The sequence below is a fragment of the Nocardia asiatica NBRC 100129 genome (assembly GCF_000308415.1).
Lineage (GTDB): Bacteria > Actinomycetota > Actinomycetes > Mycobacteriales > Mycobacteriaceae > Nocardia > Nocardia asiatica.
On the sequence record NZ_BAFS01000466.1, the window covers coordinates 1 to 46,225 of the forward strand.

General features: G+C 67.9%; 42 protein-coding genes and 2 pseudogenes. 19 read left to right on the plus strand and 25 right to left on the minus strand.

Going from position 1 to position 46,225, the window contains the following annotated elements:
* Together ON27_RS36475 and ON27_RS36480 are read right to left on the minus strand one after the other, a co-directional pair.
* A partial coding sequence (locus ON27_RS36475; RefSeq protein ID WP_373282824.1) for a molybdopterin-dependent oxidoreductase occupies window positions 1-1,819 on the minus strand: 1,819 nt, incomplete at its 3' end.
* 98 nt (window positions 1,820-1,917) lie between these two features.
* Window positions 1,918-2,988, minus strand: coding sequence for an MFS transporter (locus ON27_RS36480; RefSeq protein WP_245560531.1), 1,071 nt, complete (start codon window positions 2,986-2,988; stop codon window positions 1,918-1,920).
* Between the two features lie 598 nt (window positions 2,989-3,586).
* Here ON27_RS36480 and ON27_RS36485 point away from each other — a divergent pair.
* On the plus strand, window positions 3,587-5,356 hold the full coding sequence (locus tag ON27_RS36485; RefSeq protein WP_083888081.1) for a GAF domain-containing sensor histidine kinase: 1,770 nt from the start codon (window positions 3,587-3,589) through the stop codon (window positions 5,354-5,356).
* 84 nt (window positions 5,357-5,440) lie between these two features.
* Here the strand turns inward: ON27_RS36485 and ON27_RS36490 are convergent, their stop codons facing one another.
* From ON27_RS36490 to ON27_RS36510, 5 genes are all read right to left on the minus strand, one after another.
* Complete coding sequence (locus ON27_RS36490; protein ID WP_373282822.1) at window positions 5,441-7,093, minus strand: SulP family inorganic anion transporter; 1,653 nt, start codon at window positions 7,091-7,093, stop codon at window positions 5,441-5,443.
* 223 nt (window positions 7,094-7,316) lie between these two features.
* Entirely contained in the window at window positions 7,317-7,682 is a 366-nt protein-coding gene (locus tag ON27_RS36495) for an ArsR/SmtB family transcription factor (protein WP_245560532.1), read from the minus strand.
* Window positions 7,683-7,766: 84 nt separating this feature from the next.
* Entirely contained in the window at window positions 7,767-7,994 is a 228-nt protein-coding gene (locus tag ON27_RS44545; RefSeq protein ID WP_218003104.1) for a hypothetical protein, read from the minus strand.
* A 514-nt stretch (window positions 7,995-8,508) separates the two neighbouring features.
* The gene (locus ON27_RS36505) at window positions 8,509-8,715 is read right to left on the minus strand and encodes a hypothetical protein (RefSeq protein WP_043738161.1); all 207 of its coding nucleotides are present in this window, start codon (window positions 8,713-8,715) and stop codon (window positions 8,509-8,511) included.
* Window positions 8,712-9,563, minus strand: a complete 852-nt coding sequence (locus ON27_RS36510; RefSeq protein WP_083888083.1) for a ribosome hibernation promotion factor — start codon at window positions 9,561-9,563, stop codon at window positions 8,712-8,714. Before ON27_RS36510 ends, ON27_RS36505 begins: the two co-directional genes overlap by 4 nt.
* 401 nt (window positions 9,564-9,964) lie before the next feature.
* On the opposite strand from ON27_RS36510, the gene ON27_RS40555 reads away from it, so the two are divergent.
* The 5 genes from ON27_RS40555 to ON27_RS43675 all read left to right on the plus strand — a co-directional run bounded on the left by ON27_RS40555 (window position 9,965) and on the right by ON27_RS43675 (window position 14,323).
* Complete coding sequence (locus ON27_RS40555; RefSeq protein ID WP_157227817.1) at window positions 9,965-10,567, plus strand: Rv1733c family protein; 603 nt, start codon at window positions 9,965-9,967, stop codon at window positions 10,565-10,567.
* A 158-nt stretch (window positions 10,568-10,725) separates the two neighbouring features.
* Entirely contained in the window at window positions 10,726-11,373 is a 648-nt protein-coding gene (locus tag ON27_RS36520) for a response regulator transcription factor (protein WP_043738163.1), read from the plus strand.
* 329 nt (window positions 11,374-11,702) lie between these two features.
* Complete coding sequence (locus tag ON27_RS36530; protein WP_043738166.1) at window positions 11,703-12,614, plus strand: universal stress protein; 912 nt, start codon at window positions 11,703-11,705, stop codon at window positions 12,612-12,614.
* 456 nt (window positions 12,615-13,070) lie between these two features.
* On the plus strand, window positions 13,071-13,742 hold the full coding sequence (locus tag ON27_RS36535) for a fasciclin domain-containing protein (protein ID WP_043738168.1): 672 nt from the start codon (window positions 13,071-13,073) through the stop codon (window positions 13,740-13,742).
* A gap of 170 nt (window positions 13,743-13,912) precedes the next feature.
* Window positions 13,913-14,323, plus strand: coding sequence for an alpha/beta fold hydrolase (locus ON27_RS43675; RefSeq protein ID WP_157227819.1), 411 nt, complete (start codon window positions 13,913-13,915; stop codon window positions 14,321-14,323).
* Between the two features lie 221 nt (window positions 14,324-14,544).
* Here the strand turns inward: ON27_RS43675 and ON27_RS36545 are convergent, their stop codons facing one another.
* A complete protein-coding gene (locus tag ON27_RS36545; RefSeq protein WP_083888084.1) occupies window positions 14,545-15,531 on the minus strand; it encodes a GlxA family transcriptional regulator in 987 nt (328 codons plus the stop codon).
* A 51-nt stretch (window positions 15,532-15,582) separates the two neighbouring features.
* Between ON27_RS36545 and ON27_RS36550 the strand changes: the two genes are divergently transcribed.
* Window positions 15,583-15,975 (plus strand): cupin domain-containing protein, encoded by a 393-nt coding sequence (locus ON27_RS36550; RefSeq protein ID WP_043738172.1) that lies wholly within the window; start codon window positions 15,583-15,585, stop codon window positions 15,973-15,975.
* A gap of 278 nt (window positions 15,976-16,253) precedes the next feature.
* On the opposite strand, the pseudogene ON27_RS36555 reads toward ON27_RS36550, so the two are convergent.
* Window positions 16,254-16,564: pseudogene (locus tag ON27_RS36555) on the minus strand (phosphoketolase family protein); the annotation flags it as partial.
* Window positions 16,565-17,012: 448 nt separating this feature from the next.
* Window positions 17,013-17,312: a hypothetical protein gene (locus ON27_RS36560; protein ID WP_043738176.1), complete on the minus strand. Its 300-nt coding sequence runs from the start codon at window positions 17,310-17,312 to the stop codon at window positions 17,013-17,015.
* A 165-nt stretch (window positions 17,313-17,477) separates the two neighbouring features.
* Here ON27_RS36560 and ON27_RS36565 point away from each other — a divergent pair, with 165 nt between their 5' ends.
* Together ON27_RS36565 and ON27_RS36570 are read left to right on the plus strand one after the other, a co-directional pair.
* Window positions 17,478-18,569 (plus strand): AMP-binding protein, encoded by a 1,092-nt coding sequence (locus ON27_RS36565; RefSeq protein WP_043738177.1) that lies wholly within the window; start codon window positions 17,478-17,480, stop codon window positions 18,567-18,569.
* Window positions 18,569-19,978: an aldehyde dehydrogenase family protein gene (locus ON27_RS36570; protein WP_043738179.1), complete on the plus strand. Its 1,410-nt coding sequence runs from the start codon at window positions 18,569-18,571 to the stop codon at window positions 19,976-19,978. The genes ON27_RS36565 and ON27_RS36570 overlap by 1 nt, the downstream gene beginning before the upstream one ends.
* Here the strand turns inward: ON27_RS36570 and ON27_RS36575 are convergent.
* A complete protein-coding gene (locus ON27_RS36575) occupies window positions 19,975-20,658 on the minus strand; it encodes a PAS and ANTAR domain-containing protein (RefSeq protein ID WP_245560533.1) in 684 nt (227 codons plus the stop codon). The two genes, ON27_RS36570 and ON27_RS36575, sit on opposite strands and share 4 nt — an antisense overlap.
* Window positions 20,659-21,043: 385 nt before the next feature.
* Here ON27_RS36575 and ON27_RS36580 point away from each other — a divergent pair, with 385 nt between their 5' ends.
* On the plus strand, window positions 21,044-21,739 hold the full coding sequence (locus ON27_RS36580; protein ID WP_043738219.1) for a type 1 glutamine amidotransferase domain-containing protein: 696 nt from the start codon (window positions 21,044-21,046) through the stop codon (window positions 21,737-21,739).
* 124 nt (window positions 21,740-21,863) lie between these two features.
* On the opposite strand, the gene ON27_RS36585 is transcribed toward ON27_RS36580, so the two are convergent.
* Genes ON27_RS36585 through ON27_RS36595 form a run of 3 tightly spaced genes read right to left on the minus strand, consistent with a single transcriptional unit; the run spans window position 21,864 to window position 25,291 of the window.
* Window positions 21,864-22,925 carry a glycerophosphodiester phosphodiesterase family protein gene (locus ON27_RS36585; protein WP_043738221.1) on the minus strand — a complete coding sequence of 354 codons (1,062 nt, stop codon included), beginning with the start codon at window positions 22,923-22,925 and terminating at the stop codon, window positions 21,864-21,866.
* A gap of 54 nt (window positions 22,926-22,979) precedes the next feature.
* Window positions 22,980-23,465 (minus strand): carboxymuconolactone decarboxylase family protein, encoded by a 486-nt coding sequence (locus tag ON27_RS36590; RefSeq protein WP_043738181.1) that lies wholly within the window; start codon window positions 23,463-23,465, stop codon window positions 22,980-22,982.
* 56 nt (window positions 23,466-23,521) lie between these two features.
* Window positions 23,522-25,291: a hypothetical protein gene (locus tag ON27_RS36595; RefSeq protein ID WP_245560534.1), complete on the minus strand. Its 1,770-nt coding sequence runs from the start codon at window positions 25,289-25,291 to the stop codon at window positions 23,522-23,524.
* Between the two features lie 555 nt (window positions 25,292-25,846).
* Between ON27_RS36595 and ON27_RS36600 the strand changes: the two genes are divergently transcribed.
* Window positions 25,847-26,362: a hypothetical protein gene (locus ON27_RS36600; protein WP_051047430.1), complete on the plus strand. Its 516-nt coding sequence runs from the start codon at window positions 25,847-25,849 to the stop codon at window positions 26,360-26,362.
* A gap of 5 nt (window positions 26,363-26,367) precedes the next feature.
* Here ON27_RS36600 and ON27_RS36605 read toward each other — a convergent pair whose 3' ends face one another.
* On the minus strand, window positions 26,368-27,285 hold the full coding sequence (locus ON27_RS36605) for an NADP-dependent oxidoreductase (RefSeq protein ID WP_043738183.1): 918 nt from the start codon (window positions 27,283-27,285) through the stop codon (window positions 26,368-26,370).
* Window positions 27,286-27,881: 596 nt separating this feature from the next.
* Here ON27_RS36605 and ON27_RS36610 point away from each other — a divergent pair.
* Window positions 27,882-28,526 (plus strand): dihydrofolate reductase family protein, encoded by a 645-nt coding sequence (locus tag ON27_RS36610; protein WP_043738185.1) that lies wholly within the window; start codon window positions 27,882-27,884, stop codon window positions 28,524-28,526.
* A gap of 149 nt (window positions 28,527-28,675) precedes the next feature.
* A complete protein-coding gene (locus ON27_RS36615) occupies window positions 28,676-29,467 on the plus strand; it encodes a thioesterase family protein (protein ID WP_043738187.1) in 792 nt (263 codons plus the stop codon).
* A 161-nt stretch (window positions 29,468-29,628) separates the two neighbouring features.
* Here the strand turns inward: ON27_RS36615 and srmL are convergent, their stop codons facing one another.
* A complete protein-coding gene (srmL, locus tag ON27_RS36620; RefSeq protein WP_043738189.1) occupies window positions 29,629-30,750 on the minus strand; it encodes a PheS-related mystery ligase SrmL in 1,122 nt (373 codons plus the stop codon).
* Window positions 30,751-31,064: 314 nt separating this feature from the next.
* Here srmL and ON27_RS42585 point away from each other — a divergent pair, with 314 nt between their 5' ends.
* Window positions 31,065-31,355 (plus strand): hypothetical protein, encoded by a 291-nt coding sequence (locus ON27_RS42585; protein ID WP_063711446.1) that lies wholly within the window; start codon window positions 31,065-31,067, stop codon window positions 31,353-31,355.
* A gap of 78 nt (window positions 31,356-31,433) precedes the next feature.
* Here the strand turns inward: ON27_RS42585 and ON27_RS36630 are convergent, their stop codons facing one another.
* Window positions 31,434-31,640 carry a DinB family protein gene (locus ON27_RS36630; protein ID WP_043738191.1) on the minus strand — a complete coding sequence of 69 codons (207 nt, stop codon included), beginning with the start codon at window positions 31,638-31,640 and terminating at the stop codon, window positions 31,434-31,436.
* Window positions 31,641-32,201: 561 nt separating this feature from the next.
* Between ON27_RS36630 and ON27_RS40560 the strand changes: the two genes are divergently transcribed.
* The gene (locus ON27_RS40560; protein ID WP_051047431.1) at window positions 32,202-32,585 is read left to right on the plus strand and encodes a DUF4328 domain-containing protein; all 384 of its coding nucleotides are present in this window, start codon (window positions 32,202-32,204) and stop codon (window positions 32,583-32,585) included.
* A 125-nt stretch (window positions 32,586-32,710) separates the two neighbouring features.
* Here ON27_RS40560 and ON27_RS36640 read toward each other — a convergent pair whose 3' ends face one another.
* The 5 genes from ON27_RS36640 to ON27_RS36660 form a co-directional block, all read right to left on the minus strand.
* The gene (locus ON27_RS36640; protein ID WP_043738193.1) at window positions 32,711-33,145 is read right to left on the minus strand and encodes a hypothetical protein; all 435 of its coding nucleotides are present in this window, start codon (window positions 33,143-33,145) and stop codon (window positions 32,711-32,713) included.
* A 71-nt stretch (window positions 33,146-33,216) separates the two neighbouring features.
* Window positions 33,217-34,812, minus strand: coding sequence for a phosphatase PAP2 family protein (locus ON27_RS36645; protein ID WP_051047432.1), 1,596 nt, complete (start codon window positions 34,810-34,812; stop codon window positions 33,217-33,219).
* A gap of 627 nt (window positions 34,813-35,439) precedes the next feature.
* Entirely contained in the window at window positions 35,440-36,918 is a 1,479-nt protein-coding gene (locus tag ON27_RS40565; protein WP_051047433.1) for an amidohydrolase family protein, read from the minus strand.
* Window positions 36,915-38,141, minus strand: coding sequence for a CoA transferase (locus tag ON27_RS36655; RefSeq protein ID WP_043738195.1), 1,227 nt, complete (start codon window positions 38,139-38,141; stop codon window positions 36,915-36,917). Before ON27_RS36655 ends, ON27_RS40565 begins: the two co-directional genes overlap by 4 nt.
* A 508-nt stretch (window positions 38,142-38,649) precedes the next feature.
* Window positions 38,650-39,117, minus strand: a complete 468-nt coding sequence (locus ON27_RS36660) for a GbsR/MarR family transcriptional regulator (RefSeq protein ID WP_051047437.1) — start codon at window positions 39,115-39,117, stop codon at window positions 38,650-38,652.
* 119 nt (window positions 39,118-39,236) lie between these two features.
* Between ON27_RS36660 and ON27_RS36665 the strand changes: the two genes are divergently transcribed.
* Together ON27_RS36665 and ON27_RS36670 are read left to right on the plus strand one after the other, a co-directional pair.
* Entirely contained in the window at window positions 39,237-40,136 is a 900-nt protein-coding gene (locus ON27_RS36665) for an ABC transporter ATP-binding protein (RefSeq protein WP_043738198.1), read from the plus strand.
* Window positions 40,126-40,917 (plus strand): efflux permease Rv1217c-related protein, encoded by a 792-nt coding sequence (locus tag ON27_RS36670; protein WP_043738200.1) that lies wholly within the window; start codon window positions 40,126-40,128, stop codon window positions 40,915-40,917. Before ON27_RS36665 ends, ON27_RS36670 begins: the two co-directional genes overlap by 11 nt.
* Before the next feature lie 110 nt (window positions 40,918-41,027).
* On the opposite strand, the gene ON27_RS36675 is transcribed toward ON27_RS36670, so the two are convergent.
* The 3 genes from ON27_RS36675 to ON27_RS36685 all read right to left on the minus strand — a co-directional run bounded on the left by ON27_RS36675 (window position 41,028) and on the right by ON27_RS36685 (window position 44,012).
* On the minus strand, window positions 41,028-41,702 hold the full coding sequence (locus ON27_RS36675; RefSeq protein ID WP_245560536.1) for a potassium channel family protein: 675 nt from the start codon (window positions 41,700-41,702) through the stop codon (window positions 41,028-41,030).
* The gene (locus ON27_RS36680) at window positions 41,692-43,044 is read right to left on the minus strand and encodes a TrkH family potassium uptake protein (protein ID WP_043738236.1); all 1,353 of its coding nucleotides are present in this window, start codon (window positions 43,042-43,044) and stop codon (window positions 41,692-41,694) included. Before ON27_RS36680 ends, ON27_RS36675 begins: the two co-directional genes overlap by 11 nt.
* A gap of 425 nt (window positions 43,045-43,469) precedes the next feature.
* Window positions 43,470-44,012, minus strand: a complete 543-nt coding sequence (locus ON27_RS36685) for a TerD family protein (protein WP_043738204.1) — start codon at window positions 44,010-44,012, stop codon at window positions 43,470-43,472.
* 664 nt (window positions 44,013-44,676) lie between these two features.
* Here ON27_RS36685 and ON27_RS45705 point away from each other — a divergent pair.
* Window positions 44,677-44,955, plus strand: a pseudogene (locus ON27_RS45705) (hypothetical protein); the annotation flags it as partial.
* A gap of 652 nt (window positions 44,956-45,607) precedes the next feature.
* Window positions 45,608-46,225 (plus strand): Na+/H+ antiporter NhaA (locus ON27_RS36690; protein ID WP_043738238.1); only part of this gene is annotated, 618 nt, incomplete at its 3' end.

Sequence of the window (46,225 nt, forward strand, 5' to 3'; positions counted from 1 at the left end):
CGCTGAAGTGGTCGTAGCGGAACTGGTCGGTGTGCAGGTACCAGTAGGCGGTTTGAATCATCTGCCGCGGTGGCCGTGACCAGTCCGATCCGAAGGCCAGCTGTGACCAGCCGGTGACCGGGCGGCATTTCTCCTGTCCGACGTAGTGGGCCCATCCGCCGCCGTTGACTCCCTGACAGCCGGTGAGGGTGGTCAGGGTGAGGAAGGCGCGGTAGATGGTGTCGGAGTGGAACCAGTGGTTGGTGCCCGCGCCCATGATGATCATCGACCGGCCGCGTGATTCCTCGGCATTGGCCGCGAACTCCCGCGCGATCCGCGCGACGGCGGGTGCGGGAACACCGGTGATCGTCTCCTGCCAGGCGGGGGTGTAGGGCTCACCCGCGTCGTCGTAGCCGGAGGGCCAGCGCCCGGGCAAGCCGTCGCGCCGCACACCGAACTGCGCCAGCAGCAGATCGAAGACGGTGATCACCAGATGCCCGCCGATCCGGCGCACCGGCACCCCACGCCGGAGACTGCCGGGTTCGGGTAGATCGAACCTGGGCAGGTCGACGTTCGCCACCTCGCCGCCGTAGACCGACAACATCGGGTCGACCGTGCCGAGATCCAGATTCCAGCGGCCCGCGCCCTGTTCGCCGTAGCGGAATCCCAGCGACCCGCCGGGCACCACCGGCTCGCCGGTCGCCGCGTCGAGCAGGACGGGTTTGAACGCGGCGGACTCGACCTCGCGGTGACCGTCGAGATCCGCGGCGGTCAGGAACTTGCCCGGCAGATAGGAGTCACCGTGCGGCCGTAGCCGGATCAGGAACGGCAGATCGGTGAATCGCTTGACGTAGTCGAGGAAGTACGGCACCTGCCGTCGCACGAAGAACTCCTGCAACACCACGTGCCCCATCGCCATCGCCAGCGCCCCGTCGGTTCCAGGAGCCGCCGCGAGCCATTCGTCGGCGAACTTGACGTTGTCGGCGTAATCCGGGGAGACCGCCACCACCTTCTGACCGCGGTAGCGGGCTTCGGCCATCCAGTGCGCGTCCGGGGTCCGGGTCACCGGCAGGTTCGAACCCCACATGATCAAATACCCGGCATCCCACCAGTCCCCGGACTCCGGCACATCGGTTTGATCCCCGAACACCTGCGGCGAGGCCACCGGCAGGTCGGCGTACCAGTCGTAGAACGACAGCATCGTCCCGCCCAGCAACGACACGAACCGAGCACCGGAGGCATGCGAAACCATCGACATCGCCGGGATCGGGGAGAACCCCGCCACCCGGTCGGGCCCGTAGCGTTCGATCGTGTGCACATGCGCGGCAGCGACCAACTCGGCGGCCTCGTCCCAGGACGTTCGCACCAGCCCACCTTTGCCGCGCGCCGCTTTGTAGGTGCGCGCACGTTCGGGGTCCTCGACGATGCGCGCCCACGCGGTCACCGGGTCGCCGGTGGCGGCTTTGGCTTCGCGGTACATCTGGAGCAGCACCGCCCGGACATACGGGTAGCGCACCCGGGTCGGTGAGTAGGTGTACCACGAGAACGCCGCGCCACGCGGGCAGCCGCGCGGCTCGTATTCCGGGCGATCGGGCCCCACCGACGGGTAGTCGGTTTGCTGCGTTTCCCAGGTGATGATCCCGTCTTTGACGTAGATCTTCCAGGAGCACGACCCGGTGCAGTTCACCCCATGGGTCGAACGCACCACCTTGTCGTGGCTCCAGCGGTCCCGGTAGAACTGGTCCGCGCCTCTGCCGCCGATTTGATATAGCGTCCGACTGTCGTCGGATATCTGGGCGCGGGTGAAGAATTTGCGCGTCGCCACCAGGGCGTCGGTCAATTCGGTATCCAGTCCCGCCGGGCGGGAGTGGTTTTCGGCCTCGGTGTTCACCGGGTCATTCCTCCTGAAGATGGTGCTGGATCACGGCAACGTGTAGCTCATGGCCGGGTGTGCGTGAGCACCGAACGGCGCACGGTGTTCAGGGTGAACCCGACGGTGGCCGCGGCCACGACAGCCAGTGCGGCCAGCCCGAGCGCGTAGGAGCCCAGTGCGCCGAAGAGCGCGCCCATCACCAGCGGCGGCACGAATCCGCCGAGTCCTCCGGCGGCGCCGACCACACCGGTCACCGAACCGACCTTGTCCCCGGGGGCCAACAACGCGACCAAGGCGAACACGGCGCCGCTGCCCGCGCCCAGCGCGGCGGCCATGGACAGGAACGCCACCGTGCTCACCGGCATCAGAGCCGGGGTGAACGCCTGCACCAGAGCGGCGACGGTCACCACCGAGAAGCCCGCCGCGAGCACCCGGACCGGGCCGACGCGGTCCGACAACCAGCCGCCGACCGGGCGCATCAACACGGCCAGCAGCACGAAGCCGGCCATCCGGTTGGCCGCGTCGGCCTGGGTCAGCCCGTAGACCGACTTCAGGTAGGCGGGCAGATACACCGAGAACGCCACGTACCCGCCGAAGGCCACCGCGTACAGCGCCGCTGCTTGCCAGGTCAGGGGCAGCCGTGCGGTATCGGCCAGCCGCCTGCCCACCGATTCCGTCGGCACCGATCGGCCCGGCGCGTCACGCAACCACACCGCCGCGACCACGGCGTAGACCGCCAGCACTCCGGCGGTGACCAGGAACGGTGTTGCCGTCGACCCCAGGTCGACCAGCCGCACCGTGGTGAGCGCACTGATCGCCGTGCCGCCCATCCCGGCGCCGAACACCCCGATCGCCAACCCACGCCGCTGCGGCGGAAACCACGCGTTGACGAACGGCACACCGACCGCGAACGCGGTGCCGCCGATACCCAGGAAGAAGCCGCCGATCAGCAGCGCCATCAGCGAGCCGTGCCCGATCAGCCCGATGAACAACACCGGCACGATCGTGATGATCGATATCGCCGGGAACATCACCCGGCCTCCGAACCGGTCGGTCAACGCCCCCACCGGGATCCGGCCGACCGAGCCGACGACCACCGGGACCGCGACCAGCAGCGCCTGCTCGAAGGCGCTCAATCGCAGGGCATCCTGGAATTGCGGACCCCAGGGGGCTCAGCAGCGCCCACGCCCAGAAATTGACCGCGAACCCGATCGTGGCCAGCGCTACCATCACCCCCCGTTGCCAAGTCACGGATGTCACGTCGACAGCGGCGCGGTGTGGCGCCGGGCCCGCCGCGAAGTTGGACTGTGCTGTGTAAGGGCTGGAAGTCATGGTGTCGCCGGACCCGTCGCTCGTATCGTCTCAGGCCCGTCCGCGTGGCGGCCGAGCGTCCGTCATATAGCGGTCGACCGGCTAGGGCCCACCGGCTCGCGACTGCAGGCCGGATTGCCCTAACGGAGGTCGACAGTGAATAACGTTCCTCCCAACGCCTCGGCGTAAACGCCCGCCCGGTTCGTGCGGGCGATCTCCCTGTCGGGACCGGGCCTCGTGCGGCGGGCCGGGTGCGGACGTTCGTCGGCGGACCGCCGCCGGGTGGCGATGGGGCCACGGCACGCCCGCCAGCTCGCCAAAGGCAGGACCCGCGGTCGTCGCTCGCGGATGGGCTGCCCGGCCCGGTGCGATCTTCCTCGGGGGTCGGCGTCGTGCTGCCAAGGGTGGTCTGTGGGTGCCAGAATGTCGGGTATGCAAGGTGCATCGACCGAGTACGGCCTAGAAGGCAGACCGCCGGTGATCGGCACGCTGGCCCAATCCCGACTGCGTGAGTTGCTCGCCGAAGTGCAGGATCGCATCACGGAGATCGTCGGCGTGCGCGATCAGATGGATCGGCTCATCGAGGCGATGCTCGTGGTCACGGCCGGCCTGGAGCTGGACAACACGCTGCGGGCGATCGTCCATACCGCGATCGAACTGGTCGATGCCCGCTACGGTGCGCTCGGCGTGCGGGAGACCGACAAGAACTCCAAGGAGCTGGCCGAGTTCGTGTATGAGGGCATCGATGACCGCACCCGGGTGCTGATCGGTGATTTGCCGCGCGGGCACGGTGTGCTCGGGCTACTGTTCGAGCAGCCGAAACCGATCCGGCTGGCCGATATGTCCGCGCATCCGTCGTCGGTCGGCTTCCCCGCCAATCATCCACCGATGAAGACCTTCCTCGGGGTGCCGGTCCAGGTCCGCGACGAGATCTTCGGCAATCTGTATCTGACCGAGAAGGCAGGCGGTCAGGAGTTCACCGAAGACGACCAGGTCGTCGTGCAGGCGTTGGCGGCCGCGGCGGGCATCGCCATCGCCAATGCCCGCCTCTACGAGGAATCCCGGATCCGGCAGCAGTGGCTGGAAGCCACGCAGGATGTCGCGGCGGTCGTGCTGGCCGGCGGGGAACCGGCCGAAGTGCTCGAATTGATCACCGAACGCGTGCTGACGCTGACCGAGTCGGTGTGCGCCTATCTCGCCTTGCAGGAAGATCCCGAGATGCCGTCGGAGGAGGTCAGCGAACTCGTCGTGGCCGCGGCGGCCGGAGCCGACGCCGAGGGGATCCTCGGCCAGCGCATCTCGCTCGACGGGTCACACACCGGCGCGGCCTACCGCGACCTGGAAGGTTGCTGGGCTGATGGACCGGGCGGCGGCCTGAGGCTGGATTCGTCCGTGAAGTACGGTCCCGCGCTGACCTCGCCGTTGCGGGCGGGGCAGTCGGTCATCGGCGTCCTGACCGTCATGCGCTCGGCCGAGATGCCGACCTTGGACGCCGCGGGCCGGACGATGATGACAGCCTTCGCCGATCAAGCCGCCCTGGCCTTGCAATTGGCGAACAGTCAGCGCAGAATGCGCGAACTCGACGTCGTCTCCGAACGCGACCGTATCGCCCGCGACCTTCACGACCACGTCATCCAACGGCTTTTCGCCGTCGGGCTGTCGTTGCAGGGCACCGCGCAGCGCGCCCGCACACCCGAGGTCAAGGTCAGGCTCAGCGAGACCATCAACGACGTGCAAACCATCGTGCAGGATATCCGGCACTCGATCTTCGATCTGCATTCCAGCACGTCCGCGGAAGCGCCGGTCCTGCGCAAACGCTTGCACGCCGTGGTGGCCGAGATGACCGCGGAAACCGAGTTGCGCACTTCGATCCGACTGGCCGGGCCGGTGTCGGTGCTGACCTCCACCATTTTCGACCACGTCGAAGCGGTGCTGCGGGAATCACTCAGCAACGTGGTTCGGCACGCGCATGCCAGTACGGTCTCGGTCAAGCTCAATATCGGCGACGACGTCGTCCTCGAAGTCGCCGACAACGGTATCGGCCTGCCCGAGGAGCTCTCCCGGCGCAGCGGGCTGGCCAACATGGCCGCTCGGACCGAAGAGTCGGGTGGCAGTTTCAGCGCCGGGAAAGGCCCCGCCGGCGGCACGGTTGTCCGCTGGTCGGTTCCGCTGCCGCATGGGTCGGCGCGCTGATTCCGCGGTCGAACCCGCCCGCGGCCGGTGACGTTTCGCCGCGACGCGCCCGATCTGCCGCGCGCGCCGGTCGCGGTTCCGAACTCATCGGCTGGGTGACTCGCTGACGACCGGCGCGAATCCGCGGGCGTGCGCGATCGCGTCCGGGGTGTGGGCGAAGATGTGCGCCTGCCCGCCCGAGGGCAGGGCGCCGACAGCGGCCAGTCGCCGGTGGTGGTCGGCGCGCAGTCCGGACATGAGCACGGTGATGCCTCGGTGTTCGAGTTTGCCGATGGCGTCCTTGAGCATGAGGGCGCCGGTGGTGTCGAGGGCGGTGATGTGGGACATGCGCAGGATGACCACACGCACGTCGGACACCTCGGTCAGTTCCAGGAGGAAGCGGTGCGCGGCGAAGAACAGCGGGCCGTCGATGCGGTAGGCGACGATGTGGTCGTGCAGCAGGTCGTGTTCCTCTGTCAGATGATCGGTGTCGTCGGTCTGGTCGCCGAGCGGAATCTGGTGCAGTCGCGCTTCTTTGGCGACCGATCGTAAGGCGAGAACGATCGCGATGCCGACGCCGACGGCGACCGCGGTCACCAGATCCAGGGCGACCGTCACGAAGAAGGTGGCGGCCATGATCGCCGCGTCCGCTCTGGAAGCGCGGGCGATGGCGGCCAAGGACGCGGTCTCCACCATGCGCACGGTGGTTGCCAGCAGTACTCCGGCGAGTGCCGCCAGGGGGATGTCGGCGACCAGTGGCGCGGCGAGATAGATGAGGGCGGCGAGCACCACGGCGTGGGTGACCGCAGAAAGCCGGGTGCGTGCGCCGGAGCGAACATTGACCGCTGTCCGAGCGATCGCTCCGGTGGCCGGGACGCCGCCGAACAGGGGGGCGGCGATGTTGGCCAGGCCCTGACCGAACAGTTCACGGTCGGGGTCGTGGCGGGTTCCGACGGCCATGGCGTCGGCGGCAGTGGCCGACAGTAGTGACTCCAAGGCCGCCAGGGCGGCGACCGCCAAAGCGGGAACGATCAATTCGGCCAACTGCTCCGGGTGCAGGAAACCTATGGTGGGGAGCTGCAATCCGGACGGGATCGTCCCGATGGGTGCGAGGGCCAGGTCGAACACCTGCCCCGCCGCTGTGGCGGCGGCGACAGCGATCAGCGCGAACGGCAGTTTCGGCAGGTACCGGCCGCCGACGAGCACCACCGTGGCCACGGCCAGCGCGGTCGCGAGTGCCAGATGGTGGGGATGTGAGACGTACTCGCGTACGGCATGGAAGGCGGTCTGCCAGACCTTCTCGCCTTCGGCGTCGGAGATGCCGAGAGCGGTGGGTAGCTGTTGCAGCGCGATGACGACCGCGATGCCGGCGGTGAACCCCTCGATCACCGGGGCCGGCATGTACCGTACCGCCCGTCCGACCCCGGCGACCGCGAGAACCACCAGCACGAGGCCGGCTATCAAGCCCACGGCCAGCACCCCGCTGCCGCCGTGCTGATGGAAAATCGGCACCAGCACCACCGTCATGGCGCCGGTCGGGCCCGACACCTGGAATCGGGATCCGCCGAACACCGCCGCCACCGCACCGGCCACGACCGCCGTCGCCAGGCCTGCCGCGGCGCCGAGTCCGGAACTGATCCCGAATCCGAGTGCCAGGGGCAACGCGACGAGGGCGACGAGCAGCCCCGACAGCAGGTCCGCGCCCGGGGCGTGCACGGCGGGCTTCCAATCCGACCACCTCGGGAGCAACGCGCGCACGCTCACCGCGCGTCTGCCGGACGAATCTTCGACGTCGGCAGTTGCTCTCGCCCGGCGACCCCAGCCACCGAGGCGGGGATGGCTGGGTTGTGGGTCGGTGCGGGCACCGTTCCGGTGGCGGTAGCCGAACGTTCGGTCACGACGGGTCTCTCCTTCACGAAACATTTAGTTTAGAAACTCTGCAACTATTGGCCGCGTCTCGGTGACTTCCGAGCACGCGGGCTCAGCCGGTTTCCTGCTCCAGCGCTTCGGCCTGTCCGGCAACCACGCCGGTGAGGATGGCGCGCGCCGTGGCGAGGAGCTGGGCGACCTCCGGCGAGGTGAGGGCGTAGGTCACCGACAGTCCCTCACGTCGGGCGGTGACCAAGCCGGCGCGGCGGAGGATGGCCAGTTGCTGTGACAGATTCGCCGCCTCCACCTCGATCTCGCTCAGCATCTCCGACACCGCGTGCTCGCGGTCGCTGAGCAGCTCCAGCGCGCGGATCCGCACGGGATGACCGAGCGTTTTGAAGAAATCGGCTTTCATCTGGTACAGCGGTCTCTGTAGTCCAGGCATCAGCGCCCGCTCCCTTCCGCTGACCATCGGCATCGGCGACCACCTTGCTATCTGCAGAGTTTAGCAAACAGCGAAGAAGTCGGCCGCCGACGGGTCCACGCGAGCACGTTCCGACGGTCAGCCGGTCGGCACGGGATCGATGCGGAAGACGGGGTAGTCCGACGCGATCCGCTCGTAGTCGGCGAGCGGAGCGTCCGGGCCGACCGGTATGTGCGGGCGGGCTCCGGGAGCCACACGCACGTACCGGCGCAGAATCGCCGCCCGCTGTCCGGAGTCGACCTCCTTCAACCGAACCTCCTCACTGTCGCCGTGACGCAGCAGGGCGTGGCCCTCGGCGGCGGCCACGTTGCGCAACCCAGTTCGCGTTCTTGCCCAGCATCGACACCACATAGCGTTGGCCGCAGAACTCCGTGAGCACCACCGGGAACCAGATCACACGCTTACTGCGCCGCCCGCGGACACCCAGTGCCGCCACCAAGCGCGGCGCGATCCCCGCGGCGAAAACCCGAGCCGAGAGACGATTTCGAATCCGAGCGAACAGGTTCGGCCTACCCCTGCGGTACAACCAGCGCAAGTAGTTGTCATATGCCCGCATGATGCACTCCTCGGAGGAGGGCTCAGTCCCGAGCCGTCGATTCCCTGACTGTCGGCGCGCCGCACGTCACCCGCGCAGGGGCCTCATGCCAGCGACGCACCCATTCCACGTCCGTATCGCTCAGTGTCATCCCGGGACCGAAGTCGCCCGGCAGCGCCACCGAGGTGAGAATGTGCAGTCGCCGACGGCGCGGGACAGCTTCGACCGCTGCCCAGGCATTCTGCCGCACCGCTTCCCACGGGTGACGCGCCTCCGACAGCCGTGTCAGCGGGCTTGTGCGTCGGATCGGGTAACGCACTTCGAAGCTCGGCGCCCGCCGCTGTCGCCGCCGGTCAGAACGAGCAACAGGAGCGGGCAGGCCAGGACGACCTGGAACAGCAGCAGCGAGAAAGCGGGCAGGCCGGACAGGACGAGTGCGGTGACGAGGACGGTCAGCGCGAGCACATACAGCGGTGCGTGGCGCAGATTCATGATCTTCCCTCGCGGGTCGGATCCGCACGCCGCGTCGGCGGAGTGATCAGGCCGTAGTCGCCGTCGAAGCGGTGGTACAGCACGCTGCCGCGATCGGAGGCCTTGTCACGGAAGAAGACGAACGGCAGGCCGGTCAGCTCCAGTCGCGTGATGGCGTCCTGGACCTCGAGCACCGGCGCGGGTATCGGGCTCGTGGTGAACGGCATGGCACCGTTGGTGACGGCCTCCGGCCGCGGACTCACCTGCGCGAGACGGTAACCGGTGTCGTCGGCACGGTAGAGCACACTGTCGACGTCGGTGCCGGATTCGGTGAACAGGTGGAAGTCGTAGTCCATGGTCTCCATGTCGAAGACCGCCTCGTCGCAGGTTTCGCCGACCAGCGCATACGATTTGCGCCGGACGATGCGTCGCTGCTCGGCGGCTTCCAGGCCGTGCGGTAGCGCGGCGCGGGCGGGGTCGTCGTGGCGCCAGTGCTGTGGGCGCAGACCGGGCCGTCCGCCCCGCACCGCCTGCCAGTGCCGCGCCAGCCGCTCGAGGCGGGTCTTCAATCGGGCGGCGAGCAGGTCGATCGCTTCCCTGGTGGTCGCGGCGGCGACCTGAACCCGCACCGCGCGACCGTTCACGTTCACGTTCGCCTGCGCGACGACCGGCCGTGTCACCGCAGGGTCGGCGTGTCCGGTGACCCGGACCCGCGCCCCGAGCAACGGCTCCCGCGCGTGATCCAAAGCCGGGCCCACCTTCAGCCGTACGTAGTCGGCCGCCGCGGCGGAGACATGGTGCCCGATCGATATCTGTAGTGCCGAATCCGTGGTCCGCAGTGTGGAATCCGTCGCAGTGGCTTTACTCATGCGATCGACTCTCACACCGCTGCGGACGGTGCCGAGAGGGCCGAAAGTCCCGTCGCGTCCGGCAATGGACCACCGCCACGCATCCGCTACGGGCCCCTGCGCGTGCGTCGGCATCCCCGACCACATGGCTTGTGAAGCGAAGCGTCGGCGGCCATTTCGATGGGGCGAGGCTCTCGCCCGTGCGCAGCCGGCCGAAGGCCCGCGCAGCGCGACGTCGCACGCCGTCGACCCCGGGCATCGGCTGGGCGGAGGCGGTTCGGACGACCGAACGGGGCCGGTTGGCTCCTGGGCCGGATGACCTTTGTCTCTGCTGCTCGACTCGCGCACCCGGGATCCTCGACACAACGAATCGAGCACACTTCGAACCGAAGAGTGGACACCGTCCGAAGAGGGTGATCTGAGTGTCCGGGTATCCTCCGTTGCCCGTACGGCTGTGGCGTATGCGTCCGTGGCGAACCAACTCGCTGATCCGCGCGTCGGACCGAATCCAGGCGCTGGCCGGTATGTTCGCGATCGCGGTGGCGCTGCTCGCGGTGCCGCTCGCGGGAGCAGCGGGCACCGCCGGTTACACCGACGCCGTTGCGCGCATCCGCGTCGAGAACGCGACCAAGACCGAGACGACGGCGACTGTCATGGCGAAGCCGCAGCGGACAGTGATCGCCACCGGTGAGCACGGGACGGCCGACGAACGGTATGAGGCGGCGGTCCAGTGGAATCACAGCGGGGAAACCGGAACCGCGATCGTCGCGGTTCCGAGCGGATCGGCACTCGGCGCAACGGTCCCGATCTGGCTCGGACCCGACGGGCAGCCCACCACCGCGCCGAAGGGTACCGATGCCGCGGTCGGGGAGGGGGTCGGTGCTGGTCTCGCCCTGCTCGCTGGATCCTGGGGAGGCGCGCTCCTGCTCACCTGGGGTGTCGACCGGCTGCTCGATGCGCGCCGCGCCGCGACCTGGGATCGAGAATGGCGCCGAATCAGCCGCCCGCTCGGACAGGACTCGTAAGTGTGCCGGTGCGGCGGCGACACCCACAGCGGGTACGGGGACAACGCCGCTCTCCGCGCACGGCCGAGACTCTTCGGTCACCAATCGGGGGACCAACTCCGGCGTACCCGGCAGGAGTGCGATTACGCTGAGGGCATGGGTGACGGAGGTGCATCGGCATGACCAAGGTGTTCCTGGTGGACGACCACCACATCGTGCGGCGCGGCGTGGCCGACCTGATCGACGCCGAGAGCGATATGGAGGTCGTCGGTGAGGCGGGGAGCGTATCCCAGGCGCTGGCGCGTATTCCCGCACTGCGACCCGATGTCGCGGTGCTGGACGTGCGGCTGCCCGACGGAAACGGCATCGAACTGTGCCGCGAGCTGTTGAACCAGCAACTCGGATTGCGCTGCCTGATACTCACCTCGTTCACCGACGAGCAAGCCATGCTGGACGCGATCCTGGCCGGCGCCAGTGGCTACGTGATCAAGGACATCGGAACGACCGACCTCGTCGACGCAATCCGTGATGTCGGCTCGGGCAAATCACTGCTGGACAATCGGGCCGCCGCGGCACTGATGGCGAAGTTGCGCGACGAGGCCGAGGCCAAGACGGGACCGCTGGCCGCGCTCACCGACCAGGAACGCGTCCTGCTGGGGCTGCTCGGCGAGGGGCTGACGAACCGGCAGATCGCACAGCGGATGTTCTTGGCGGAGAAGACGGTGAAGAACTACGTGTCCCGGCTGCTGACTAAGCTCGGTGTGGAACGGCGCACCCAAGCCGCGGTCTTGGCATCCAAACTCAACCCGCCCACGAACGGGGAGTGAACCCAGCACGCCCGAGGACCTAGGCAAGGCCGAGTGCTGCGCCGAGGCAGGACCGGCCGCCCGGCTGCCTCGTTCCTACGAACACCCGGGACCTGGTCGTGCCGAGCGGCTCGGTCGTCGCTGGGTATGGTTTCGTCGACGACCCGGACCTCGGGCAGCGCGGACGGACCGCGCGACTGCGCTGGCCCGGGCCCGCGTTCGTGCGCGAAATACTCTGCGACGAAGATGCTTTGGGCCCGCTGGTTCGGGACCAACGACCGGCGCAGGCGCGGGGCAGGGATCCCTAACCTACGGATAGCCGAAATCACCGGATCCGAAGGGACCAGCTCATGTCAGCCCAGCCTGCTCTCAACCACCCCCACCAGCTGGCCGGAGCTCCTGTCGTGGTCGGTGTCGATGGTTCCGAGAACTCTGATCTGGCCGTCTACTGGGCCGCCGAGACCGCTGTGCACCGGCGCCGCACGTTGCGCATCGTGCACGGCCTCGATCTCGCTGCTGCACAGGCTGTTTTCGGCATGTACGACTTGATGGTGCCCGCGGTCGCCGAGACGTTGCGGGAAGAAGGCGCCGCCAGGCTGGCGACCGCGGCCCGGCTCGCCCGCCGGGTCGACCCCGGCCTGCGAGTCGAAACCGAGCTGTCGCCGGCCCATCCCGCCAGGCTGCTCGTCGAGCGATCGCGATCAGCGCATCTGATCGTGCTGGGTGCGGGACGGGGCGGCGAAATGGCCCACTTCGGATCGACAATGCTCGCGGTGACCGCGCACGGCCACGGCGACATCGTGGTCGTGCGCGACACCGGCAGCGAGCAGCGGACCCGGACCACCGGCCCCGTCGTGGTCGGCGTCGACGGCAGCGAAGTCGGCGAGGTCGCTGTCGCCGCGGCATTCGATGAAGCGAGCGTCCGCGGCACATCTCTTGTCGCGGTGCACGCCGCCACCGATTTCCATCCACCTGCCGCGCTCACCGGCCTGCTCCCGGCTCGCGAATTCGAAACCGCGGCACGGCAGATGCTGGCCGAACAACTGGCCGGGTGGCAGGAGAAATTCCCTGACGTGAAGGTGACCACCAAGATCGGTGTGGCGTCGCCGCGCGATCTGCTCAGCGCGTGGTCGAAGTCCGCGCAGCTGCTCGTGGTCGGCAGCCGCGGCCGCGGCGGATTTCGCGGCCTGCTGCTCGGTTCCACCGGCAACTTCCTCACCCATCATGCCCACTGCCCGGTCATGGTCGCCCACGAGAACTAGTTGGGGTCCCGGTAGCCATCGCGCGAAACCAACGAAGTGCCTCGACCAGCGGCGATCGCAGGGGTCGGGCGCGGGTAGGTGAGTGCCGTGGCTGCTGTGACTGTGGCGCGGTGCCGCTGACGATCCGGTGGGTGGTGCAGCGGCCGACGCTGTATTCGTCGGTGAGGTCGGCCGGGCTCGCGTCGCTCGCGAGTCAGCTCTCCCGGAGGAATTTCAGGTTGCCGGAGTTGAGTCAGGCAAACTCTCAGCAAAAATTTATCTTCCAAATGACGCAAAAACGATGCATTCCCGGGATTTCGGTGCCAGACTCTTTGGAGTGAAGATGCGCCCGAGCGGCGCTCCCGCACAAGCGCGTGAACGCGGCGGTGGCTCTCTCGACCGAACCGCCTCCGGCACGCATCCGCACGCAATGAGAACCACGATCGCTGAGGTTCATACCGAAGGAAGCGACCCACCATGAGAAATCCGAAACGATCACTTCTGTTCGCTACGGCCGTCACAGCTGCCGTCCTGGGGGCGTCGGCCTGCGGGGACGACAACGACACGTCCTCCGCGACCACGACCACCGGTCCGGCCGCCATGACGACGACCGCGGCGACGACATCGCCCACGTCGACGGGGACGCCCGCGGCGGCGGCTCCCGTCGGCCCGGGCTGCGCCGCGTATGCCGAGCAGGTGCCGACCGGGCCGGGTTCGGTGGCCGGCATGGCGACCGAACCCGTATCGGTCGCCGCGTCGAACAACCCCCTGCTCACCACGCTCGTCGCCGCGGTGTCCGGTCAGCTCAACCCGCAGGTCAACCTGGTCGGCACCCTCGACGGCGCGCAGTCCACCGTGTTCGCGCCGGTCAACGACGCTTTCGCCAAGGTTGATCCCGCGACGATCGAAACACTGAAGACCGATTCGGCCGCGCTCACCAAGCTGCTCACCTATCACGTGGTGCCGGGGCGACTGGGGCCGGACCAGATCGCGGGTGACCACAAGACCGTCGAGGGCTCCACGGTCACGGTGACCGGCAGCGGTGACGATCTCGATGTGGGTGATGCCGGTGTGATCTGTGGGGGCCTGCAGACCGCCAACGCCACCGTGTACCTGATCGATGCAGTATTGACGCCCCCTGCGGCATGACGGGCCGGCCTCGGGCAGACCGTACGGTGGTGAGCCGTTCGCTCTGCCCGGGGTCGCAATTCGCCTCCGCCCGGCGGAACGACCGGTGTCGAACCTCCCTTCGCGCACACAGTTCGCCGGCGACCGCAACCTCCGCCGTGTCGCGGCGATCACCAGCAGGCGGGCGGCTCGTGACGCCGCTCAGCTCGATTCGAGATCGGCTCCGCGTTCTCGTCGCTCCCCGCGCCCTGCTGGCGATGATGCGCTACCGCCCGGCGGAGTCCGCCGCGCGACTGTCGTGCCCATTGCTGGTCTGCGCCGCCGCCGAGGACCACGAGACACCGGTGGAGAACACTCGCGCGCTGGCCGACGCCGCGCCGCACGGCGAGTTCCGGATCTACCCCGGCACCCACTTCTCCTTCAGCCCTACGCGACACCGTCATCGCCGACCAAATCGACTTCTACCGGAAGGCCACGAGCGGCGACTGGCAGCCGGTGCCTACCGCCTCCTGAGGGGAGTCGACGCTACACTGCCCGGTCCGCGAGATCACCGGGCGCTTTCCCGCATGGATGCGCGCGCTCACGCCGCTGCCCGGCAGTAGGTTCCGGCTCGTAGCACCGTCGATGGAGCACCGCATGAGATTGTCGCGTTCGTGCGGCGGTTGCTGAACGAGCGCGGCCCGCAGGCCCGCCCGGCCGACGCCGTGTCCGCGATACCCTTTTCCGACCTCGGCCACAGGTCCCGGGGATCCGCGTCCGGCAGTGGCCGAATCGCGGACGTCTACGATGCCATCTCTCGCGCATCGGGTGGCGCGGTAGTTCACTACCCGGGGTAGGGGGGAGGTGTCGTGATGGGTCCGAATCGGCGGCGGTACATGCTGGGAGTCACGCCGATTCGGCGGCGCATCAACGCCCTGAGGTTGGACGCGGTTCCCAGTCCGCTGGCGCGGGCGACACGGTCGAGGTTCTGTTCGCCACGTTCGAGCAGCCGGCACGCCAGCGCGACGCGTTCGGTTGTCAGCCACGCCAAGGGTGTGGTTCCCAATTCCGCCTGGAAGCGACGGTGCAAGGTGGCTGGGCTGACCGCTGCGCGGGCGGCGAGGTCGGCAACTGTCATGGGCTGGTCCAAACATGTTCGGGCCCAAGCGAGTACGGGTGCCAGAGACGTGTCTTTCACACCGGCGATGGGGCGTTCGACGAACTGCCGTTGCCCTCCGTCGCGGTGGGCGGCGAAGACAAGGCGGCGACTGACCGCGGTGGCGATCTCGGCGCCGTGGTCGCGACGAATGAGGTGCAGGCCGAGATCCAGCGCGGCAGCGCTGCCTGCGGCGGTCAGCACGTCACCGTCGTCGACGTAGAGGACGTCAGGCTCCAACAGCACCTTGGGATAGCGTGCGGCGAATCGCTCGGCCCACCGCCAGTGGGTAGTGGCCCGACGCCCATCGAGAACGCCGGCTGCGGCCAATGTGAACGCCCCGGTGCAGAAGCTCACCAACCGCGCGCCTCGCTCCGCGGCCTGCCGGACGGCCCGCACCACTACCGGTGAGCACCCCGCCTCCGGGTCCGGCCGATTCGGCACGATCACTGTGTCGGCCGTCGCTACCGCGTCCAGCCCATCCACCTCGCTCAGCGTGAACCACCCACCGTGCATCCGCGCCGCACCCCCTTCGGCACACAGCCGGAACTCGTACCACGGTCGACCCAACTCCGGGCGCCGCAGCCCGAACAGCTCGGTCGCGACACCCAACTCGAACGGGTTCGAACCCTCGTCGACGATCACGACCACCCGATGCGAGGATCCACACGACATGTGCGATTTCTAGCACTTCCCTGGTCGAGGCGCACCACTGACGATGGGACGGTGAGCAATGAACCAGTCGACCTGGACGCCGCGCTGGCGGCATTCGATGACCTGTGGGCCCCGCGGATCGCCGCCAGGGTCAACGATTACGACGTCCGCATCGCCAAAGTGGCCGGCGAGTTCGCCTGGCACCGTCACGACGACACCGACGAATTCTTCCTCGTCCTCGACGGAGAACTCCGAATTGCCCTGCGCGACGAGCGCGAGGAGCGCACCGTGATCCTGCCCAAAGGTTCCCTCTTCGTCGTCCCCCGCGGTGTCGAGCACAAACCGTCCTCCACCAGCGGCGCATCCATACTCTTGTTCGAACCCACCGGCACTCCCAACACCGGCGACCACCATGAACAACTGCCCGAACACATCACCACCACCACGGGACACGCACTCGACTGATACGGACACGATGCGATCATTCGGTGAGGCCAGCCGACCTCTCCGGACCGCATGGCCCGCCTTGCACGCAATTCGGCGATAGTACGGCGAGCCCGACTCAGCGCTCGACCGCGGTCGGCCCCCGCCGCACCGCTTCGGCCGATGCAATGTAGTGGTGGCGCGGCGATGCGGGGCAGGATCGTCGGCACAGCTCAGGTAGGTGTCGAGGAACCGCGTTGCCCATCGGGGGCGGCCGTGGAACTCGAGGTCCATGGCCAGGAAGGCGACCTTCTTCGCTGTCATGGAAGGTCGGCTGCGGGCCAGATCCAGTTCGCCACGGCGGGAATGTCTTCGCCGTGCTCACGGGTCCAGGCGCGTGCGCGCCAGCGGGTGTCGACCATCTCCTGCCGCAGCCCGGCCGCCCGCTCGCGCAGCCGCGGCACTCGGTCGATCACGTCCATGACCAGGTGATAGCGGTCCAGGTCGTTGAGCATCACCATGTCGAACGGCGTCGTGGTGGTGCCCTCCTCCTCGTAGCCGCGCACATGCAGCCCGCTGTGGTTGGGAGCCGGTGGATGAGCCACGGGTAGCCCTGGAAGGCGAAGATGAGGCTGATCTCGGCGCAGAACTCGTCATCCCCAGCGCACCGCGCGCAGAGTCCGGGGTGCGCGGATGGGCGGATCCCGGTCAGACCGGTCGATGGCCCAAACGGGCTCGGAGCCCTCGGCGGGAATCCGTGCGAACTGCCGCCAGTAGGATTGTCGGGCCGCAGTGTGACTGGGTGCGCCGGGGTAGAGCTACCGTGACCTCCCAGAGAAGCCGGGAGTTGTGCCACCACGTCTTGGTCTGGCGGCAAGCGACCATTACCACCACCTGATCGCCGACACGCTGCGCGCGGCCGCGGTGAGCGACCACTCCGACTGCACCTCGTCTACCGGATGCCCGCCGTCGCCGATCGAGGTCGCGGCATGCAACCGACTTGCTGCCGCTGGCCTGTCCACCGCCCCGGTAGATCGCCGAGCGCAAGATCGCCCTTCTCCTTGGCCTGCGTAGCCCGGTCAGCGCGAACAGTGCACGGCGAACTCGTGAATCGCCCGGACGAACCCGGCGCGTTCATAGCGGTGTACCACGTGGTTCACGCGGGGGAAGGACAGCACCTGCGTCTGTGGCGCCAGCTCGACCACGCGGGCCACATCGTCGTCATCCAACGCGCCGACCAACCCGTACCGCTCGAGCCGCAGCCAGCGGGCGTGCAGCAGCAGGATCGGCACGCGGGTCCGCCTCAGCGCGTCGGCGTGCGAGAAGCCCCCGTACATCCGGCCGTCGACGAAGGCGCGGGCGAAGTCGGGGTCGAACATCGACAGCGATATATGGGACGAAACATGTAGCGAATCCGCTCCATAAACGTGTCCTATCGGCGGATCGAACCCCGTCCCACAACCTTCGTCGTCGGGTGTAGCGGGAGAAGATTGCGGCGTTCGAGCTGCATACCCCACTTCGGGGCACATCACTGGAGGCCGCGCATGCGCCCCGTAATCCTGGACCTCGCCACGCACGAGTACGCCATTATCGACCCGCAGGAGTACCTGCGCGCTGTGCTGGCCTGGCATTTCAGCGAGGAGACGGGTAGCCCGTACTGGCTGCGCCGGGCACGGACGCTGGATTTCGACCCGGTCGCCGACATCCGGACGTTCGCGGATCTGCGCCGCTTCCCCAACGTCATCGACGAGTTCCGCACCGTCGCGGTCGAGGACCTGATTCCGCGCGGACTGGCGGGTGCCGACCGCGTCATCGCGGGCATCTACGAGAGCGGCGGCACCACCGGTGCGCCGAAGCGTTTCGTCATGTTCGACCGCTGGATGGAGTTCGCGCTCGGCTGGGACGAACACCATTACGCCGGACTCGGCACGGTGAACACCCTGGCCGTGGCGCCGAGCGGCCCGCACATGTTCGGGGAGTTCGCCGAACGCCGGGCGCGCAGGCAACACGGCGTGCGGTTCACCATCGATCTCGACCCGCGCTGGATCAAGCGGATGATCGCGCGCGGCGACACCGAGAACACCGAACGCTACGCCGAGCATGTCGTCGACCAGGTCGCCCAGATCCTCACCACCCAGTCGGTCGGCATCCTCATCACCACGCCGCCGCTGCTGGAGCGCATCGCGCGCCGCGACGATCTGGTGGAGCAGATCCGCCGGAAGATCAAGTTCATCTGCTGGAGCGGCGCGCACATGGACGCCGACACCCGCGAGATCTTCCGGCAGGAGATCTTCCCCGGCATCCCGCTCAAAGGGCTCTACGGCAGCACCACCATCCTCGGCATGTCCCGCGAACGCGACGAGGAACGCTGCGACGGACTGCCGGTCTTCGACCCGCCGAGCCCCTACCTGGCGTTCGAGGTGGTGGACCCGCAGACCGGCGCAGACGTCGGGTACGGCGAGCGCGGGCAGGTCGTGATGCACCACCTCACGAAATACGCTCTGCTGCCGAACAATCCGGAGCGAGATCTGGCCATGAAGGTCGAGTCGCCGAAGGATGGCTTCGGCTGCTCGGTCGCCGATGTCGCGCCGATGTCGTCCTTCGGCGGCGCCGAAGTGATCGAGGGGGTCTACTGATGGGCGAGTTCGTGCACATCGACGCACTCGGTCCGCAGGGCAGCTATCGCGCGCGCGATCGCAAACCGCTGACGACTCTGTCCGGCACTGTGATCGGCGAAATCTCCCAGGTGCCGCCGCTGTACGTGCGACGGGCGCTCACCGCCATGCGCAAAGCGCCCGTGCTGCCCGCCGCCGAGCGGTTGGCGGTGCTCGAGCGGGCGGCCGAGCTGTTCACCGACGCCGAGATCGATGGGCTCGGACCCGACGAATACGCACGTCTGGTGTGCGTCGCATCGGGTGTGCCGCTGGCCGTTGTGCGCCAGTCGGTGCAGTGGGTGGCCGAGGTGCTGCGCGAACAGCGCGCAACTCTCGATTCGGCGATGCCGAAGGGCGCGGTGTCGGATTGGCAGGACCAGCGCACGCTGGAGGGTTGCGCCGTCTGGACGCGCAAAGGCGACCTGTTCGCCGTGCACGCGGCCGGGAACACCCCCGCCGTGCACGGTTTGTGGCCCGAGGCACTGGCCCTCGGATACAAGGTGGCGGTGCGGCCGTCGACGCGGGAACCGTTCACCGCTTCCCGTCTGGTCGGCGCTCTGCGCATGGCGGGCTTGCCGCCGGAACTGGTCACTTTGCTGCCGACCGACTACGAGGCCGCCGACGTGCTGGTCGCGGAGTCGGATTTCGCGATCGTCTACGGCGGACAGGAGGTGGTCGACAAGTACGGCGGCAGCGCGCGCGTGCTCACCCAAGGGCCGGGACGCTCGAAGATCCTCGTGACCTCGGACGTGGACTGGCGGGAGAAGGTGCCGTTGATCGCCGAGTCGGTGAGTCATCTGGGCGGCACGGCGTGCACCTGCACCACCGCGGTGCTGGTCGAGGGCGACCCGGAACCGCTGGCGGTGGCGCTCGCCGCGGAGTTGGGCGCGATCCCCAGTCTGCCGCCCGAGCACCCGGACGCGATCCTCACCGTGCAGCCCACCGAATCCGCGGCGGCGATGGACCGCTACCTGCATCGGGTGGCAGGAGAGGCGCGCCCGTTGCTCGGCGGGGACACCATCGTGGACGAGGTGTCGCCCGGCGCGGCGGTGCTGCGTCCCGCGGTGCACCTCGTGGGCAGCAGCACCGCGCCGCAGCTCGGTGTGGAACTGGCTTTCCCCTGCGTGTGGGTGGGGCCGTGGGCAGCCGCCGACGGCGTCGCCCCGCTGCGCGATTCGCTGGTTCTCACCGCGATGACCGAGCGGCGCGAGCTCATCGACGCATTGCTGGACGAGCCGACGATCACGAATCTGTATCTCGGCGACAATCCGACCACTTGGTTGCGCCCCGGGATTCCGCACGACAGCTATCTCGGTGAGTTCCTGATGCGTACCAAGGCGATGATCCGCTCGACGGCTACGGCGAGCGGACCGGTCGCGCGTAGTCGCTAGTCCACGACGGGCTCACCGGGCGTCACGCGCTGGTGGATGGTCAGCAGGAGATGGTCGAAGCGGGTGCGCTGCTGAGCCAGCGCACCGCCCATCGCGACGACGTCGGCGACGAGCTGCTCGGCCAGTGTGCGAATCTTGATGTTGGTTTCCTGTGAGCGCCAGCGCAGCACCCGGAACGCCTGATCGGCGTTGACGCCGTACACGAACATCATGATCCCTTTGGCCTGCTCGATCACGGCGCGGGCGTCGATCACGTCCGGCAGCATGTCGTCGAGGGCTTCCTGGAGATTGCCCTCGAGGGTGTCGGTGACGTCGAGGAAGTAGCCGTTGGAGCCGACCACGTTGCCCTGCTCATCGAACAACTGGTCGCCGATGACGATGAGGTCGTGCGTCTCGCCTTCGGTATCCGTGATCCGGTGCCGGCTGCAGAACGGCGTACCGGTCGCGGTGGCGTCGGCCAGCGCGGCGGCGACCCGCTTTCGGTCGTCGGGGTGCTGGTGGCTTTGCAGAAGTTCGGTGGAAGGTTCGACCTCCCCCGGCGCGTACCCGTAGATCGCGGCGGCGTCGTCGGACCATTCCCACCGCTGGTCGGCGAACCAGAAGCGAAAGCTACCGATGTCGGGGCAACCGCCGAGCATCTTGCGCGCAGTCTCCTGCTCGCACTGACCTATCTCTGTCACCGGTCCAGTATGGCCCTGATGCAAGCGCAGGTCAGGCGGGGAGGGCCTCCTTGTGTGGCCCGCAACTCCCGGATCGGCGGCGAGCAGAGTTCGGCGCGTCGCCGCACACGCGGCAAAAGTGAAACGCGCATGGTCCTGTACCGGGGTTCAGCGGCTGGGAGTGGCGCGGCCGACGTCACATCCACGTCGTGTTGATCCATCGGCATCCCGATATCTGAAATCGGTCATCCTATTGGTCTCCGATGGACCCGCGAGGCTAGCGTCGACAGTGTGGGCGCTGGGGAACGCGGCATGCGGGTTCATTGCGGCAGCACTCCGACCGGCGCGACAGGACTCGATGACCGAACCCGGTTCACCGGGTTCCGGACGATGGGAACAGCAGACGATGGCGAAGATCCTTTTTGTGATGACCGGAGCCGACCACTGGACTCTGGCGGACGGAAGCAAGCACCCGACCGGCTTCTGGGCCGAAGAATTCGTGGTGCCCTACGAGAAACTGAAGGGCGCGGGCCACGAGATCGTGGTGGCCACCCCCGGTGGTGTCGTGCCGAGTGTGGACGACAGCAGTCTCGCACCCGACGCCAACGGCGGTCAGGACATCGCCGACCATCGCGCGCAGGTGATCCGCACGAGCACCGAACTGAACAACCCCGTCGACCTGGCGGAAGTGGACCTCGCCGACTACGCGGCGGTGTTCTACCCGGGCGGACACGGGCCGATGGAAGACCTGGCGGTCGACGCCGACTCCGGTCGGCTGCTCACCGCCGCCCTGTCCTCGGGCAAGCCGCTGGCGGTGGTGTGCCACGCGCCCGCGGCTCTGCTCGCCGCCACTGGAGCCGACGGAGTCAACAGCTTCGCGGGCTACACCCTGACCGGCTTCACCAATGCCGAGGAGAGCCAGGCGGGCTTCGCGGAGAAGGCCGCCTGGTTGTTGCAGGATCGGCTCGTCGCCATCGGGGCCGACTTCCGCGAGGGCGATCCGTGGAATCCGAACGTGGTGGTGGACCGGAATCTGATCACCGGCCAGAACCCGGCGTCCTCGGCGGGTGTGGCGGACGAACTACTGAGAACGCTCGGCTGACAACGGCCCGCGCGTGGCTGTCTTCATCCGCTGCGGGTTCGGCGGGTGACGGTCGAGGGAATCGCTCCGCTCGGAATGCCGGAACACCGTGCCTGCTTCTGGCGAAGCGGCGGTACGACCTGCTTCAGGGACGGTGATACTGCCGCGGCAGCTGGTACCCGCGCTCGGACAAGAGGGTTCGCAACACGTCGGGCCGGTTGGTGATCAGGCCGTCCACGCCGATGTCGAGCAGGGCGGTCATGGTGGGACGATCGTCGACCGTCCAGGGCACCACGCGCATGCCGTGGCGGTGTGCGGCGCGAACGAGTTCGACCGTGGTGAACGGCTGATAGCCGGGGGAGCCGATGGCGCCGTTCTCGGGAGTGCCGTGTACCGGCGACACCGCGGCGGCGCCGAGGGACGCCGCCGCCGCGACGTACTGCTCCTGCGGCGATCCCGGGAAGTCGTCGATATCCATTCCACCGAGCCACGGCGAGTCACCGGGCTCTCCGGCTCGCAACTTCGGCTGACCATCGGTCAACGCGACGATCGGAAGATCGGGTGCCACCCGCCGAAGCAGCATGAGCGTGCCGAAGTCGAAGCTCTGCACGGTGACCTGCCGCTCCATTCCCGCCCGGCGGATCTCCGCCACCACGACGTCCACGAACTGCTCGCGCGGCGCGGTCTGTTCCGGGGCGGCGGCTTCCACCTTGGTCTCGATGTTCAGCATCACCTGATCGGCGTGGTACGCGCGCACCAGGTCGAACACTTCCGCCAGCAACGGCATTCGCGCTCCCGGCGCCCTGCGCTGCTCGGGGTGATCGGCGGAGGGCACCGAACCGCAATCGATCGTCTGCACCTGGGCCAGGGTCAGATCCCGGATGTAGGTGTTCCCCGGTACGTAGGGGAACTTCGGATCGCCGGGGACGGCGGGCGCCGTATCGGTGCACTTCGCCGGACTCGGATCGCGATCGTGAGTGACCACCGCGTATCCGTCGGCGGTGATCTGCACGTCCAGCTCCAGCGTTCGCACGCCGAGTTCCAACGCGTTCGCGAACGCGGGCAGCGTATTCTCCGCGACCAACCCCAGTCCGCCCCGATGAGCTTGCAGATCGAACGCGAGCGGACCACCGGCCGACACCGGATGGGCCGCCAGGACTCCGGCCGCAAGCCCCAGCACCGCACCCGCTACCCGAAGTTTCCGCACGCTGTCATCCTTCCGCTGCCCGGCCACTTCCGGGTGAAGACACGGTGAACTGGATCAGTCGCGGTTCAGCTGTTCGGGACGCGCGGCCGCCCATCGAAAGGCCGGCTGGCGCACCATCGCGTTGATGCGGTTGAAGGCGTTCATCGCCGCGATCAACGCGGCCAGTGCGGCGAGCTGCTGCTCGTCGTAATGGGCGCCCGCGCGCTCCCAGATGTCGTCGCCCACGTGTCCGCCGTCGGCGATCCGCGTAGCGGTTTCGGCCAGTTCCAGCGCGGCCCGCTCGGCATCGGTGTACAGCGGGGCTTCGCGCCAGGCGGCCAGCAGGTGCAGCCGCTGCGGATCTTCGCCGGCGGCCATGGCATCGCGGGTGTGCAACCCGACGCAGAACGAGCAGCCGTTGATCTGGCTCACCCGGATGCGCACCAGTTCCTGGACTGTCGCGTCCAGCGAGGACTCGACGATCATGCGGTGCGCCGCCTCCATGGCGGGAAGGAAGGCCTGGAACATCGGGTTGCGGCGGTAGTCGAGCCGAGGACGCATCGAATAGCTCCTGAGAGAATGAGTGTAAATCTCTCTTACTATATCGTGCCCCCGTGTCAGGGTTCGTCGACGCGTTCGAGGGCGAATCGGGCCAGATTGGTGGAGATGATCTCCGGTCGTCCGCCGGGTTGTCTCGCCGCGGCGGTGAGCACGTCGAGGTGGTGGTATCCCGGGGCGGTCACGGTCTCGCCGTGACCACGCCACCCGGTCGCGAGGACGACTCCGGCACCGCCGATCAGGTTGATGGTCGGATGAGCGAATATGCCGCCGGGATGGGTCCGGTGCCGCGTGATCTCGGGCGCTTGCGACTGGAAGACATCCAGCGAGAGTTTCGTCGGGAAGTACCACTCGGTGAAGTCCAGCGGTTGCGCTGCCAGGCTGCGCGAGAGGTCGGCGATATCGGTGACTTCGTGGATCGCGTCGGTGAACGGTGCGCCGTGCCGATCCGAAGCGGCCGCGGCTGTTTCGTCGTAGTCGCGCCAGGTGTAGAGCGGGCCGTGCGGCTGGTCCGGGATCGCTTTGCGATCCGGACCGAACAGCATGCCGGTGAGCCCGCGCAGCGCCGGAATCGCGGCGACATCGCCGGGAACCGGGAAGTCCTTGTCCGCTACCGTCCCGCCGTCGAAGAATCCGAATCCGGCTTGCAGCAGCGCCAGCGGCTGGGAGTTGGCGTCGAGGAACGCCCCGAGCGCGGCCGCGTTGGTGATCCGGAAATCACGCACCGACGGCGCGCCGGTCGCGGCGGCGGCCACATCCCGCGACAGCAGGACTCGATAGGTGGCTTCCTGGTTGAGACTGCCGGGCACGTACCGCGCCAGGTCGGATTCGGCGTCGGGCGCGAGATAGGCGGCCAGCCCGGCGATCCCGAGCAGGTTCATCGTCTCCGGGTTGATCACCGCGGGCAATGCCAGCACGCGTGGCAGCACACCGGCCGCGAGCGCGGCCTCGGCGCCTGCCGAGCCGATGCCGCCGACGGACAGGTCGAGCAGGTCGGGGATGCCGTTGAGCGCGGACAGCGAGGTGTCGATCGAGGAGTCGAGGGCGAAGTAGCCTGCGCACTGATCGGCGCCCGCGGCGCCGCCGAAATCCCACTCGGCGAAGAATCCGGTGATCACGCCGCCGAGGGAGTGACCGCCGCACAGCACCTTTCGCTTCCGGGCTTCCGGGTCCGGCAGCTCGGCGGTGAGCAGATCGTATTGGTCCTGAACCGTTTGCGCGACACCGATATGGCCGAGCCAGCCCAGTTGGTCGTTCGGCACCATGCCGCCGAAACGGCGGCCGCCGATCTGTGCGCCGCGATAGTAGTAGTCCACGGCGAGGTGCACGTCGTTCGCCGCCAAACCCGCCTGTCTGCCGAGATGGTCCTCCAGGCAGTTGGAGCGGCGGTCCAGCGCCCAGAACTCGAGATGCCTGCCCTGTCTCGCCGCCGCGGCGACGGTATTGCGAGCGACACTGTCGAACGCGCCCGCCCCCTCGAAGATCCCCGGCTGCGCCACCAGAACGGCGTCGGCGTCCGCCGAGCGCGCCGGGCCCGCGACGTCTCGGTAGCGGAGATACGACAGCTGGTCACAAGCAGCTGGATGCGGCCCGACCGCGTCCGGTAGGGGAATACGCACGGTCACCACGGATTCCGCCACCGACGTGATCGGCGAGGAGGAGACCACGGCGGTCTCGGTACGCTCCGGGCCGTTCGGTTGCGCTGTCGCGCTCGGCGCGGCGGCCGCGACGACCAGAGCGGTGGCCAGCGTGCCGCATGTCAGGAACCGAAGAGCACCCGCACGAGGTCTGCGGAACCGACCATGGTTCGCCAATGATTGTGTCGACATCGACGACCCCTCGTCACGACAGCGGAACAGTTGTATCGCCGAGACTTTCCGCACCGGCGCGATGAAACCTAAGGTGGCTCTCACCGACTGTCAACGCCGCCTCAGGGGCTTACGAAACCTCCCAATTCCGGGCGACATCAGTTGTGGAGTCTCGGTGGAGTCGCGGTGACGAGATCGGGGGCCGCCCTCCGGTTCACCGAGCCCGATGCGCGTCCGACTCGCCGCTCAGAACGGTCGGCGCGGAGGATCAGCAGCATACGAGTGACACGATTCCAAGTCCCCGGGACGATCGTGCGGGGTCGCTTGAATACCGACACCGGTTGCGCGCCTCGAGGGAGTCGAGTCGTTCTCGGAACTGGTCGCCGTTCTCGACGAGCTACGTCGCGCGCATGACCTCGCGCGTATCTTGTGCACGCTCGATGACGTCGACCAGTGTCTCTACACCAGCATGCACGCCGCCGAGGACGACCGGATCCGGTTCGAGGACGACGGGGACGACGCGGATGATCGGTCGCGAGGCATCGCATCGACAACGCGCGCACCGCCCACATCGCCGTGGCAATCGAGGATCGCGCACACCACATTCCGTGGAATGCGCTGGGCGGAACGCGCATCGGGGGTGCGAGGGAGGTAGCGGCGCTGGTCGAAGTGAATCGATACCCGGACCGTGCACTCGATGACGTGGTGCTGGTCCAGCGCGTTCCGGTAGCCGAGGACGACCTCGCGATCGCGGGGATTCCGAACGGCTACTTCACCGGCGACTGGGACGTGTTCCAGAACCACGCGGTCGTGCGGCGGATGGCGACGCACGGCTACCGCCACATCGGGATCGGTGCGGCACTGCTCGCCTTCGACCGTCCGACCGCACCGACCACGCACCAGGCGCGTGCCGTCGTCACCGATCTCGTTCACCTCTACGGAGCCGCGGATGCCACTGGATGGCCGGAACTCGCCACCCATCTCGGAGCAGCGTGTGCTCGTCATCGGCTACACGGAATGCTTCGCCGATGCGCTCGGCTAGCCGCGAATCACTCGACCGGACTTCCCCATCCGAGCTCGGCGCGAGGGTGAACCGGTCAGGGCCGGAGCACGAAGCGGCCGCGTACCCCGCCCTTCGCCACCGCTCGATGGGCGTCGGCGACCTGGTCCAGCGGTAGGACCGCGTGCACTCGGGCGGGCAGTTCGCCGGACGCGGTGCGGCCGAGCAGCTCGGCCAGTCGCGGGCCGTCCGGGTGGACGGCTACGGCGTGCACGGTGATCCCGCGCTCGGCGGCGGGTCCGGCGTTCGGCCGGACGCCGACGAACGTCCCGCCGTCGCGGACCAGCGCGAGACCCCGCTCCTGGAGCGCGGCTCCGTCGGCGACCGCGTCCCAGCCCGGCTCGGGGTGCGTGGTGAAACCGGCGCCGAGACCGCGGACGAACTGCTCGTCTTCGGCCCTGGCCAGACCGGTCACCTGCCAGCCGCGGCCGGGTGCGAGCGCGGCGACGTATCCGCCGACCGCGCCGGCTACCCCGGTTACCAGCAATCGGTTGCCGTCACGGGGGGCGTCGCCGAGCAAGTCGAGGATCTGAGCCGCGGTCAGGCCATTGAGCGGCACCGTCGACGCCGGAATCAGATCCAGGCCGTCGGGCACGACGGCGAGATCGGCGGCCGCCACCACGAGTTGCTCGGCGTACGTGCCGAAATCACGGTCGAAGCCGGCAACCAGCCCGGCCACCCGGACGCCGACCTGCACGTCGACGCCGGGACCTGCGGCGACGACGGTGCCGGCGAAGTCCCAGCCCAAGCCCGTCCGCTCGGGCTGATCGATCAAACCCATGCCGTGGAAGACGCCGTCGGCGACCGCGAGGTCGACGGGATTGACCGGCGCGGCGGCGATCTCGACTCGGACCTCGCCCGGTCCGGGCTCGGCGAGGGGAACCTCGACGATCTCGATCGAGCCGGGACCGCCCGGGGTGCGGACGACGGCGGCGCGGAAGGTGGACTGGCTCATGGTTCGGTCTCCTCGTGGCTGGTGTTCGTTCGTTATCCCTGATCACTATCAGCGGGTAACTCTCCAGCGGGAAGTACGCACCTCGAAGTGCGTTGGTCACTGCCGGGGGAGCGGCGCTCCCGCGCGGACGGTGCACGCTGACGGCGAGGAGTGCGACAAGCCGGGTCGACCGACCGCAAGGTTGTCGTGGCGAGGCGAGAGGTTCCAGCACTGCGGCCCCGGTGCAGGGCCGGAGCCGCAGTGACTGTGAAACGTTCCCCGACCGTGAAGTCGAGGTTCGCCCGACGTTACTCTCGCTCCCCCGGAGTGAGGTTCAAGAAAGACCTGGTGTCGCGATTCGAAATCGCAACTCGGGGTTGCGTTGACGGCTGATTTCGACGTGATGGCGCTGGTCGGCGCTGCGCCGAGAGGCGTCGGTCCGCTTGATCTGTTCCGGTGCAGGGTGATTGAACGCGCGAGAAAAGTCGTGATCCTGATCTGTGCTCGGACGGTGCAATTGATCTTCGCTGGGGCCTGCCGCGGCCAACCGGTTGCATCCTGAGATCGGTCTGGGTAGGTTCCTAACTGATTGCACATTGCAACCAGAAAGGGTTCCGATGCCACAGTTGGTCCGCGTCCAGAACTTCACTGTGTCCAGCGATGGATACGGCTCCGGGGAGGAGCAAAGCCTCGACCGCCCGTTCGGCCACGCCGATCCGAGTGCGCTGTTCTTCTGGGCGGGGGCCACCGCGCACTGGCCCAACCGGACCGAACCCGGGGGCACCTACGGCCTCGACGACTACTGCACTCGCGACTTCACCAACAACATCGGCGCCGAGATCATGGGCCGGAACAAATTCGGCCCGCAGCGTGGACCGTGGGAGAACTACGACTGGCAGGGATGGTGGGGAGACGAACCGCCGTTCCATACCCCGGTGTTCGTCCTCACCCATTACGAGCGGCCCTCGATCACGGTGGGAGACACCACGTTCCACTTCGTCAACGCGTCCGCGAAGGACGCGCTGGCGCAGGCGTTCGAGGCCGCCGAGGGCAAGGACGTGCGGATCGGCGGCGGTGTCGCCACGGTCCGGGAGTTCCTCGCCGCCGATCTGATCGACACGCTGCACATCGCCGTCGCGCCGGCCGAGATCGGTCGCGGGGAAAGGTTGTGGACGAGTCCCGACGAACTCGTGGACCGTTTCCATCTCGAGCGGATTCCGAGCCCGAGCGGGGTGGTGCACCACTTCTTCTGGCGGAAGTGAACTTTCCGAATCCACTGTCGGGCAGACGCATCGAGAACGCTCGGATCGCCGGTGCTCGTGCGGTGTCGTGGATGTCGGGCGACCGCGTCGCCCCGATCTCGGCGGCATTGCTCGGCTAGTATGAGAATCGCATTCTCGGAGGTGGTTCGGTGATCGGCTTCTTCCACCGTCACAGGGACGGCGTGGTCGCCGAACCGATCGCACGAAGCGTGTGGAACAGCGATCATCTGGGCGGCCCGCCGGTGTCCGGCCTGCTGGCGCGGGAACTGGATACCTGCTGTCCGGACGGATTCGTGCCCGCCCGGTTGACCGTGGATCTGTTCCGGCCGGTACTCGACCGGCCGATCACGATCCGCAGCGAGACGGTGCGCCGGGGCAGGCGGATCACGGTGGCCGATGCGGCGATCGTGCAGAACGATCAGGTGCGCGCCCGGGCCACCGCGCTGTTCCTGAGCCCCGGCGCCGTACCGCCGGGACAGTTGTGGAGCGCGGGAGACGAGCTACCGGCGCCGCCGGAGGGAGCCGTGCAGGTCGGTGACATGCCACTGTTCCGCAGCGGCTCCGGCGGCTGGAATCGCGATGGCGCCGACCATCAGAACGACGACCGCAAGATCTGCTGGGTGGCGGTCGTACTGTCGCTGGTGGCCGGAGAGCCGTTGACCCCGCTCCAGCACGCCGCCATGGTCGCCGACTTCACCAACCAGGTGTGCCACTGGGGTTCGCGCGGCGTCGGCTACATCAACGCCGACGTGACGATGACCCTGTCGCGCCCGCCCGTCGACTGCGAACTCGGCCTGCGCGCCGCGGACGCGGTGCCTGCCGAGGGCATATCGATCGGCACCGCGACCCTCTACGACCGCGTCGGAGCATTGGGCACCTGCGTCGTCACCGCGCTGTCCAACGGCGATCATCCGGTCGATCTGACAGTCACCACACGTTGACCGAACCAGATCTGCGGCCGAGGTGTGCTTCTGATTCCAGCTATCTCCGGCCTGGTGGGCCGGCGACGGCTCGGTACCAACAGCTTGTCGTGAACCCTCGCCGGTAGAACAGTGCGGAAACCGCGCGGCGCAGCCCTGGCGTTCGGTCCGGCTGCCGGTGTTCAACTGATTGCCGCCCATTGATGGGCACTGCCTCGATGGACTGCGGCGTAGACGCGGTCGCGCAGCAGGTTGGCCTCGTGGTCGGTGAGGGTTCGATCCAGGTGTCGCAGGACCACCGCGAGCAGCACGTTCTCTTGGTCGGGGCGGGCTCCGAGCCGCTGGAGGGCTTGCGTGGGGAGTTGCGAGCACGGTGTCCGGGTCAGGATCTCGACCGTTTCCACGCAGTCGGCCTCCTTCCCGAGGGCTTCGCGTACCCGGTCGCCGAGATCTTCGGCCCGGTCGTCGTGGTCGACGGCCACCGATAGGTCGCGGCGGATGGCGGGCATGGCCGACACGGGCCGGTAGGGGGTGAGATCGGTGAGCTGGGCAGCCGCGGGAGGGTTGTCGGAGCGCAGCACGCGGATGTCGGTGATGCCCTTGATCAGCATCAGCATTCGATCCAACCCCATGCCGAGCGCGAGTCCGCTGTACGAGCGGTCCATCCCTGCCTGCCCCAGGACGCGGGGATCGGTCAGGCCGCACTCGGCCACCTCGATCCACTCGCCGTCGCGGGCGACGTCCACCTGACGGCCGAGCACCGTGTAGGAGTGCACGCGGTCCTCGTACCGGTGCCGTGCGCCGGGCAGTAGCGCGTCGACGAGGACGGTGATCATGTCGTCCAGGTCGGCGATGCCCATAGGGGCCCGGCGGCGACTGACGCGCCATAGGTCGAGCTGGTGGGGCGTGCCGGTGTGCAGACGATCGATGCTGTCGCGGCGGTACACGATTCCGGGACAGACCAGCAGAACGTCGTCGACCGGGGCGGCGGCCAGTGCCCGCAGCGCACCGGGAATCAACGCGGTCGAGTGGCTGCGCAGCATGCGCTCGTCGTCGACATAGCGGGTATAGCGAGCGTCACGGGTGACATCGTCGCCGCGATAGCCGAGGTTGTCGTAGTTGTCCGCGACGGTGACGATGCGTTCACCGCGCCACCAGCGGACCTCACATCCCCAGCGCCGCGCCAACGCCTCGACGGCGCGGTCGATGACGAGTTGGACAGCGTGTGGACCGGCCGTGGGATCGGTGAGATCGCGGATGGACAGATCCCGGGCGAGTTGGTCGACGGAAAGATGAGCAGGCAAGACAGGCTCCTAGCCGAGAACAGCGGGGGTGACGGAAACCCCCGAGCCCTCTGGGATACCGCTGTCCGGAATCAGCCGACTCAGCCCAGTGAACGTGGCGAAACTCGACCCCGGCAGCACCCTTGAAGGGCTCGGGGGCCGATAAATCGATGCGTACGCAGTACGACGGCCACACTACAGACGATAGCAAGCACCTCGAACGTGATCCACGACTTCGACTGCGCCGAATCCGGCACGCAACCCCAGTGAGCGAACAGCTGGTCTCTCGAATGAATTCGACTGCGACAGGCGAAACCTCGCGCTAGCATCGCGAAATGCGAACGAAATCCGGCGTCTTGTCGGTGGCGGCCCTTGCCTGCGTCGCTGCCGCTGCTGCCGGGTGCGAGTCCGCCCCGCCCGACGACGAGATGTACTTCAAGACTTTCACCGACGGTCACGGCCGGGCCTGTACCGTCGTCTACACCGTGCAAGCCCGCCACGGCGGCAGCAACGACGCCGAAGCCCGCGACATCGACGTGACGCAGGTCGACTGCGAGTACCCGCCGGCCGGTCGGCAGGCCGGATCCGACAAGACATCGAAATTGGATGCCGAACCGGGCAAATGATCGGCATGGGGCTGGAGCCGCTGTCACCAGCCGCTATCCCGCGCCGGAGCGGCCTGATCAGCCGACAGGTCCGCAGCTTTACCCGGTAGTCGCGCGTCCGCGCGCTGGGAAGGTGCTCGAGGAGCTTCCCGACGGCACCGCGGCTGTGCGCACCTGCGGCTCCGGTGCGCCGTCGACCCTCGCGGCGATCGAGGTGCGGAGGTAGTCGAGAAATCCGCGCAGGATCTCGGTCTCGCTGCTTCCGGTCTGGGGCGGCGGGGTGTCGCGGCGGGTGGTTGCGGGCACGGTGGTCTCCTTCTCGATCGGGACGGGGCCTGCCGCCGGGTCAGGCGGTGCGGCGAATGAGCAGGACGGGGTCGATGACCTCGGCGGTTCGGTCCGTAGGCGCCCAGTCTCGCCGGGCGCGCCGCGATCTGGCACGCGATCTTGCCGTTCTGGCAAGGTGGCCTCGTGGACCGCGAAACTTCCTCGGTCATCGCACGACGGCAGGCTGTGATCTCGACCTGAAGCTCATCGCCTCGGTCCGCGAGTTCGGGGTCGCGTGGACAGTATCCGCACCGGTTGGTCGTTGAGATCGCCCCAAGGAGAGGGGTACGCGTAGACCACTCGGCTCCGATATCCGGCAACGCCGCAAGCCATCACACCGGGGCTTGGATGGGAGCGTCCGGCGAGGTGTGCGGCGGCTCAGTTCCTGAGGCGGGCATCAACGCTGTTGCGTCGCAGTAAATCTCGTGCGGCGCGGGCGGTGGTGAACTACGGTGTGGAGCGAACAAAAAGGGCGGGGATATGCAACTGTAATCCGGGCGTTTTCGAGCCGTCCAAGGGCTCGGCTGGGTTTTCGTTGTCGTGGCCGCGCTGGTGATCCTCATGCAGTGGATGGCTGTCGTCCTGCGGTGGATCGGTTACCGGACGGTGGTGGCGCGGGTCGACGGCGCGATCGGCCAGGCCGAATATCAGTCGGCGCGCGACACCTGGGCCCCGATCGAGGCGGCGCTGTGGCTGTTCTCCTTCCCGGCGATGCTGGTGGCCTGGGCGCTCCTGATCGCCTGGCTGTGGCGGGCCCGCGCGAACGCCGACGCGTTCTCCGCGCGGACCCACCGGCTGGCCCGGCCGTGGGCGATCTGGTCCTGGGTGGTGCCTGTCGTATCGCTGTGGTTCCCGGCGATGTTCCTCGGTGACGTGGACCGGTCTTCGGCGGTGCGGAGCCGGAACCGAGCCTTGATTGCCTGACGGCCACGGTGTTTCGGATCGGCCGGGCGCAGTCCGCCTGGGCGCCGCGCTGACCTGATCGCCGGTTCGAGGCCCCGGCACCACCTTTGGCCCCTGAGGGACGACCGGTACCGGCGGGCGTTGTTTCAGACGGTGAGGCAGGAACTGCCGGTGTCGACACCGTTGGCGTTGACGTCGACGGGGATGTATTCGGTGCTGGTGTACTGGCCGGGTTTGAACTGCTGGGCGATCAGGTTCTGCCGGCCACGGTATTTGGGGGTCCAAGTGATGGTCGCCGTACCGGATTCGGGGTGATAAACGGTGGCTCCGGGGAGACGCTCGCCGTTGCCGGGGACCGAGCCGCCCGCGATGAGGAAGGTGACCTCGCCTTCTTCGGGAGCGGGGGTGTCGACGGTGGCGGTCACAGTGTAAGAGCAGCCGACCGCAAGTCCTTCAGGGCCGACGGTGACGCTCACTCCGGTGATCGCGGCGGCAGCTTCGGGAGCCGCCAGAACACAGGTCAGTGCGGTTGTGGCGAGAACCGAGGCGGAAAGGCTCAGTCGTCGAGTGCGAGTGCGCATATTCGGTGACTCTTTCGCTAGGTGGACCAACGTATGCAGTATGTCTGTGCCGACTGTGTGAAAGGCCGGGATCAGGCGGGCTCGGCAGGTTCGAGCCGTTCGGACGGGGGAGCCGAGGTCCCGTTCCGGTCGGCACGCGGACCAGCGGCCCGCTGCTGGGTCCGACGATCCTGAGCATGGCGTTGCGCTTGTGACGGTTGGCCAGAGGCAGAGACGGGTGCGATGACCCACCAGGCGATCGCGATCCATACCGAAGACAGCAGGACCGAGCCGATGACGTCGGTGGGGTGGTGGGCACCGGCATAGATTCGCTGCACGCCCACCAGCGCGGGAACCAGGATCGCCGCGGCGGCGAGAAGCCGGTACCGGCCTCGTCCGGTGGCCCACAGGAGTACAGCGGTGCCCCCGTACAGCGTCAGCGAAGCAGCGACGTGCCCGGAAGGGAAGCTGGCGGTGGGTGGAAGGTGGGGGTCGAGATGTGGGACCGAAGGGCGGTCGCGGTCGACGATCGCGGCGGTGGTGAGAAACAGCGTGATCTCACCCAGCAGGGCGATACCGAGGAACAACATCGGTCGCCAGCTGCGGAAGAGGCCCACCGCCAGAGCGGCGACGATCAGGGCGCCGATGATGACCGCTGCGGTATTGCCGAGTTCGCCGAACCCCTTCAGGACGGAGGTGAGCATCGGGTCGCGGTGCTCGGCGAGCGCTGCCACGATGCTGTGATCCCATCGCAGGACGGGCGATTCGGTCTCCGTGGCACGCACCAGCGTGCCGATTCCGAGAAGTCCTCCGAGGAGCAGCACCCACGCGACCGCGAGTTCGCCGATTCCTCGCCATGGGTGGGGCAGGGTGGGCTCGTGCCGGACCGGGACCGGCCGCAGATCGTCTTCGTCGGCCTGCGGTACGTCACCGGGTAACGGGCCCGCGTTGCCGACTCCGGCGTCGCCACGCCATCGGTGGAACGCGACGGTGGCCAGCACGAGCCACAGCGACCCGAGTAGCCAGCCCGCGAGGACGTCGGTGAGGTAGTGCACCCCGAGGGCTATCCGGGTGAGGCCGACGGCGATCACGATCAAGACCGCGAACCCGGTCAGCGCGCGGCGTGCGCCCGCTCGCAGGATGGGTGCGAAAACCAGCACGACAACGCCGTAGCACACCAGTGAGCCCATCGCGTGTCCGCTGGGGAAGCTCCACCCGCCCGCGCTGTGGACGGGAGTCGCCACCACCGGACGTAGCCGTCCGACCAGCTCTTTGACGACCGGGTTGAGGATCAGTCCACCCACGCCGGTGAGCGCCACGTAGACGGCGAGTTGGGGTAGCCGGCGCAGCAGCAGCCAGAGCGCGCCGACAGCGAGCACCAGGATCAGCGTGCCGGTTCCGCCGAGATCGGCTATTCCGGTGAGAACCTTCCGCAAAAGCGCGTTCTCCGCCACCACCGGGACCAGGCTGTCGGTGACCGCCTGATCCGCGGCCTGTATCGGACCCCACCGCGCCCGGACCAGTGCTGTGAGCACACCGAACCCGATTCCGACGGCCGCGACGCCCAGCAACGCCGCGGCACTACGGGCAGCGAATCGTTCGGCGGCCGCGGCCTCACTCCGATCGGCGGCCCCGCCAGGACGGTCAGCGCCCGTCGTGGCGAGCCCGTCGTGCCGGTCGACGGACAATGCGACACCTCCTGCGGTCGTGCGACATCCCGCCGTGCGGCGAAGACCCCGACAGGCCGACGAACAACCTCGGGTCCGGATGTCGTTCGTTGTCCACGGGTTCCCGTAACGAGCCGTCGCAATCAAACCCGGAAGTCACGATCGACTGCTGCCGGTGCTCGGGCATCGCCGAAGGCCACAGCCGATCCTGGGATCGAAAGCGGCCTTCGCCGCGCGGTTTTCACCGAGCGGACCACCTCGAAGACCGTGCGGTCCTCGCGTCGCGACGCTTACGCGGCCGCCGGTGCGTCTCCGGGTCCGCCGGGTAGCTCCTGCTGAAGGGTCAGGTGCGCCGGGCATCGATGGACCGGACCGGGCGAGATGAACGCGGGGTCCAGTCGTTGTGCGAAGCTGAGGTTGTCACGGCGCCAGCAATCGGTGCACACCAGCTTGTCCATGTGGTCCTCCTCAGGTCTCACGGTGCGAGGCCTCGAGGCTTGAATTCCCTTTGCCGGGCGCGTTCGAACACCGGTATCTGTCCGTTTTCTAAAGCCGCCGGATTGTTACCGTGTGGCGGGGTGGCGGGGTGGCGGGTAGACCATGCCGACCGAAATGCCCTCGCGGCTGAGCTGAGCCAAAATCGGAGTGCTATCTCTGTCGAGCAGCGTCGGTTGCCGGCTCCCGGATTCGCGCCGGTTCGTGCCAGGATGATTCGATGGACATCGACGCGAGCATCGGCGACCCGGAGGAGTTGGATCTGAGCATCCGCCCCGACGGCGCTCCGGACAACCCGCTGCTGGTGATCCCCTTCGATGCTTGGGAGAGTGCGCCTGCGTGGCGAGTCGAGCGGCTGGCGGCGGGGCTGGCGGAATCGATGCGCCTGACCGTAGGGGTGGTCCGGGGGCCGGTGACCGCGCGCCTGGCGACGTTGGCGGAGGCGGCCACATTGACTCTGGTCGAGTCGGACAGTGCAAACCGGCACGCGGTCCGATGCGCCGATATCGACGCGGCTGTGCGCCGCCTTCGCGAAGCGGTCGGGCGCAGCCCGCGTGCGAGTGTGGCGCTCGGGCGCCTGCTGCGCCAGACGGCCGTTCTCGACACCGTGTCCGGGCTGGCGGCCGAGGCCGCGGTGTATTCGATGTTGCTGAACGGCAGTGAGTTCCGGCGTTGGCTCGCGGACCGGGGTGCGCCGCGGACGGTGCCGTCGGCCGATCTGTCGTCGGATTCGACTTCCGCCGTGTATCTCTCGCGGTTCACCACCGGAAACGCCGGTTGGGTGACGACGATCAGCCCGTGCAGCAGGGCTGGGTCGGGGATGACGGCACCGTGTTCGATCCGGTCGCCCGGGAGCGTGCCGGTCTCGGCGAGGACCGCCAGCGTGAGCAGCAGCGATGTCCGTGTCACGCAGTGCACGGCGACGGGCAGGTCGCGCCGCCGCAGGGCGCGGACGCGGGAGAGCAGTTCGTCGTAGGACGGGAGATCGTGGTCGTGCAGGAGGAGTTTGCGTTCGCCCAGGAGAGTGACCCGCTGGGGCAGGTGTGCGGGTGTCTCGGTCAGTCCGGGTGTCGCGTCGGTGACTCCGGTGATGCCGTAGGCCGTCAGCTCGCGGCCGAGTGCGGGCAGGTCGCCGAGCGCGGGCCAGGTGCCGCGCAGGAGTTCGTCGAGTCTCCAGAGCCGCCCGGTCGGCGCCCCGGTGTGATCGCGTTCGACACCGGGCAGGTGCGGGAGCGGCTCCAACTCGGCGAGGGCGGGTGTGTTGAGCATCCACAGCGCGCCGGAGCGGTGCTGCACCCTTACCGGGCGGTCGGGCACGATCCGGTCCAGCACATGACGATCGACCGAGTCGCCGAACCCGACCGCTCGGATGCGGGCGGCGCCGGAGCGGGCCAGCGCGTCCAGACCCGTGGCGCAGTCGACCGATGCCCGGGCGGCGGCCGCGCCGTGCAGGTGCAGGTGCAGGTGATGGTCGTGTAGTCCCGGCACGAGCGCCGCGCCGCGGCCGTCCATTTCGGTCTCTCCGCGCGGTCGCAGGGCGGTGCCCACTTCGGCGATCGAGCCGCCGAGGAGACGGACGTCGACAGTCGTTGCGGCATAGGGTATTTCGACGTTGCGGATCAGCCAGCTCACAGTAGCGACTCCAGCCGATGTGCGCCGAGTGCCGGTGCGGTTCCGGTGGCGGTCCTGCGGGTGGGCTCGAGGATGGGGAAGACGCCCGCGTCGCAGTCCAGCCACCACTGCTCGCCTCGGTGGTGAACGGAGTGCGGCGCAGGCGGTCCGGCCGCGGCCGCGGCGGCCACGTCGTGCATGGAGATGTCGATCAGCCTGGCACGGGAGTTCAGGAGTGCCTCGGCGGCTTCGGCGGCGGCCATCACCCCGGTGAGCGGGTCGGCGATGGCATCCCCGCAGGGCACCGGGATGTCGTCGTCGATGGCGCTCAGGCCCGCGCCCGCGGCGATGTCGTCGCCGAAACCCACCCGGTCCGACTGCCGGCCCCGGGCGGTGATCGACAGCCACGACACCCCGGCGTCGACCAGTGTCTCGGCGTCGAGGCCGAGGCGGCGCAGCGCACGAGGGCGGGAGGCCTCCACGACGAGGTCAGCGCTCGTCACCAGCCGGGTGAGCAGCGCTCGGTCCGGCGCGCTGCCGAAATCCAGCGCGACACTGCGCTGACCGCTGTGCAGCGCGTCGTAGAACTCGGCGGGCCCGCGCCGGGCTCCGTCGGGGCGGGCGATGCTCTCGACTTTGATCACCTCGGCGCCGGTCCGGGTGAGCAGGTGCCCGCACAGCGGGCCCGCCCACAGGGCGCTGAAATCGATGATGCGGGGGTGAACGCCGACCCGTGTGCGGCGGCCGCCGATCGTGTGAACGACCGGTTCGCGCTGGTGATCCGGACCCGCGTGCGGCAGTCCGCCTCCCGGCAGTCCGAGCAGGGCGATGCGCTCGTCGGCTTCCCGGACGGTGACCGCGCGGGCCCAGTTCTCGACCATGGCCCACGGATCACCGGAAGCGGTCGCTTCGACCAGGGCGGGGACCAGAGCGATGTCGTCCGGCCGAGCCAACGAGAGTCCCACGAAACCGTCCTGAGCGCGGACGGCGCGGTAGGCGCCACCGCACGACCAAGGCGCGTTGCGGGTGAATCCGGCGACGGCGGCCCGCTCTGCCAGCAGGCGCGCATCCGGAAGGCCCGGCGATTCGCCGGTGCGCTGCGCCGCCGCCGCGACGACCCGGGCGATCGCCTCCTCGACGACGAGCGCGGGCCGGCCCGGAGATGCCAGTGGGGGGCCGTCGGGGCGGCCGGTCAGCGCCATCGCGCCCGACCGTGCCCATGCGAGAAGAGCCTGTGCTGTCATCGCCCTTCCCTTTCCCCGGACCGCGACAAGCACGCTGCCGACCTGCGCGTCAGCTCCACCATCGGAATCCTGGCACGGAATTCGTGCCTGGTCGGCGGTACCACAAGAAGTCGACGCCGAAACAGTTGTCGGCCGCGACCCCGTGGCCGATGCAGCTGTTGTGTTTACCGTAAACGACACCGCTTCCAGGACGGCGCGTGGCGCTCCGAGTTATAGCACGTGCCGACCGGCAAACTCGCCGACTTCTTCGGCCTGCGTCGGCGCGGGCTGATCGAGGTCGGCATGGTCGCCGATATCGCCGTCTTCGAGCCTCTGCTCCGCCAACTGCATGAGCAGGTCGCGGAAGCGTCACCTCCGACTCCGCGGTGCTGGGTGGGCGATGCGCCGCGTGGCCGGAGGCATGGATCGTGTAGGTCGTACTGTGGCGCACGATCGAAGCTTTATCTGAGGTGCCGCTGACGTCCGCCGCGTTGGTTCAGGCGACGGCGGACGTGAGAACTCGGCAGAATCACTGCTGGTCCCGGCGGCTCCGGCCTGCACGTGTGGTCACGGAGTCGTGGTCGGCGCTGTATTGCTCGCGCCAACGCTCGACGAGGGGAACCAGTTCGTTGGTCATATAGGTGTAGAAGTCCTGCATTTCGTGCAGGCGCGTCGCGGTGGCGGTGTCCGGCGCGGCGGCATCGATGCCTTCTTGGGCGGCGTCGCGCATGGTGGCCAGCATCGTGTTCTGTTGCGACATCAACGCTGCCCAGGCTCCGGCGCGGAAGCGGTAGTGGTCACGGCGGCTGCCGGGGGCAGGTACCCGTTCGATCAGACCGACCGGAATGAGTTGTTTGATCGCGGTGGAGACGGCGCCGGAGCTGATCGACAGCTCGGCGCACAGATCCGCGGCGGTCATCGTGTCCTGTTCGGTGTAGAGCAGCGCGGTCATCACCCGCGCGGTGGTGCGTTGCATCCCTCCGCCATCGGACAGCATCAAGGCCAGCTTCTCGGCGGCGGTCCGCAATCGCTCGTTGGTTCCCACAACTGGAGCTTAGCAAGCTCGAACAGTTCTGAATATTTACAGATCTCTGAAAGTTCGTTACCTTCTGAGGCATGTTGAATGTGATCGAGCTGCAAGGGCTCGGCAAGACCTACGGCTCGCGGCGTGGGTTGGTGGAGCTGTCCCTGGAAGTCCGCCGCGGTGAGGTCTTCGGCTATCTCGGCCCGAATGGAGCAGGCAAGTCGACGACCATCCGGCTGATGTTGGATCTGATCCGGCCGACCGCGGGCAGCGCTCGGGTACTCGGTCTCGACCCGCGTCGCGATGCGGTGCGACTGCATACGAAGATCGGTTATCTGGCAGGCGATTTCGTTGTGCCGGGACGGCGGCAGGTCGGTGCGACGTTGCGGTTCCTGGCCGCGCTGCGTGGCGAGGTCCCGCCGCAGCGAATCGACGCGCTGTGTGAACGCCTGGAACTGGATCAGGACGCGCGAGTGAGCAGTCTCTCCAAGGGGAACCGGCAAAAGCTCGGCCTGGTCCAGGCCTTCATGCACACTCCGCAGCTGCTGATCCTGGACGAGCCCACCTCCGGTCTGGATCCGATCGGGCAGCAGATCTTCCTGGAGATGGTCGCCGAAGCCGCCGGCAACGGGCAGACGGTGTTCATGTCCAGCCACATCATGAGCGAGGTGGAGGCGGTCGCCGACCGGGTCGGCATCATTCGCGAGGGTCGGTTGGTCGCGCTGAACACCGTGTCCGGGCTGCGCGCGAACGCCGTGCGCGATGTGGAGGTCACCTTCGCCGAGCCGGTGACTGTCGCGGAGTTCGCCGCCCTGCCCGCTGTGCGCGACGTCCAGGTCGACGGAGCCGTCCTGCGCTGCCAGATCACCGGCAGCCCGGACGAACTGCTGCGGGCCATCGTCACCCATCGCGTGACGGGGCTGCTGGTCACCGAACCCGCTCTCGAGGACCTGTTCCACGGCTACTACACCGGAGAATCCGATGCTGCCTGACATCTACGCCCAAACCCTCGTCGACAACCGTCGCTCGCTGATCGCCTGGTCGGTCGGCACGGCGGCCGTGGGCGTGATGTACGCCGGGTTCTATCCGCAAGTGTCCGCAGGCGGCATGGCCGACGCGGTGAGCAACTACCCGGAGGCGATGCGTGAGGCCTTGCGGTTGAACGATATGACCTCCGCCGCGGGCTATCTCGGCTCCAGCGTCTTCGGTCTGCTGCTGCCGTTGCTGGCGATGTTCTTCGGAGTGACTTTCGGTGCCCGTGCTATCGCGGGCGATGAGGAATCCGGATATCTGGATCTGCTGCTGGCGTATCCGGTCAGCCGCACCGGACTGGCGCTGCAACGATTCGCTGCCCTCGCCACCGGCGCCGGCGCGATCGGGGCAGTAGTACTGCTGGGCATGGTGGCGATCCGCTCGTCCGCCGATCTCGATTCGATCAGTGTCGGCGAGTTCGCGGCTCAGAGTCTGCACCTGACCCTGCTGGCGATCGTCTTCGGTGCTCTGGCCATCGGCGTCGGCGCTGTCACCGGAAGGCGCGGTCCGGTTCTGGCCGGGACCGCGGGAATCGGAGTGCTCGCCTACGCCGCCAACAGTCTCGCCGGTGTCATCGGCGCCGACTGGCTGAAGTATCTGTCGCCGTTTCACTACTACATCGGCGGCGAACCGCTGCGCAACGGGATGCAATGGACCGACGCCGCAGTCCTGATCGTGATCTCGGTGGTCCTGATCGGGTCCGGACTTGTTCGCTTCAACCAGCGGGACCTCACCAACTGACCACGCGGTGAGGCGCCACCCCACGCGGCGCCTCACCGCGCGATGACGACCCCGCGCCGCCGGAACAGGCGGACCGGACCGGGGCGGCACGGTCGCGTGCCAGGTTGCTGTCAGGTCATGTCGGCGAACCGCTCGACGTCTTCGATACGGCCGGACACGATCAACTGGTCGGCCTCGTCGACGACGGTCTCGGGGGTGGCGTAGGTGAATTCGCCGTCGCGGTGTTTGATCGCGACAACGGTGATATCGAAATGCCGGCGTAACCCGCTGGCGGTGAGCGTTCTCCCGATTGCCGCTTGCGGGGCGCTGGTTTTGGCCATGGCGTAGTCGGTGTCGAACTCGATGTAGTCGATCATCCGGCCGGTAACCAGATGCGCGACCCGCTCGCCCATGTCGTGTTCGGGAAGCACGACATGGTGCGCGCCGACTCGTTGGAGGATTTGACCGTGACGGCGGCTGGTGGCCTTGGCCCAGATCCTCGGGATGGCGAAATCCGACAGCAGCGAAGTGGTGAGGATGCTCGCTTCCATATTGCTGCCGATTCCGACCACCGCGTGGGGGAACTCGGGCACACCCAGTTGCTCGAGTGCATCCATATCCGTGGTGTCCGCGACGGCGACATGGGTCAGCTCGTCGGAGTACTGCTGCACCAGGTGCGGATCGGAGTCGATGGCCAGCACCTCCGACCCGTGCGTAACCAGTTCCCGGGCCAATGCGCCACCGAAGCGGCCGAGCCCGATCACCACTACTCGCGTGCTCTGCTTGCGTGATGTTCTACCCGACAATGGGTCGCTCCTCTGGTAGTTCGTAGCGGCGGCCGCGTTCGCGCAGGGCCAGCGCGGTGGCCAGAGTGATCGGTCCGAGGCGTCCGATGAACATGAGCACGGTCAAGACGATAAGCCCCGGATCAGGGATACCGGCGGTGATACCGGTGGACAGCCCCACCGTGGCGAACGCCGACACGACTTCGAAGAGCACGACGTCCAGATCCATGCCGGTGATCGACAGCAGCGTGACCGTCCCGAAGACCACGGCGCCGACACTCAGCAGCGCCACCGTCACCGCCTGCCGCTGCACCGGCGCCGCCAACCGCCGCCCCAGCACGTGCACGGTCGGTTCTCCCCGCACCTCGGCCATGATGACGAACGCGAGCAGCGCGAAGGTGGTGACCTTGATTCCGCCCGCGGTGCCCGCGCTGCCGCCGCCGATGAACATGAGGATGTCGTTGATCAGCAGCGTGGAGGAGTTCATCGCGCCGACGTCGAGTGAGTTGAAACCGGCTGTGCGCGGCGACAGCCCGTGGAAGCCGCCGACGAGTAGTTTGTGTGCGGTGTTGAATGGGCCCAGTGTGGCCGGGTTGGTCCATTCGAACGCGATGATCGCCGGAATCCCCACGGCTGCGAGCAGGAAGTAGGTGATCAGCGTGATCTTCGTGTGGACCGACCAACGGTGCGGCGGCGAACCGGCGGGCATACGCCGCCGTAGGGATCTGCGCACCTCGAAGACCACCGGAAAACCCAGTCCGCCGATGATGAACGCGACGGTGATCGGGACGATGATCCATGGGTCGGTCGCGAATCCGATCAGACTGTCTTCATAGAGTGCGAACCCGGCGTTGTTGTAGGCCGAGATCGCGTGGAACACGCCGAGATAAACACCGCGCCAGCCGGTCTCGTCGTAACCGGTCATGAACCGGATGGTGAGCACCACCGCGACGAGAGCCTCGACCAGCAGACTCATCCGGATCACGCCGACGACCACCTGTCTGCTCTCTCCCAGCCGCAATGTTTTGGTTTCCGACTGGGCGATCAGCTGCATGCGCAGCCCCATCCGCCGTGCCACCAGCAATCCGAGCAGTGACGCGAGGGTCATGATCCCTAGCCCACCGATCTGGATCAGCCCGAGAATGAGCAACTCACCGAACGTCGACCAATGGCTTTCGGTATCCACCACCACCAGACCCGTGACACACACCGCCGACACGGCCGTGAACAAGGCCGTGACCACTCCCGTCGAGGTCCGCGACTCCGTAGCGACCGGCAGCATCAGCAGCGCGGTGCCGATCACCGCGACGGCACCGAAACCGAACACCACCAACCGGGCAGGGTGCCTCGAACTCGGCGACAGACGCCTGACTCCGGCGGCGACCCTCCACCACAAGGGGTGCCATCCGTCCGAACGGTGCGCGGTCTCGCGTGGGCTGTTCACTGATGTCCTAGGGTTCTGGGCGGTTTGTCGGCGATATCCGACCTTCTCGGGCGACGTGCCCGGAAGGTCGACCGTATCGCCGATCCGGAGTCCGGTGCGGGTGCACGCGGCCGGGCGGACTCGGGTTCGTCCTCGCGACACGAGCCGGGTCGATCATTCGGGGCCGCGATCGAAGCGGCTCCAGCGCGTCTCCCACAGGTGGTGCTGATATCGGGTCACGAAACAATGAGTGGTCATCGTGAGAAGCGGCGCGGTCGCCCAGAACTGGATCAGGACAACGGTGGCGGCGCCGATACCGACCATGACGGCGCGCGCGGGTTTGGCCGGCTCGTGGGGCTGTCGGATCAGGTCAGGAATCGGGTCGTGTGCGCGATCGCCTCGACAGGATGTTGTGCGCGGATGGCCTCGCCGATCGGGTCGAAACGCCACATTCCACCGTCCCGAGACACTTTGCCCATCACCAGGCCGGTGTGGGATGTGTCCGCGCTGAGGTCGTGGTGGGCGATTTCGGCGCCGGAGACGGTGTCGACGACGCGGCAGAACGCGTTCTCGATCTGGTCGAAGGTTTGGCCGGTGTAGGAGGTGACGAGGAAAACGACGGTGGTGATCTGCGGCGGTATGCGGGTCAGGTCGACGGTGATCACCTCGTTGTCGCCTTTACCTTCCCCGGTGGTGCTGTCTCCGAAGTGTCGGACCGAGCCGTCTCGCGAGCTGAGCTGCTCGTGGTAGACGACATCGGTGATGTGGTCCTCGGCGAACAACAATGCCGCCACATTCAGATCGATGTCTTTCGCGGCGGCGCCCGACCAGCTGCGCCGTACCGGATCCCATCCCAGCGCCACGCGAAGGTGCTCGAGCCGCGTCGTGTTGTGATCACTCGATGTCATGGATTTGTTCCTTCGGATCTGGCGGGACGGGCGTCGAGTACGGTCAGCAGAGGTCTGTGCGCGGCAGACGGTAGGAAACGAAAAACGTTGGAGCCGTTGGGATCGCGCCGCTGAGGCGTGGAGGGCAGCGGGAGCGGCATGTGCAGGTGGGCGACTGCGATTCGCCGGGCGGTGGCGGGCCGCTTCCCGAACCAGATCGGCATCCGGTCTGTGATGCACGACGCAGCGGGCACCGGTGTCGGTGGGGTCGAGGTTCGACCGCAATCGCGGCCCCGAAGCTGCGACCGTCACCGGAGCGAGGGTGCGAGGGCTCGGCGATGCTGTGTGTGAGGTGACGAGCGGAGGGCTTCCTGTTCTCACGGTCACCGACGGCACCGGTGGTACGGCAGTTCGGTGTCAGCACGGTGCGCTCCTGCTCGTCTAATGGCCCGACCCGCGGTCAGGGTCGGGTTGCCGACCAGACTTCCCGGCGCACCACTGGTAAAGATGCCGTAAACCCGCTTCCGAGGCAAACGGCATCCCGTCGGCGCGGGCTGCGTTGCGGTGTCGTCGCGCCGGTGACCAGCCGCGTTGGCGGGTGAGGATCGGTCGGTGCCGGCGGTACCCCAGCAAGATCGTGGGCATCGCAGGTTTTCCTTGCCCGTGAAAAGAGAATTGTCATGTCATGGCCAGCTCTTGTTCACCACCGAACCAACCCTCCGCCGGCGGACACCTGGCCGCCTGGATCTCCGGCCGGCGCGCGGCGGCGTCGGTGAAGACCGCCGGCGCGGGTCGAGAGATTCGTATCCGCAGCGTTACCCTCATGTCCGCCGTGTTGGACCTGGAGTTCGCCGTGACCAACGGGCGTGATGGATTCGTGCGGAAACTGCTCGGCGGCTCACCCAGTGAGGTGCCCGACCGCTATGACTTCGCCTCACCCATCGCTCACCTACCGACCGGTCTGCGCGTCACCGCCGTGCACGGCGACACCGACCGCGTGGTAGCCCTCGAACAGAGCCGCCGCTACGTCAGCGCGGCGACTCGCACCGGCAATGCCGCCGACCCTGCGTGTGCTGCCCGGCACCGGCCACACCGAGTTCACCGACGCCACCTCACCGGCCTGGGCCACCGCCCGAACCACGATCCTCGACCACGTCGAGTACCAACACTGAGCCGAACCGGTCCGAGCCGAACACGATCGCGCTGACACGTCACTGAACGTCGAGCCGGCGGCCGGCTGGTGGCGCGGTTCGGTGGTTGCCGCGTGATCGATGCGACTGGGTCGGTTTGCGTGTCCGGGTGTCTATACGGCATCTTTACAGGCGGAGCGCCGGGAAGTCTGGTCGGCAAACCCGGCCCGAGTGCGGGTTCGGGCCGACCAGTGATGGGCGCACCATGATGCTGCAGCGAGCGAGAGCCATACGACGCGGGACCCCGGGTCCGAGGACGTTGTGTGGTGTGTCTGATTCCGGTCCACCGGTGAACGCTGCCCACGCGTGCATTACCTGTGGTCCTGCGTGCGCTGCTGTAGGACCCCGCCGCGGTATGGGACTACGGCCGGTCGCCGAGTGGCGCGGACGTGCCGCCGCGGCGATTCAGGAGAGGCGGAATTCGAAGTGACTACCCCCGAGTCCCGACTACGGTTGTTTTCGCGCGGTTCCTGGCCTGAGACGCGGCGAGTCGCGGCGATCTTGCGGACCGAGACCGCTGGGGGCGTCCTGCTGATCGCGGCTGCGGCCATCGGCTTGGTCTGGGCCAATACGCCATGGGCGGACGCGTACGAGAGGCTGCGCGACTTTCGACTCGGTCCCGAGAGCTTGCATTTGCATCTTCCGTTGGAGGCGTGGGCGGCCGACGGGTTGCTGGCGGTGTTCTTCTTTGTGGTCGGACTGGAGCTGAAACGCGAGTTCGTGGCCGGTGATCTGCGGGATCCGCGCCGCGCCGCACTTCCAGTCGTGGCAGCCGTCGGCGGAATGGTCGGCCCCGCCCTGATCTACATCGCGTTCAACGTCGGCAACGACGGCGCGGTGAACGGGTGGGCGATTCCCACCGCTACCGATATCGCATTCGCCCTCGCGGTCCTCGCGGTCGTCAGCTCGCATCTACCGACGGCGTTACGGACCTTCCTGCTCACCCTCGCGGTGGTCGATGATCTGCTCGCGGTGACCGTGATCGCGATCTTCTACACCGATGAACTGCACCTGCCCTACCTCGGGCTCGCGGCCATCCCACTG

Coding starts and splice junctions, on each gene's coding strand:
- ON27_RS36485 (WP_083888081.1), top strand. CDS start 3,587: ATGTCGGGTATGCAAGGTGCATCGACCGAGTACGGCCTAGAAGGCAGA.
- ON27_RS36495 (WP_245560532.1), bottom strand. CDS start 7,682: ATGCCGATGGTCAGCGGAAGGGAGCGGGCGCTGATGCCTGGACTACAG.
- ON27_RS36505 (WP_043738161.1), bottom strand. CDS start 8,715: ATGAATCTGCGCCACGCACCGCTGTATGTGCTCGCGCTGACCGTCCTC.
- ON27_RS36510 (WP_083888083.1), bottom strand. CDS start 9,563: ATGAGTAAAGCCACTGCGACGGATTCCACACTGCGGACCACGGATTCG.
- ON27_RS36520 (WP_043738163.1), top strand. CDS start 10,726: ATGACCAAGGTGTTCCTGGTGGACGACCACCACATCGTGCGGCGCGGC.
- ON27_RS36530 (WP_043738166.1), top strand. CDS start 11,703: ATGTCAGCCCAGCCTGCTCTCAACCACCCCCACCAGCTGGCCGGAGCT.
- ON27_RS36535 (WP_043738168.1), top strand. CDS start 13,071: ATGAGAAATCCGAAACGATCACTTCTGTTCGCTACGGCCGTCACAGCT.
- ON27_RS36545 (WP_083888084.1), bottom strand. CDS start 15,531: ATGTCGTGTGGATCCTCGCATCGGGTGGTCGTGATCGTCGACGAGGGT.
- ON27_RS36560 (WP_043738176.1), bottom strand. CDS start 17,312: ATGTTCGACCCCGACTTCGCCCGCGCCTTCGTCGACGGCCGGATGTAC.
- ON27_RS36565 (WP_043738177.1), top strand. CDS start 17,478: ATGCGCCCCGTAATCCTGGACCTCGCCACGCACGAGTACGCCATTATC.
- ON27_RS36570 (WP_043738179.1), top strand. CDS start 18,569: ATGGGCGAGTTCGTGCACATCGACGCACTCGGTCCGCAGGGCAGCTAT.
- ON27_RS36580 (WP_043738219.1), top strand. CDS start 21,044: ATGGCGAAGATCCTTTTTGTGATGACCGGAGCCGACCACTGGACTCTG.
- ON27_RS36590 (WP_043738181.1), bottom strand. CDS start 23,465: ATGCGTCCTCGGCTCGACTACCGCCGCAACCCGATGTTCCAGGCCTTC.
- ON27_RS36595 (WP_245560534.1), bottom strand. CDS start 25,291: ATGTCGACACAATCATTGGCGAACCATGGTCGGTTCCGCAGACCTCGT.
- ON27_RS36605 (WP_043738183.1), bottom strand. CDS start 27,285: ATGAGCCAGTCCACCTTCCGCGCCGCCGTCGTCCGCACCCCGGGCGGT.
- ON27_RS36610 (WP_043738185.1), top strand. CDS start 27,882: ATGCCACAGTTGGTCCGCGTCCAGAACTTCACTGTGTCCAGCGATGGA.
- ON27_RS42585 (WP_063711446.1), top strand. CDS start 31,065: ATGCGAACGAAATCCGGCGTCTTGTCGGTGGCGGCCCTTGCCTGCGTC.
- ON27_RS36640 (WP_043738193.1), bottom strand. CDS start 33,145: ATGCGCACTCGCACTCGACGACTGAGCCTTTCCGCCTCGGTTCTCGCC.
- ON27_RS36655 (WP_043738195.1), bottom strand. CDS start 38,141: ATGACAGCACAGGCTCTTCTCGCATGGGCACGGTCGGGCGCGATGGCG.
- ON27_RS36660 (WP_051047437.1), bottom strand. CDS start 39,117: ATGCTGTCCGATGGCGGAGGGATGCAACGCACCACCGCGCGGGTGATG.
- ON27_RS36665 (WP_043738198.1), top strand. CDS start 39,237: ATGTTGAATGTGATCGAGCTGCAAGGGCTCGGCAAGACCTACGGCTCG.
- ON27_RS36670 (WP_043738200.1), top strand. CDS start 40,126: ATGCTGCCTGACATCTACGCCCAAACCCTCGTCGACAACCGTCGCTCG.
- ON27_RS36685 (WP_043738204.1), bottom strand. CDS start 44,012: ATGACATCGAGTGATCACAACACGACGCGGCTCGAGCACCTTCGCGTG.